This window comes from Lachnoclostridium sp. Marseille-P6806, from assembly GCF_900625025.1.
Lineage (GTDB): Bacteria > Bacillota > Clostridia > Lachnospirales > Lachnospiraceae > CAG-791.
Genome location: NZ_LR130583.1, coordinates 1 through 57,671 on the forward strand (window position 1 = coordinate 1; position 57,671 = coordinate 57,671).

The 57,671-nt window shown below is 48.8% G+C and carries 47 protein-coding genes and 4 pseudogenes; 43 read left to right on the top strand and 8 right to left on the bottom strand.

From position 1 onward, the window contains the following. Positions 1-214: 214 nt before the first annotated feature. Both E0E20_RS10625 and E0E20_RS10630 read left to right on the top strand, forming a co-directional pair. Positions 215-2,569, top strand: a complete 2,355-nt coding sequence (locus E0E20_RS10625) for a helicase-related protein (protein WP_442911484.1) — start codon at positions 215-217, stop codon at positions 2,567-2,569. Between the two features lie 45 nt (positions 2,570-2,614). Then, positions 2,615-3,160 (top strand): annotated as a pseudogene (locus E0E20_RS10630) (single-stranded DNA-binding protein); the annotation flags it as partial. 335 nt (positions 3,161-3,495) lie between these two features. On the opposite strand, the gene E0E20_RS10635 reads toward E0E20_RS10630, so the two are convergent. Next, entirely contained in the window at positions 3,496-3,831 is a 336-nt protein-coding gene (locus tag E0E20_RS10635) for a winged helix-turn-helix transcriptional regulator (protein ID WP_049493763.1), read from the bottom strand. Between the two features lie 137 nt (positions 3,832-3,968). Here E0E20_RS10635 and E0E20_RS10640 point away from each other — a divergent pair, with 137 nt between their 5' ends. Then, on the top strand, positions 3,969-4,361 hold the full coding sequence (locus E0E20_RS10640; protein ID WP_034819593.1) for a nuclear transport factor 2 family protein: 393 nt from the start codon (positions 3,969-3,971) through the stop codon (positions 4,359-4,361). Positions 4,362-4,376: 15 nt separating this feature from the next. Here the strand turns inward: E0E20_RS10640 and E0E20_RS10645 are convergent, their stop codons facing one another. Further along, a complete protein-coding gene (locus E0E20_RS10645; protein WP_130838187.1) occupies positions 4,377-5,708 on the bottom strand; it encodes a relaxase/mobilization nuclease domain-containing protein in 1,332 nt (443 codons plus the stop codon). Positions 5,709-5,710: 2 nt separating this feature from the next. Further along, on the bottom strand, positions 5,711-6,067 hold the full coding sequence (locus tag E0E20_RS10650; RefSeq protein WP_130838188.1) for a plasmid mobilization protein: 357 nt from the start codon (positions 6,065-6,067) through the stop codon (positions 5,711-5,713). A 334-nt stretch (positions 6,068-6,401) separates the two neighbouring features. Between E0E20_RS10650 and E0E20_RS10655 the strand changes: the two genes are divergently transcribed. The 15 genes and pseudogenes from E0E20_RS10655 to E0E20_RS14270 all read left to right on the top strand — a co-directional run bounded on the left by E0E20_RS10655 (position 6,402) and on the right by E0E20_RS14270 (position 23,047). Further along, the gene (locus E0E20_RS10655; RefSeq protein WP_009222466.1) at positions 6,402-7,040 is read left to right on the top strand and encodes a TetR/AcrR family transcriptional regulator; all 639 of its coding nucleotides are present in this window, start codon (positions 6,402-6,404) and stop codon (positions 7,038-7,040) included. Positions 7,041-7,181: 141 nt separating this feature from the next. Continuing rightward, positions 7,182-7,778: an MptD family putative ECF transporter S component gene (locus E0E20_RS10660; protein WP_130838189.1), complete on the top strand. Its 597-nt coding sequence runs from the start codon at positions 7,182-7,184 to the stop codon at positions 7,776-7,778. Continuing rightward, complete coding sequence (locus E0E20_RS10665) at positions 7,720-8,481, top strand: energy-coupling factor transporter transmembrane component T family protein (RefSeq protein ID WP_442911485.1); 762 nt, start codon at positions 7,720-7,722, stop codon at positions 8,479-8,481. Before E0E20_RS10660 ends, E0E20_RS10665 begins: the two co-directional genes overlap by 59 nt. Further along, positions 8,466-9,935, top strand: coding sequence for an ABC transporter ATP-binding protein (locus E0E20_RS10670; protein WP_130838190.1), 1,470 nt, complete (start codon positions 8,466-8,468; stop codon positions 9,933-9,935). The genes E0E20_RS10665 and E0E20_RS10670 overlap by 16 nt, the downstream gene beginning before the upstream one ends. After that, positions 9,925-11,715 carry an ABC transporter ATP-binding protein gene (locus E0E20_RS10675; RefSeq protein ID WP_130838191.1) on the top strand — a complete coding sequence of 597 codons (1,791 nt, stop codon included), beginning with the start codon at positions 9,925-9,927 and terminating at the stop codon, positions 11,713-11,715. Before E0E20_RS10670 ends, E0E20_RS10675 begins: the two co-directional genes overlap by 11 nt. Then, on the top strand, positions 11,708-13,453 hold the full coding sequence (locus E0E20_RS10680) for an ABC transporter ATP-binding protein (protein WP_130838192.1): 1,746 nt from the start codon (positions 11,708-11,710) through the stop codon (positions 13,451-13,453). Before E0E20_RS10675 ends, E0E20_RS10680 begins: the two co-directional genes overlap by 8 nt. 31 nt (positions 13,454-13,484) lie before the next feature. Next, positions 13,485-14,831 carry an MATE family efflux transporter gene (locus E0E20_RS10685; RefSeq protein ID WP_130838193.1) on the top strand — a complete coding sequence of 449 codons (1,347 nt, stop codon included), beginning with the start codon at positions 13,485-13,487 and terminating at the stop codon, positions 14,829-14,831. Between the two features lie 319 nt (positions 14,832-15,150). Next, positions 15,151-15,561, top strand: coding sequence for a sigma-70 family RNA polymerase sigma factor (locus tag E0E20_RS10690; RefSeq protein ID WP_009643537.1), 411 nt, complete (start codon positions 15,151-15,153; stop codon positions 15,559-15,561). 465 nt (positions 15,562-16,026) lie between these two features. Then, positions 16,027-16,257 (top strand): DUF6870 family protein, encoded by a 231-nt coding sequence (locus tag E0E20_RS10695; protein WP_130838194.1) that lies wholly within the window; start codon positions 16,027-16,029, stop codon positions 16,255-16,257. Positions 16,258-16,401: 144 nt separating this feature from the next. Continuing rightward, positions 16,402-18,063, top strand: coding sequence for a recombinase family protein (locus E0E20_RS10700; RefSeq protein WP_130838195.1), 1,662 nt, complete (start codon positions 16,402-16,404; stop codon positions 18,061-18,063). After that, complete coding sequence (locus E0E20_RS10705) at positions 18,064-19,749, top strand: recombinase family protein (RefSeq protein WP_130838196.1); 1,686 nt, start codon at positions 18,064-18,066, stop codon at positions 19,747-19,749. Then, positions 19,746-21,290, top strand: a complete 1,545-nt coding sequence (locus E0E20_RS10710; RefSeq protein ID WP_130838197.1) for a recombinase family protein — start codon at positions 19,746-19,748, stop codon at positions 21,288-21,290. The genes E0E20_RS10705 and E0E20_RS10710 overlap by 4 nt, the downstream gene beginning before the upstream one ends. 289 nt (positions 21,291-21,579) lie before the next feature. Next, positions 21,580-22,053, top strand: coding sequence for a type III toxin-antitoxin system CptIN family toxin (cptIN, locus tag E0E20_RS10715; RefSeq protein ID WP_034819561.1), 474 nt, complete (start codon positions 21,580-21,582; stop codon positions 22,051-22,053). Between the two features lie 187 nt (positions 22,054-22,240). Then, a pseudogene (gene hxsA3, locus E0E20_RS14795) lies at positions 22,241-22,468 on the top strand (His-Xaa-Ser repeat protein HxsA3); the annotation flags it as partial. 135 nt (positions 22,469-22,603) lie between these two features. Continuing rightward, positions 22,604-23,047: a hypothetical protein gene (locus E0E20_RS14270; RefSeq protein ID WP_165444074.1), complete on the top strand. Its 444-nt coding sequence runs from the start codon at positions 22,604-22,606 to the stop codon at positions 23,045-23,047. Between the two features lie 85 nt (positions 23,048-23,132). Here E0E20_RS14270 and E0E20_RS10725 read toward each other — a convergent pair whose 3' ends face one another. Continuing rightward, positions 23,133-23,708 carry a chromate transporter gene (locus E0E20_RS10725; RefSeq protein WP_130838198.1) on the bottom strand — a complete coding sequence of 192 codons (576 nt, stop codon included), beginning with the start codon at positions 23,706-23,708 and terminating at the stop codon, positions 23,133-23,135. Further along, positions 23,705-24,343, bottom strand: a complete 639-nt coding sequence (locus tag E0E20_RS10730; RefSeq protein ID WP_130838199.1) for a chromate transporter — start codon at positions 24,341-24,343, stop codon at positions 23,705-23,707. Before E0E20_RS10730 ends, E0E20_RS10725 begins: the two co-directional genes overlap by 4 nt. Positions 24,344-24,538: 195 nt before the next feature. Here E0E20_RS10730 and E0E20_RS10735 point away from each other — a divergent pair, with 195 nt between their 5' ends. From E0E20_RS10735 to E0E20_RS10755, 5 genes are all read left to right on the top strand, one after another. Beyond that, complete coding sequence (locus tag E0E20_RS10735) at positions 24,539-25,435, top strand: LysR family transcriptional regulator (protein WP_130838200.1); 897 nt, start codon at positions 24,539-24,541, stop codon at positions 25,433-25,435. Between the two features lie 24 nt (positions 25,436-25,459). Continuing rightward, positions 25,460-26,593 carry an anaerobic sulfatase maturase gene (locus tag E0E20_RS10740; RefSeq protein ID WP_130838201.1) on the top strand — a complete coding sequence of 378 codons (1,134 nt, stop codon included), beginning with the start codon at positions 25,460-25,462 and terminating at the stop codon, positions 26,591-26,593. 213 nt (positions 26,594-26,806) lie between these two features. After that, positions 26,807-27,349 (top strand): YbaN family protein, encoded by a 543-nt coding sequence (locus E0E20_RS10745; protein WP_130838202.1) that lies wholly within the window; start codon positions 26,807-26,809, stop codon positions 27,347-27,349. Next, a complete protein-coding gene (locus E0E20_RS10750) occupies positions 27,336-29,060 on the top strand; it encodes an ABC transporter ATP-binding protein/permease (RefSeq protein WP_207302862.1) in 1,725 nt (574 codons plus the stop codon). Before E0E20_RS10745 ends, E0E20_RS10750 begins: the two co-directional genes overlap by 14 nt. After that, positions 29,057-30,712 carry an amino acid ABC transporter ATP-binding/permease protein gene (locus tag E0E20_RS10755; protein WP_207302863.1) on the top strand — a complete coding sequence of 552 codons (1,656 nt, stop codon included), beginning with the start codon at positions 29,057-29,059 and terminating at the stop codon, positions 30,710-30,712. The genes E0E20_RS10750 and E0E20_RS10755 overlap by 4 nt, the downstream gene beginning before the upstream one ends. On the opposite strand, the gene E0E20_RS10760 is transcribed toward E0E20_RS10755, so the two are convergent. After that, positions 30,687-31,355 (bottom strand): YczE/YyaS/YitT family protein, encoded by a 669-nt coding sequence (locus E0E20_RS10760; protein ID WP_130838203.1) that lies wholly within the window; start codon positions 31,353-31,355, stop codon positions 30,687-30,689. The two genes, E0E20_RS10755 and E0E20_RS10760, sit on opposite strands and share 26 nt — an antisense overlap. Before the next feature lie 225 nt (positions 31,356-31,580). Between E0E20_RS10760 and sdaAB the strand changes: the two genes are divergently transcribed. From sdaAB to E0E20_RS10830, 14 genes and pseudogenes are all read left to right on the top strand, one after another. Continuing rightward, positions 31,581-32,249 (top strand): L-serine ammonia-lyase, iron-sulfur-dependent subunit beta, encoded by a 669-nt coding sequence (gene sdaAB / locus E0E20_RS10765; protein WP_130838204.1) that lies wholly within the window; start codon positions 31,581-31,583, stop codon positions 32,247-32,249. Continuing rightward, entirely contained in the window at positions 32,249-33,136 is an 888-nt protein-coding gene (gene sdaAA / locus E0E20_RS10770) for an L-serine ammonia-lyase, iron-sulfur-dependent, subunit alpha (protein WP_130838205.1), read from the top strand. The genes sdaAB and sdaAA overlap by 1 nt, the downstream gene beginning before the upstream one ends. Positions 33,137-33,310: 174 nt before the next feature. Then, positions 33,311-34,069, top strand: a pseudogene (locus E0E20_RS10775) (Na/Pi cotransporter family protein); the annotation flags it as partial. Then, on the top strand, positions 34,069-34,743 hold the full coding sequence (locus E0E20_RS10780) for a hypothetical protein (protein WP_130838206.1): 675 nt from the start codon (positions 34,069-34,071) through the stop codon (positions 34,741-34,743). The pseudogene E0E20_RS10775 and the gene E0E20_RS10780, both read left to right, overlap by 1 nt. Before the next feature lie 347 nt (positions 34,744-35,090). After that, positions 35,091-35,345 (top strand): annotated as a pseudogene (locus tag E0E20_RS14800) (winged helix-turn-helix domain-containing protein); the annotation flags it as partial. A gap of 3 nt (positions 35,346-35,348) precedes the next feature. Then, complete coding sequence (locus E0E20_RS10790; protein WP_130838208.1) at positions 35,349-35,570, top strand: hypothetical protein; 222 nt, start codon at positions 35,349-35,351, stop codon at positions 35,568-35,570. A gap of 121 nt (positions 35,571-35,691) precedes the next feature. Then, on the top strand, positions 35,692-37,248 hold the full coding sequence (locus E0E20_RS10795; protein WP_130838209.1) for an MBOAT family O-acyltransferase: 1,557 nt from the start codon (positions 35,692-35,694) through the stop codon (positions 37,246-37,248). Continuing rightward, the gene (locus E0E20_RS10800; protein ID WP_130838210.1) at positions 37,235-38,338 is read left to right on the top strand and encodes a hypothetical protein; all 1,104 of its coding nucleotides are present in this window, start codon (positions 37,235-37,237) and stop codon (positions 38,336-38,338) included. Before E0E20_RS10795 ends, E0E20_RS10800 begins: the two co-directional genes overlap by 14 nt. Positions 38,339-38,623: 285 nt before the next feature. After that, the gene (locus E0E20_RS10805; RefSeq protein WP_130838211.1) at positions 38,624-39,988 is read left to right on the top strand and encodes an ABC transporter substrate-binding protein; all 1,365 of its coding nucleotides are present in this window, start codon (positions 38,624-38,626) and stop codon (positions 39,986-39,988) included. Positions 39,989-40,022: 34 nt separating this feature from the next. Beyond that, positions 40,023-40,934: a carbohydrate ABC transporter permease gene (locus E0E20_RS10810; RefSeq protein ID WP_242622764.1), complete on the top strand. Its 912-nt coding sequence runs from the start codon at positions 40,023-40,025 to the stop codon at positions 40,932-40,934. After that, positions 40,931-41,725: a carbohydrate ABC transporter permease gene (locus E0E20_RS10815; protein ID WP_130838212.1), complete on the top strand. Its 795-nt coding sequence runs from the start codon at positions 40,931-40,933 to the stop codon at positions 41,723-41,725. The genes E0E20_RS10810 and E0E20_RS10815 overlap by 4 nt, the downstream gene beginning before the upstream one ends. 3 nt (positions 41,726-41,728) lie before the next feature. Next, positions 41,729-43,630, top strand: coding sequence for a sensor histidine kinase (locus tag E0E20_RS10820; protein ID WP_130838213.1), 1,902 nt, complete (start codon positions 41,729-41,731; stop codon positions 43,628-43,630). After that, on the top strand, positions 43,611-45,176 hold the full coding sequence (locus E0E20_RS10825; RefSeq protein ID WP_130838214.1) for an ADP-ribosylglycohydrolase family protein: 1,566 nt from the start codon (positions 43,611-43,613) through the stop codon (positions 45,174-45,176). The genes E0E20_RS10820 and E0E20_RS10825 overlap by 20 nt, the downstream gene beginning before the upstream one ends. Before the next feature lie 9 nt (positions 45,177-45,185). Next, positions 45,186-45,893 (top strand): response regulator transcription factor, encoded by a 708-nt coding sequence (locus E0E20_RS10830; protein WP_130838215.1) that lies wholly within the window; start codon positions 45,186-45,188, stop codon positions 45,891-45,893. 3 nt (positions 45,894-45,896) lie between these two features. On the opposite strand, the gene E0E20_RS10835 is transcribed toward E0E20_RS10830, so the two are convergent. Continuing rightward, complete coding sequence (locus tag E0E20_RS10835) at positions 45,897-47,399, bottom strand: response regulator transcription factor (protein ID WP_130838216.1); 1,503 nt, start codon at positions 47,397-47,399, stop codon at positions 45,897-45,899. Positions 47,400-47,660: 261 nt separating this feature from the next. Between E0E20_RS10835 and E0E20_RS10840 the strand changes: the two genes are divergently transcribed. From E0E20_RS10840 to E0E20_RS10860, 5 genes are all read left to right on the top strand, one after another. Further along, positions 47,661-49,037 carry an ABC transporter substrate-binding protein gene (locus E0E20_RS10840; RefSeq protein WP_130838217.1) on the top strand — a complete coding sequence of 459 codons (1,377 nt, stop codon included), beginning with the start codon at positions 47,661-47,663 and terminating at the stop codon, positions 49,035-49,037. 122 nt (positions 49,038-49,159) lie between these two features. Continuing rightward, the gene (locus E0E20_RS10845) at positions 49,160-50,038 is read left to right on the top strand and encodes a carbohydrate ABC transporter permease (protein WP_130838218.1); all 879 of its coding nucleotides are present in this window, start codon (positions 49,160-49,162) and stop codon (positions 50,036-50,038) included. Next, positions 50,035-50,865 (top strand): carbohydrate ABC transporter permease, encoded by an 831-nt coding sequence (locus tag E0E20_RS10850; protein ID WP_130838219.1) that lies wholly within the window; start codon positions 50,035-50,037, stop codon positions 50,863-50,865. Before E0E20_RS10845 ends, E0E20_RS10850 begins: the two co-directional genes overlap by 4 nt. A 201-nt stretch (positions 50,866-51,066) precedes the next feature. Then, positions 51,067-52,899: a sensor histidine kinase gene (locus tag E0E20_RS10855; RefSeq protein ID WP_130838220.1), complete on the top strand. Its 1,833-nt coding sequence runs from the start codon at positions 51,067-51,069 to the stop codon at positions 52,897-52,899. Then, entirely contained in the window at positions 52,896-55,127 is a 2,232-nt protein-coding gene (locus E0E20_RS10860) for an alpha-L-rhamnosidase (protein ID WP_130838221.1), read from the top strand. The genes E0E20_RS10855 and E0E20_RS10860 overlap by 4 nt, the downstream gene beginning before the upstream one ends. 11 nt (positions 55,128-55,138) lie before the next feature. Here the strand turns inward: E0E20_RS10860 and E0E20_RS10865 are convergent, their stop codons facing one another. Next, positions 55,139-56,122, bottom strand: a complete 984-nt coding sequence (locus tag E0E20_RS10865) for an AraC family transcriptional regulator (RefSeq protein ID WP_130838222.1) — start codon at positions 56,120-56,122, stop codon at positions 55,139-55,141. A 255-nt stretch (positions 56,123-56,377) separates the two neighbouring features. On the opposite strand from E0E20_RS10865, the gene E0E20_RS10870 reads away from it, so the two are divergent. Beyond that, positions 56,378-57,628: an L-rhamnose isomerase gene (locus E0E20_RS10870; protein WP_130838223.1), complete on the top strand. Its 1,251-nt coding sequence runs from the start codon at positions 56,378-56,380 to the stop codon at positions 57,626-57,628. Positions 57,629-57,671: the final 43 nt, after the last annotated feature.

Below are 57,671 nucleotides of genomic sequence, written 5' to 3' on the forward strand. Positions count from 1 at the left end.
CCGGGTGCGCTGAAAGGTGCATGCCCGGTGTGAGGCGGGGGAAAATCCGGAGATAACCTCAAAGGATTACCTATCGCTCAGCACCTACCGTGCTGACCGTAGCAGGCGGCACGGATGGTGTTCATTGTATCTTCATACAAAAATGCGTAATGTTGCAGGAATCGGGCAATCGGAAGCCTTTAAGTCCTCCGATATGTTTATGAAGTGCAGATATATGGATGAGATGACAAACGGGAAAGGTATTGTCTTTGCCACAGGAACACCAGTAAGTAATTCTATGACGGAGCTTTACACCATGCAGCGTTATCTTCAGTATGAAAACCTAAAGAAGAATCACTTGGAGCATTTTGATGCTTGGGCAAGTACCTTCGGGGAAACTCAGTCCGCCTTTGAACTTGCTCCTGAAGGAACAGGATACCGAGTGAAAACAAGATTTTCAAAGTTTTATAACCTACCTGAATTGATGTCCATGTTTAAGGAAGTCGCTGACATTCAGACCGCAGATATGCTAAATCTTCCAACACCTGAAGCACACTATGAATTAATTAAAACCTTGCCGAGCGAGGAACAAAAAGAAATCCTAAAGGGATTATCTGAAAGAGCGGATAAGGTTAGAAATAGAGTGGTAGAACCTGATGAGGATAATATGTTAAATATTACTAATGATGGTAAGAAACTTGCCCTTGACCAAAGACTGATCAATCCCATACTTCCTGATAATCCTGACAGCAAGGTGAATGTTTGCGTGAAAAATGTCTTTAGTATTTGGGATAAGACCAAAGAAAATAAGTCTACACAGCTTCTATTTTCCGATATGTCCACGCCAAAAGGAGATGGAGAATTTAACATTTATGATGATATTAGGGATAAACTTGTAGCAATGGGCATACCGAAAGAAGAAATAGCATTTATCCACGAAGCGAATTCCGATAAACAAAAGGACGAACTCTTTGCAAAGGTGCGTAAGGGAGATGTGAGGATATTACTTGGTTCAACTCAGAAAATGGGAGCAGGCACGAATGTGCAGAATAAACTGATTGCACTGCATGATTTGGATGTGCCTTGGCGTCCTGCGGACCTTGAACAGCGTGCGGGTAGAATTGTAAGACAGGGTAACGAAAATGAGAAAGTAAATATCTATCGTTATGTTACAGAGAACACATTTGATGCCTATTTGTGGCAGACGATAGAAAACAAACAGAAATTCATTTCTCAGATTATGACCAGTAAGACTCCTGTTCGTGTGGCGGAAGATGTGGATGAAAATTCCCTTAACTATGCGGAGATTAAAGCTCTTGCAACAGGTGATCCGAAGATTAAAGAAAAGATGGATTTGGACAATGAGGTTACAAAACTTAAAATGCTGGAAGCAAACTACAAGTCCAACCGTTACAGATTAGAGGATAAGGTTGCTAAAAATTATCCGGAAGAAATCACAAGAACGGAAAAACTCATTGAAGCTGTAAAGAAAGATATGGCTGATGTAGAACCACAAGGAGAAGGCGAAAATAAATTTACTTCCATAACCATAAAAGGCGAGAAAATATTTGATAAAAAGGTTGCAGGCGAGAAGCTACTTGAAGCTATCAAGACTATAAAAATCAATGAAAGTAAGATGATAGGCAAGTATAGAAATATGGATTTAGAGGTCAGCTATAACTTCTTTACCAATGAGCATAATTTCAGCTTAAACGGTGCTGCAAAGCATTCAGGAGAGCTTGGTACAAGTGCGGATGGTAATATTACAAGACTGGATAACGCTCTTGAGAAAATGCCCGAAAAACTGAAAAGATTAGAGGAAAAGCTCATCAGTACCAAAGAACAGCTTGAAAATGCTAAAGAAGAACTTAAAAAGCCGTTTGAAAAGGCTGATGAGCTGAAAACCAAGGTATTAAGACTTGCGGAACTGAATAAACTGCTTGATATGGGAGAAGTGGAAGAAAAGAGAAATGATAATCCCCTTGTAGAAGATGTAAAAAGAGCGATTATTAACTTCTGCAACAGAGAGTATGAAGAAAACCACAGCTATGATGAGTTTGACACGCTGTATCCTGATTTAAAGCATATCGGGCTCGCCTATACTAATACTCCTGATGAAAGACATGGGATTCAGTACGAACTGAATTTAGAAGCCAAAACATGGACGCAGTATATTGATGATACGGTGGTAAAAACAGAGAGCTTTGATTATGAAAACAAGGGAGAAAATGAAGCTCTAAGGAATATGAAAAATGAGATTGAGCTATCCTCTTTTGAAGATTTGGTCTATGTGGATTCCGAAGATTTAAGAGCAGCAACGGGACTTGAGATTGATGATGAAGGAAACTTCTATGATCCGCTTGCAAAAGACCTCGATAATGACGGTATCATCGACAGATATGACAATGATTTCAGGGACAGTGATTACTTTGAATCAACCTATGATGTGGAAGATAATCTTCATACGAAAGAGGAAACTTCTCAAAGAACGGAAGATAAACCGTCTATTTTAGGACAGATCAGAGCTTATCAAAGTGAAAGCAAAACGGAAGATAAACAAACTACAAAAGAACAGGAATATGCAAGATAAGGGGGCTTATAAGCTCCCTTTTACCATGAAAGGAGATATAAAAACATGGATTACAAAACAATAAGGGATAGGATTGAAGATATGGCAAAGGATAACCACAAAGATTTTGTGAAGGCGGTTATCAGTATGGAAAAAGGCATTAACGATGAGAGTGCATTAGATAAGCTTTATGATGCTTATATGGCAAATGATACCATCAATCTGCTTCATGAAGATTTCGACTATATGATTGAAGATTTAAGAGAACAGGGGCAGATAAAAGACCTTCCCTATGTTCAGCAGGAGAAAGATAATCTTATAAATATCGTCGGGAATATTGTAGGCAAGGTCGAACTTATTGAAAGAGAAAACAAGAATGGAGAAGCCTTTAAGGTGGCAAATTTCTCTGTTGTGTCCAAAGATGATGCAGGAAACAAGGTCTATCATAATTGCTCCGCTTATGGAGAAAAGAGTGATATTCCAAAGGACTTTAAACAGGGAGATTTTGTGAAACTCTTTGGTCAAATCAGAACTTCTATTGATGATAACGGCAAGGAACACACTAACATCAGGATACTTTCTTCAAAGCTCTTAAAGGCAAAAGAACAGATGAAAGGACAGGATAAGAGTCAAGAGATTGCTAAACTAAAAAGCGAGATAGAAGAAAGAGAAAAAGACTTATTTTATGCTGATTCTTGGGAGCAATCAGGACAGATTAGAGCAGATATTGAAAAAATGAATGCTAAGTTAAATACCTTGCTCAATTCTGAAAAAGGTCAAGAAAACGGTAAAAAATCCATACTTGGTGCGATTAAAGAATATCAGGCGGAAGATAAGCAAAAGCCTAAAGAGAGTAAAGAAAAGCCAAAAGAAACAGAAAGATAAGATGATGGTCGGTGTGGTCTTCGGACTGCACCGGCTCTTTTTTTATGGATTTTAGCTCACAATTAAGTTCGATGTGTTTTATTAAGCTCGGCAATATAATCCAATCCAAAGATTTCTATCTCATCTAACACTCTTTGAAATTTAGTGCCTAATGTACTCAAAGAATATTCAACATGGGGAGGAACTTCCGGAAAAACTTTTCTAATGATTAGTTTGTCTTGTTCTAATTGACGAAGCTGTCTTGTTAAAACAGTTCGAGTAACATCAGGAATTAACCGTTCAAGTTCACTAAACCTTTTCGTGCCTGTACTTAGATGATATAAAACTACAATTGCCCATTTTCCTTGTAAAACTTTTTGAGTCGTAACATAGGGACACTTATCATAAACATTTGACATTGTAACCTCCTTAGAAAACTAATAGTATCGTATTAGATACTATGTATTATAAATGTTCGTACTTCTAAAATCAAGACTTAAAAAGTATAATGATAGTAAGAGAAAATCATTTCTCAAAAAATGAAAGGAGATCAGCTATGAAAAATGAAGTTATGAAAGTGTTTCATGCTTACACAGAAGCATTATCAAAAGGAGATTTTGGAGCGGTTTTTGAAACGATGTCGGACAATATTGTATGGCATATGGGAGGAGAGAGTTCACTTTCCGGTGTGATAGTGGGAAAACAGGCATTAGGAGAGCGTTTGGGAGAATTTTCAAAAAGAAGTAACGGAACATTTAGGGTGATAACAAATTGGGCTGCAAGCAATGACTGTTTTGTGGCTGCCAGTGTTGTTTCTTTAGCGGAAAGAGGAGAAGAAAAACTAAATGATCCGGGGATTGACCTATTCAGAATAGAGAATGGCAAGATACAGGAAGTTTGGACTTTTGCAGAAAAACAAGAGGAAGAAGATAAGTTTTGGGAACAATAAAAAGAGGAGAGAACACTATCTCTCCATCTCCTTACCCATGTAAATTCCATAGTTTTTGCGTATCTTGTAAAGTTCGTCCATTGTGGATTTTGAGGAAGAATACTCTTTCATCAGGGTATTCTTTTTTTCTTGCAGATTATCAAGTCTTTCTAAAATATCTTTTGAATTTGGAAGTTTGGAATAAGACTTTTTAAGCTCGGAAAGAGCATTTTCATAGAGGGTAATCTGAGTTTTGTATTCTTCAAAGAATGCCTTATCAGATGGATTAGAGCGATATTCTTTGTAGTATCCTCGATATTTTTTAACGGTATGGACTTGCTCCATCGTAGCGGATAACTGTTCCATTTCCTTATCAATGGATTTGATTTTATCTTGCAGATGTTGTCTTTCATCAGCGGTTTTTTGAATGTATTCGTCAAGCTGCTGAACGGATTTAATCCCATGTTCTCTGATGAAAATAACGGATTCCGCCATCGTATTCAGATTATGTTTCGTTGCCCAGTATTCATAACCTTTGCTCTCTTTGACCTTGGCATTGGTCTTCATATCAATGATATTTCCAATGCGTTTTTTAACAGGAGGAGTCTTAATCGTTTCCCTTTCCGCTATGCGTTCTTTTAACCGTTCTTCCGTATAATCTTCGCCAATCGTCTTCGATCTTGTAAATCTCGGCTTATCTTTCGGCTTAAAAGCGATATGCTTACCGTACTTAATTTCATAACCAAGCTCGGTCATTTTCTTTAGAAATTCATCCCAATCCTTTGACTGTTTTATCATGCGATCAATATCAAATTGAAGTCTGCTTTTCCAAGAAGTACCTTTCTTTGCCTGCTCATTTTCATACCAAGACTTTCCGCTCGTCTTGTATTTTTTCTTGTAGCTTTCGTAGTGTTCATCAATGACGGAAAGGTTGTTTTCTTTGCATAGCTTATCACTCTGATAACGAATTTTATGGTAGCTTTTTTTGTTTGACTGATAGCATTTACCGGTAACCATATTCACATTGTTGAAGATGATATGATTATGGATATGCCCTTTATCTATGTGCGTCGATAACACAAACTCATAGTCATCTTTGAGGATCTTTTTACATAACTCAAGACCGATTTGATGTGCCATTTCAGGGCTTGTTTCTCCCGGTAAAAATGATTGAATCAGATGTCTTGCAAGGACAATTCCCTTAGTTCCCGCCTCCTCTCTTGTTCGTAAAAACTGAGTATGAGCGGAAGATTCGTGGCACTTATGTGTACTGACTAAAAGCTGCTCGTCCGTTTTATCTCCATTAACAATATATGAGATGGCGAGATGAAGGGTTGATTTTATAGGGTGTATTTTTGTAATCGCCATTGTCATTCCCCTTCCGTTTCAGAAGTTCTTTTCAGAAGCAGGGAGTGAATTTGCCACAACTCTTTAGAAAAATATTCAATCTCTTTCTTCATATCTTGGATGTCATCTTTATAGATGATACCTGTCTGATTTACTCTCTTTGCAATCTGATTGATATTATTTGTAGCACCTCTAAGCAAGCCTTGTAAATTCCGAAAAGGCTCTAAATCTACCTGATAAATCTCCTTTTCTAAAACGCATTTGCGGATAAAATGGCTCATATTTCTGCACTTTGCAAGCTTTCTTTTCTCCTCAAAAAGAGCCTTTTCTTCTTTGGTCAATTTAATTTCAAGTCGTTCATTTCGTATCCTATTTGCCATAGGTATTTCCTCCTTTGTATGATTTTCGGGGTCTTAGGGTCTCCCTAACAAGCTAAAAATTGATAAAAAAAGAAGCAGATCCCGAAGGGCTGCTTCATCAATTTTTCCGTAAGTGTCCGTACACTTACTGTGCTTGCTCTTATACTATTAGTATATGAACAGCGTTAAGCATAAATTAGATTTAATAACTTATTATAACATGGAAAAAGATGTGTTGCCACATTTATTGTTATTCTTTTAGAAAATGAAAAAATAATTATTTTTACTTGAAATTAAATATAACAAGTGTTATAATATAACAAAGTTATTTTTGAAGAAAGGAGGTTGAAACAAGGTGGCAAATGGAGATTATGATTTAACTCATAAAAAGATATTGGAGAGTGGCAAGAAGATTTTTAAAGAGCAAGGATTTGAAAAAGCAAATTTAAGAGCTATATGCAAAGAAGCGGGGGTTACGACTGGTGCTTTTTATGGTCATTTTGAGGATAAAGAAAGTCTTTTTGCAGAATTAGTAGAACCTCTTATAGCTGAAATTAAAAGATATTATGCTATGTATGAGAATAAGAGCTTTGATGCTTATAAAAAGGAAAAAAGAATAGGAAAAGAAACTATTCAAAAGATTTTGGAGTCAAAAGCACAGGGCACGATTGATACAGTTTTGCATTTTTTTGAAAACAAAGATGTGTTTGAACTTTTAGTGTTTGGATCTTATGGAACTAAATATAGCAGTTTTTTAGATGAACTTATAGAAATTGAAGATAAAAATCATTTTAAAATATTAAGTATGATTTATGGTGCAAATCATGTTAATGACAGAATAACCAACAGAGGTATTCATTTGCTTAATCATGCGTATTTTTATGCCTTGTCTGAGATTGCTGTACATTCTGAAGATAAAGAAGAAGTAAGACAAAACGCAATTCTAATTTCAAACTTTTTTAATGAAGGATGGGGGAAAATACGAGGATTATAAAAAAAATTTTTACTCTAAAAATAACTAAGTTATTTTTAGAGTTCAATAAGACTATATTTTTTCTTTCAAAAATAAAATAAGAATATTATTTCTGGTGGATAAACAGAAGAATATTAAATAAAAAACTAAGGAGGAAGTATCATGAATTTAAAAGGTATTGTAAAAATAGCAGTATTCTCTGTTATTGGATTTGTTTTGACGATGGGATTGGGATTTTTGACAGGATCATTTGGTATGATTCCAAGTTTGTATTTGTCATCTGCATTGCCAACAATTATTGTTGCACCTATTTTTGTAATTATGTGCAAGCAGGTTGGACAGAGAGGAACTGCTTTTTCATACTTTCTGTTGCTGGGTGTATTCTATGCTCTTATGGGAATGTGGCCGGTAATTGTTGTTTGTGCTGTTGCAGGAATTTTGGCGGAATTTGTAATTGGTAAAAAAGAGAACTATACAAACAAAAATATGAAAGTTGGGATTGCTTTTGGAACAGGTATGTTTATCTATTCCTTACATGCTATGTATTTTGCTTTTGTATTTGGTGTCGAAGGACTTACAAAGCAATTTCCAAAGATGTTTACAGCCGATTACGCAACATTCCTTTACAATTTTTACACACCTAAAAATATCTTGATTTGTTTATTGATTGCAATTGTGGCTTCATTTATAGGTGCTTATTTTGGAACATATATTTACAATAAATTTTTTAGCGATAGGAAGAAAAAAAGTGTTTTGTAAAAATGATAAAAAGAATATAAATCAACACCAACTATCAGACAAAATCAACCCGCTTACTATAGTTGGGTTGATTTTACTATTTTCAGTTATTTTAACAGTAGGAGAACAATCGCAATATTTATTTTCACTTATTTTTGTTTTAGGACTGTTATCCTTATTTTCAATTAAAAAAGCATTTAGGACGATATGTTCATTGCTTATAGTATGGGGGCTTATTTATTTACTGAAACCTCATTTAGGAAATGTTTTGATTGGCTCTATATATACAATGCTACTTATAGTGTTGAAATTTGCTCCACTTTTCATCTTGGGAAGAGTTCTGTCTTCATATAGCTCTTCGCATCTAATTGCTGCATTTAGAAAAATTGGAGTTGATGGTGGAATAGGTATAGGAATCACAGTATTTTTTCGTTTTATTCCGGAAATCTCTATTAGGATGAAGGAAATAAACAACGGCATGAAAATTAGAGGATTTAAAGCAAGCATTTTCAAACCAATTAGAACATTTGAATTATATTTTGTTCCTCTTATGTATAAGTGCATAGACATAAGCGACACCTTAACTTGTTCAATTATATCAAAAGGAATTGAATACGATGGAAAAAAAACCAGTTTTCATGAGGTGAAAATTACATTTATTGATATCTCAATGATAGTCGGAGGGATGATTTTGTTGGGGGCGAGTTTATGGAAAATATTTTAGAGGCAGAAATCAAATCATTTCATTATGGAGAGGATTTGATATTAAAAAATTTAAAAATGTCTGTAAAAAAAGGCGAAATTGTAGTCTTAACAGGTCTTTCCGGATGCGGAAAAACGACACTTTTAAGATTACTAAACGGGCTTATTCCATACTTTTATGATGGTGATTTGGACGGAGAAATCAAGATTTTAGGGAAAGATATAACGGCATATAAAAAGGGAGAGTTAGCTAAATATATTGGCAATGTATTTCAAAATCCTAAAGATCAATTTTTTTGTGATGTAGTTGAAGATGAAATTGCTTTAGTGGGTGAAAATTTGGGCTTAGACAGGGATACATTAAAAGAAAAAGTTGAAAAAGCAATGGACTTGTTAGGAATAAGCCATATTAGCAAAAAATCCATTTTTGAATTATCAGGAGGAGAAAGGCAAAAGGTAGCTATAGCCGGAACTCTTATCTATGATACGGATATTATTTTTTTTGATGAGCCATCAAGCAGTCTTGATTACGATAGTATAAAACACTTCAGTGAAATACTTTTAAGATTGAAGGCGATGGGAAAGACAATAATTATAGCAGAACATAGGCTCTATTATTTAAAAGAGATTTTTAGCAGATTGATTTATATAAAAGACGGTACAATATGTGATATTTTTCCGAATGGGAGTCTTAGTAATGATAAGTGTAAGGAACTTGAGTTAAGAACACTTAATGAAAGAGAATTGATATCAGAAAAAGAACTTATTGTTGCTAAAAGTTATATCAAAGTAAATAAAGCCTGCATTCATCAAGGTAAAAGAACTTTGATAGAAGAATTAACATTTGAGCTTGGAAAGAGTGAAATAATGGGAGTGATTGGTTCTAATGGTATTGGAAAAAGTACCTTAGCAAAAGCATTATGTGGATTATCTGAAAAATATTTAGATGTCAGCTATGGACAGAAACAAAGAGAAAGGCTTAAAAATTCATATTGCGTGTTACAAGATGTAGATGCTCAGATTTTTTTAGACACAGTAGAAAATGAATTGATATTTTGTAAAGATAAAAACTCGGAAAGTGATTTAGAAAAAATACGAGAATATCTAAAAGATACAGATCTGTGGCATAAAAAAACCAATCATCCACAGAAATTATCCGGTGGACAAAAACAACGATTGGCGATTATTACTTCGTTTTTATCTGGTCGTAAACTGATAATTTTGGATGAACCAACATCAGGTCTTGATTATAAAAGTATGAAAATTATGTCCGATTTAATGACAGAAAAAGCAAAGGAGATTCCAATTATAATAATTACTCATGACTTAGAGTTGTTATTTAAAACCTGTCATTCCGTCTTAATGCTCGGTGATAAGGATTATAAAAAAATATCTGTAAAGGGAAATGAAGCGTTAATCATGGATTTTATGGATAAAAAAGGAAATTTATTGAAGGAGAAAAACTATGTTAAATAAGGTTTTTGAATATGCAGGTTCGCATAAAAAATCAATTCACTTAGCAAGTTTTATTATGCTTATTAGTGTAATTATGGGTGTGCTACCCTTTCTATTTGCATATCAGATTATCAATCCACTTATTTTAGGTGAGCAATTAGAATTTGAAAGACTTGCTATTTTATTGATCAGTATTTTAGTTTGTTTAGTGTTGCAAGCTGTCTTAGGAGGTTTAGGTCTTAATGTATCCCATAAAGCAGCATACAACACGCTACTTGGACTTCGAACATCCTTACAGAAAAAAATGGAAGATCTGCCATTGGGTGTTGTTGAAGAAAAAGGGACTGGTACAATCAAAAAAATGTTCGTGGATGATATTGGCAGTTTAGAAGTGCTTTTAGCTCATTCACTTCCTGAAGGAATAGCGAACCTAATTGTACCTATTATGGTTTATATTTCAATGTTTTTTATTGACTGGAGATTAGCGTTAATGTCATTAGCTTCTATTCCGATTAGCATTCTTGCAATGATGATTATGTACTCTGTAGGTATGAAGCAAATGGGACCATATTATATGGCAAGTGGAAAAATGAACAATACCATTATTGAGTATGTAAACGGTATGGAAGTTGTAAAAGTATTTAATAAGCAAACAGAGTCTTATGAACGCCTTTCTAAAGATATAAGTAATTACAGAGATTATGCACTCGCTTGGTATAAGACGGCATGGCCATGGATGGCGTTATATAGTGCCTTACTTCCATGCACGATTATTTTAACATTGCCTCTTGGTGGTTATTTTGTGTATATGGGCTATGCAAGTCTTTCTAACTTAATATTAGTGTTATGTCTTTCTTTAAGTATAGGATTGCCACTCTTGAAAGCTCTTGGATTTTTACCAACTATGCCACAATTAAATTATAAGATTTCTGCTTTAGAACAAGCCTTAAATATGGCTCCTTTAAAGCAGGGAGAAAATGATTTTAAGGGAACAGGACAGACTATTTTATATGATAATGTTACCTTTGGCTATCAGCTAAACAAGATGGGAGAAAATGGACAGCCCGAAACCTATATTAAGAATGTTATTCATAATGTAAGTTTTACGGCAAGAGTTGGTGAAAAGACAGCGATTGTCGGTGAATCAGGTTCAGGAAAAAGTACTTTAGCTAAACTTTTAATTCACTACTATGATGTTTTAGATGGAAGCATAAGTATTGGAGGACAAGACTTACGAGATATAAGATTGGAATCTCTCAATAAGCAAATTTCTTATGTAGCACAAGACCAATATTTATTTAATACTTCGCTTTTAGAGAATATTCGTATTGGTAATTTAGCTGCAAGCGATGATGAGGTTATTGAAGCAGCTAAAAAAGCTCAGTGTATGGAATTCTTAAATAGACTTCCGGATGGTATTTATTCTTTAGCAGGGGAAGCAGGAAAAATGCTTTCAGGTGGAGAAAGACAAAGAATATCGTTAGCGAGAGCTATTTTGAAGAATGCTCCGATTGTTGTACTTGATGAGGCAACAGCCTATGCAGATCCTGAAAATGAAGAAAAAATGGAAGCAGCTATTCGTGAACTTGTAAAAGGGAAAACCTTAATTGTTATTGCACACAAGTTACCATCTATTGTAGATGCAGATCAGATATTAGTTATGGATCATGGTCATTTAGTTGCAAATGGAAAGCATAAAAACTTATTAGAATCTTCAGCAGAATATCGCAAATTATGGGATGCGACACTATTTAGTAAAGATTGGAAAATCAGCAGAAAGGAAGGTGAAATGAATGTTTAGACTAATTTCAAGAATTTTAAATTTATCAGGTAAATACAAAAACAGAATAAAGTCTGCATTTATATTTGCCTTTGTTGAATCTATATTAAGTAAAATGCCGATATTTATTGCATTTACCGTTTTGATTGGATTTTATGAAAAAAGGAATACGTCCCAAACTTTTCTATATGTAGGAATAGGACTTGTTTTAGTGGTTTTATTACAAGCTGTGGTTCATTTCTTAAGCGATAAATTACAAAGTGCAGCCGGCTTTATGATTTTTGCTGATAAAAGAATGGAGCTTGGGAATCATCTTAGAAAGCTTCCGATGGGATATTTTACAGCAGGTAATTTAGGAAAAATAAATTCTGTTTTAAGTTCGGACATGGCTTTTATTGAAGAAGTTTCCATGAGTACGATTGCCAATATGATGAGCTATGTATTATCAACACTTGTACTAACAGTATTCATGTTTGTTTTAGATTACAGAATTGGACTGATTGCGGTGTGTGTAACACTGGTTGCAACATTACTTGCAAATAGCATGAATAAAATGTCTTTATCTGAAGCGGTTATTAGACAAGAACAAGGTGAAAAACTCACCGATGCAGTTTTGTCATTTGCTGAGGGGATCAGTGTTATTAAAAGTTACAACCTTTTAGGCGAAAATTCTAAATCTCTTACAGATAATTTTATATCCTCAAAGGACACATCTATAAAATTTGAAAATAAAATAACACCATGGACAACCGGTTTAAATATTATTTATGGAATTGGGATTACATTTATTTTAGCAGTGGCTTTATATCTTAATCATCAAGGAACTTTGGGACTTCCATATATGTTGGGGCTTATTTTGTTTGTGTTTGACTTATTCAGCCCTTTAAAAACACTTTATGGTGAAGCGACAAGGCTTACTGTAATGAACGCTGCATTGGATCGTATTGAAGAAGTGTTAAATGAAACTGAACTGCAAGATGTGGGCAAAAAACATATTTCAAAATCTGATACCTCAGAACCTGAAATTTGTTTTAATCATGTTAAATTTTCTTATGGTGAAAAAGAGGTCTTGCATGATATGAGTTTCAAAATGAATAAGAATACAATGACGGCTTTAGTTGGACAGTCCGGGGGAGGTAAATCCACAGTAGCAAATCTTTTGACAAGATTTTGGGATGTAAACTCCGGTGAAATTTTGATTAGAGGAGTGAATATAAAGGATGTTTCACTATCTGAATTGATGTCGGAAATCAGTATGGTTTTCCAGAGAGTTTATTTATTTCAAGATACGATTTTTAACAATATTGCCATGGGGAAAGAAAATGCAACGAAAGAAGAAGTTATAGAAGCAGCCAAGAAAGCAAGATGCTATGATTTTATTATGGCACTTCCTGATGGATTTGACACAATGATTGGAGAGGGAGGAGCAACTTTATCCGGTGGTGAAAAACAAAGAATTTCTATTGCCCGTTGCATGTTAAAAGATGCTCCTATTGTAATTCTTGACGAGGCAACAGCAAGTGTTGATGTGGACAATGAAAGCTATATACAGGAAGCAATTAGTGAATTAGTAAAGAATAAAACCTTATTAGTTATTGCTCACAGATTAAATACGATTAGGGATGCCGACAATATTGTTGTAATCAAGGAAGGGAATATTGCAGAACAAGGAACGCATAATGAGCTAATTGCTTTAAATGGGATTTATAAGAATATGGTAGAACTACAAAATAAAAATAATGGCGTAAAAATACTGTAAGAATATATTTGTAATAAATGGAGGTAAGTACTTGAAACAGGATATGAAAGAACAACTACTAACCAAAAGACCGATAGACTTACTCTTTCAGCTATCTGTTCCGGCAGTTATAGGAATGATAGTCATCGGTCTATATCCCTTGATGGACGGAATATTTGCCGGAAAAATTATAGGACAAACAGCAATGACCGCTTGTGGTGTTGCAATGCCGCTCACCTTTTTTAACAGCGGGATTTCAACTCTACTCGGTGTAGGCTCAGCTTCTGTCCTATCAAGAGCAATTGGAAAAGGAGATCAGAAAACTGTAGATAAAATTATGGGTAACTTAATCTTTTGGGTGATTTTGTTCTCTGCTATCATCACAGTCGGAGGAATCCTCCTCGCACCGCATTTTTTAGATATGGTCGGTGCAACAGGTGAAATTAAAGCCTATGGTATCAGATACCTTAGAGTGATTTTTATAGGTTCTCTATTTGTGAACTTTACACAGTCAGCCAATATGGTGATGCGTGGCGAAGGACTGATGAAAAAAGCCATGCTGATTATGGGTTTTGGTGCTTTGCTTAATATCATACTTGATCCGATACTAATGACCGTTATGGGAGAAAATGCTATTGAAGGTGCTGCACTTGCAACGATCACAGCCCAATTTGTTCAAGCTGCTGTAACACTACATTATTTCTTGAAAAAGAGTAAGGTCGTTAAAATTCATAAGATACAATCTGATGCGGAAATTAAAAAAGAAATGTTTTCTGTCGGTTCATCCGCTATGATGATGCAGCTCTTATTTATGATACAACAAACAATGCTTTATAAAATGGCATTTAAATATGGTGGAGATACGAACGGAATTTTGATGGCGGCATCGCTTCGTGTATATGCCTTTTCCTTTATTCCGCTTTGGGGAATGAGTCAGGGGCTGCAACCTGTGGTTGGTACAAACTTCGGAGCAAAACAGTTTGACAGAGTAAGACAAGGTATGAAGGTGTTTTCTATTGGAGGACTTATCCTTGCAGCAATCTTTTGGCTTCCATCTTTACTGTTTTCAAGTCAGATCCTTTCCTTGTTCGGTGTAGAGGCAAGCATTATTGCACAGGGAGTAGGAAACTTCAGATTGTTCTATTCTGTATTTATCTTGTACGGCGTGATGGTTATGACGATTACATTCTTCCAATCAATCGGAAACGGAAAGAAAGCCGGAACTATTGTTATGCTTAGACAGTTATTCTTATTTGTTCCTGCAATGATCTTTTTGCCAATGGTATTTGGAATAAAAGCAGTATGGTTCACACAACCACTGGTAGATTTCATTATGATTACTGTTGGAATACTTATGATGCTTAGTGAACTTAATAAAATGGGGAAAGACAAAGCATAAAGATAAAGACATTTGATATAAAAGCGAAAATAATCAAAAGAGGCTGAGGGTATGGATGCTATTTATCAATAATGAATGGAGGGAAAGGGAGATGAACAAGTGTATAAGTTTCCTTGTAGAATTGAAATGGAATAAAAATACTCCTTTTTTCTATAATCCTTGTAGTTCTCTGTGATTACGCATACTCTCTTAAACAATTAAATACATTTCAAAAAAGAACGAAATTTGTTCATTTTAGAGGACTTCTTATGCCCGGATGCAGAAGTCCTCCTTTTTTTGTCTGAAAAACAGTCAGTCAAAAGAAACGGAGGACTTCGAAATGAAAAAAGAATTTTATCTATATGTAAACGGACAAAAGGTAAAAGTCAGTGAGGAGATATACAAAGTCTACTGGCGGGAAAGAGAACATGAAAAGTATTTAGAGCAGGTGGACAGAAAAAACCACTTGCTCTTTTTTTCGTCCTTGGATCAGGATGGACATTTTGCAGAGAACATCATTGATGAAAGTGTTGATGTCGAAAAGATTGTGGAAACACAGATGATGATTGAAGCAGTCAGAAATGCCATATCAAGACTCAATGCAGAAGAAAGGGACATCATAGAGCGTTTGTACTTTCAGGACGAAACCGTCCGCTCGGTAGCAAGGCTAAAAAGTATCACGCACCCGGCTTTGATTAAGAAAAGAAACAAAATCTTAGAGAAGCTGAAGAAATTTATCGAAGAAATTTAGAATTTCGGTAACCAAAGGGGTCAAATTTTCCTTATATAAAGTGAAGGGGAGTTTGACCTCTTTTACTTTCTTGAAGAAGAGAATGCCGGTTAAGGCAAATTGGAAGATAAAAAGAAAAATCCCTTTCAAATATTTTGTTCTTTGACAACTGAATAGACCAAGGTAGGACTTTATCTGCTTGTGGAGAATTATGACTTACGCCAAGACCTTTCTGCTAAAAAATATTTTGGTTCAATGAATACTGAGAAAATCAAGGAAACAAGGAAGCGAGCGACAAATAAGATTACATAAAAAACAGAGGTGGCAATCTGTTCGTTGAAATAAGCAGTGATAATGATACTTCAATAGTTTATGCCGGCTCGTCTGGAATAAGAGGCGGAGGTGAGATTCCTATGTTGTCAGCCAAGACACCTACCAATGTCAAAAAACTTAAAGAAAGAAAATAACGGTGGAAGGAGCTTTTTTATGGACACAGAAGAATTAACAAGATATAAAAATATGTCAGTGAATGAGATTGATCAAAGACTCGTTCCGGACATTGAAGATATAAAGAACAAGAAAAAAATGGATCCGCTTTCCATGTACTTTATGAAAGTCGGAAATGTTATCGTCAAATGCAGTTATGCAGGAAACGGAAGAAGTTTAGCGGATTGCTTTTTGTCCTATTTAGAAAAGAAAGCGATGCTGCTTGATTAAAAATATGATAAAAGGGGCAGACTTTTTTACGAATTTATGGTATAATACGAATCAAATAGGGATACAACTTAAATAAGTGCTTGAAAAGACTCCAAGTTATCATATTTCTCTTGAAAAAGAATATGAAAGTTTGGAGGTTTTGTTATGTCTAAAAGAATTTCGGATACCTATCGGGTAGCCATGTATCTTCGACTATCTCAGGATGACGAAAAATACGATAAAGATTTCAAGGCGGAAAGCAACAGTATTTCCAATCAAAGACTTCAAATCCAAGATTACATTGATAAAAACGAGGAGATGGAGCTTGCAAAGGAATATGTAGATGACGGATATTCAGGAATCAATTTTGAGCGACCGGCATTTAAAGAAATGATGGAGGATGTGATTACAGGCAGTATCAACTGCATTGTTGTAAAAGACTTATCCCGTTTCGGCAGAGATTATATTGACAGCGGAAGATATTTGCAAAGAGTGTTCCCCTCTCTTGACATCAGGTTCATTGCCTTAAATGACAATTATGACAGTTTCACAGCCAGTGAAACGGAAAAGAATCTGGTGATTCCTTTTAAGAATTTCATCAACGACAACTATTGCAGGGATACCTCCGCAAAGGTCAGAAGTGTTTGTAAAGTAAAGAGAAAACAAGGACAGTTTATATCAAACTATGCTCCTTACGGTTATGAAAAAGATAAGGAAGATAAGCACAAAATAGTAATTGATAAAGAAGTGGAATATGTGGTGCGAAAAATCTTCTCCATGAAACTGGAAGGATACAGCTCCTATTCGATTGCCAAACACTTAAACGATAATGGAATCCCCTCACCGATGGAGCATAAAAAGACAAAGGGAATACGGTATAAGACAGGCTTCAGCACAAAGGCGGTTGCCAAGTGGGATACGCCTGCGGTCAATCGCATTTTAATCAATGAGATCTATATTGGAACACTTCAACAGGGAAAACGAGAAAAGATCAATTATAAGCTGGATAAAGTGGTTTCCAAAGACAAAAGCGATTGGATTGAAATTGAAGATAACCATGAGGCGATTATTGATCCCCATGACTTTGAAATCGTCCAAAAACTTTTAAAATGCGATATCAAGGCGAAAACGGTCGGAGAAAAAGCGGATTTGTTTTCCGGACTTCTCTTTTGCAAAGACTGTAACGCACAGATGACAAAGAAAGTCGATAAACGAGGGAAAACACCGACCGTCTATTATATTTGCTCCTCATACAATAAGGGGCAAGATTGCAGCAGGCACTCCATAAAGCAGGAAGAATTGCAAAGGACAGTGCTTGAAATGATTCGGCATTATATTCAGTATCTTGGGGAATACGAAAGTGTTTCAGAGAAAATCAAAGAGATGGAAGTATCCTATGAACTGTTTCAAAAAATAGATAAAAGACAGGAATACACCAAGAAAAGCAAGGCAAAATTTGAACTTTTAAAATCTTCCCTTTATCAAGATTTGAAGGAAGGCATTATTGCGGAAGAAGAATTTTATGATATGAGGGAGTTTTACACGAATCGTATCGTAGAAAGTGAGCTGATTTTAGAAAAGCAGAGTAAGGAAATTGCAAGGCTCTACAAAAAGAGTTTGGGCAATCAGAATTTCCTTGCAGATATCAAAAAGTATCAAAACATCGGTACTTTAGAAAGAGGACTCCTTGTTCGACTTGTTGATAAAATCTATGTTTTAGAAGATAAGAAAATAGAAATTCAGTTTAACTATGACGAAACGATCGAGATTCTGGATAAGTTGAGCAGCTATACCTTTCAAACTCCTGAAATCAGGGAGGTGGTATAGATGGCAAGAACAGCAAATCGAAGAATAAAGTCGGAAGAAATGCTTAGCAAAGAAAATATAAACAGCTTTCAAACGGCAATCTATGCAAGAATCTCAAGAGATAAAAAAGAAAAACCGAGCGACTCCATTGAAAATCAAATTGCTCTTTGCGAGAGCTTCATTCAAAAAAGTGAGGATTTCAGTTTAGCAGGAATCTATAAAGATATTGCAAAGACGGGAACGGACTTTGAACGACCGGACTTTGAAAACTTGATGGATGAAGTACGAATGGGGAAAGTCAACTGCATTGTTGTAAAAGACCTATCAAGGTTTGGAAGAAACTATACGGAACTTGGCAATTTCATTGAAAAGATCTTCCCGTTTCTTGGGGTAAGATTTGTGGCAGTCAATGACAATTTAGATACCTTCCACATGGACGATCCCAATAAATCACTGGAAGTCATTCTAAAAAATATTGTCAATGAAACCTATGCAACGGATATTTCAAAGAAAGTATCAAGCTCTCATCAGATGAGGATCAAACAAGGCGGATTCATCTGTGGAGCAGCTCCTTATGGATATGTGGCACGAAAAGATGAAGATGGAATCCGACGCTTGTATCCGGATGAAAATACAGCTCCCATTGTTAAAGAAATCTTTGATGCCTATCTGAAAGGACTGAGTACACTGGGTATATCCAAACTTCTTTTGGAAAAAAGAGTGTATATTGCAACCGATTATCGAAAATTCGGGAAAGTTGTATCGGATGGGGATGAACCGATTCAGATATGGCAACCGACTACAATTTTACAGGTGCTTAAAAATCGTGCCTATACTGGAACTTTAATACAGGGAAGAAATCAAAAACATCTTTATGAAGGGAAATCAAGGGAAAGACTCTCTGAAGAACACTGGACAGTAACCGAAAATGCCCATGAAGCCATTATTTCGATGGATACCTTTGAAAAGGTGCAGGAGAAGATTTCCGAAAAATCAGCTCCGATAAAAAGAAGCAGAAAGGAAAATGCGACTGCCAAAGACGATACTATCTTTCGAGGAATGGTTTACTGCAACCTTTGTCAAAAAAGAATGAGCGTTCATCGACAATTAAGCGGGAAAAGAACGGTATTTTACTTTAGCTGTAATCGATTTGGAGAATACAAAGCGGAAAAATGCGGAACAGCAATTACAGAGGTGACACTTCAAAATACCGTAAAAGCTGCATTTGATACCATTCTTTTAAACAATAAGAAAAGCTATAAGGCATATTTAGACGGGTATGCGGATAAAAAAAGAGAAGTGGAGCAGCAAAAGGAAAAAGAACTGACAGAAATCGGCAGAAGAATCTCAGGACTGAGCAGGCTTCAAAGTGAGTATTACGAAAAGTATGTCTTGGGAGATTGGAGAAAGGAAGATTTTGAAAGAGAAAAGGAACATCTTCATCAGAAGAAAAAAGAACTGGAACACCTAAAAGAAAAGCAAATTGCCATCTTTGAAGAAGAAAAACGAAGGCTCGAAGAAAAGCACAAGTATCTGAAAGCTCTCTTTAAGGGCAAGACGAAGAAATGGGACAAAGAGTTTGTGAAAGCCATCATAGATAAGATATTCATCGGAAAAGACCATACGGTAGAAACCCAATTTAACTTTGAAGAAACGCCTGTCATTACCGAAAAAATCGGAAGAAAGGTAAAAAAGGTGATGCTATGAATACCGTAGATTTTTATCTAAGACTTTCACTGGAAGATGGCGATCAGCAAGACGAAAGCAACAGTATCACTTCCCAAAGAGAAATCTTAAAGGACTATATCCGCTCAAGGGAAGAATTTACAGGTGTTCAAATCAGGGAACACATTGATGATGGTTATACCGGAACAAACTTTAATCGCCCCGCATTTCAAAAGATGATCGCTTTGGTCAAGAAAAATGAAATAAAGACCATACTTGTAAAAGACTTATCTCGTTTTGCCAGAGATTATATCGAATCGGGAGCCTATATCGAGCAGATTTTTCCCTTTATGCAAGTTCGGTTTATTTCTGTGAATGACAATTATGACAGTAAGAACAACGAGAACGGAATCAGCAGTTTGGAAATTCCTTTTAAGAATCTTGTCTATGACTACTATTCCAAGGATATTTCACAAAAAATTCGTTCTTCCGTTAAAATCAGACAAGAGAAAGGCTATTACTTCGGTTCAAAAGCACCCTATGGATATGTAAAAGACGAAAAAGACCATCATCAACTCAATGTCGATGAAGAAGTAAGACCGATCGTAAAAGAAGTGTTTACGAGGTATTTAAGTGGCGAAAGTATGCTTGCGATTGCCAAATATTTTAACGAGAGAGAAGTTTTAACCCCTGCCAAGCACATAGGACTGAAAAGAGGAAGCGGAATTTGGACAGGACAGATTGTTCGCTATCTCTTAACCCAACGAGTTTATACCGGAGCAATCGTTGGCGGAAAGACAAGAGTGTATGAAGTCGGATCAGATCATCGACAATGGATGGATAGCGAGGACTGGATTATACGGGAAAATATGCACGAAGCCATCATCTCCCAAGAGGATTTTGCGGAAGTTCAAAACCGATTAAGCAGCAATGCAAAACATATCAGCCGAGAACGGAAGCATTTTCATATTCTTCAGGATAAAGTCTATTGCGGGAAATGCCATCATAAGATGAGCTATACCGTTTACTCCGGAAAAAGTGACGGATATTATTGTCCATATCGGTATAAGGCAAAAGACTGTGGCTGCATGAAAGGAAAGATACAAGCCTCGGTACTGAAAGAAATCGTATTAAAGGAAATTCAGCTTTACACCGAGAGCTTTCTTGAAAAAGAACAGACGAGGATGATTGAGCAAAAAGTTAGAGAAAGTATTTGTGAGAGCCTGCTTGAGCGAAAGAAAAAGCTGGAAGCGGAACAACAAAAGAATCAAATTTCCAAAATGCAGTGTTATGAAAGGCATAAACAAGGTATCATAGAGAAAGAAGAATATATTTCAAAACGAGAAACCCTGACACAAAGAACGAGGGATATCAAACAGGAAATATCGGTCATAGAGGATAAGATACAAGAAAATGCAGCTTTAAGGCATCATATGAATGTCGATAAGCTAAGAGAAGCGGTAGCAGAAGGAGAACTTGTTTTAGACTGGATCAACGAAGTGATAGACAGAATCTATGTTTATGACAAGGACAAGGTAGAGATTGTTTGGAAATTTGAGGAAGGTGGTCGACTTGAGGTGTAATAATTTCACCTCAAACTTCGGGAAATACTTTTTGTGCCAGTCTTATTTTAATAACTTGGGTGTTGTAAAAAAACGAATCATATGCTATAATTTAGGCAAGCAAATGTTAGCCGTTTCTCATAGGACGGGATATAAAATTATGAGGTGTAATTTAGCCACTTGCCGATGGTGTGGGATATAAATAATTCGGTGCGTAAATGTAGCCACTTACTATATGGGTGGGGTATAAATAATATAGTGCGTAAATCCCTCTAATCAAAATGATAGAGGGATTTTTTTGGAGGTTTGTATGGAGGTAAAACAAGGATATTCTTATCATATAAAGGATCGTTTCTTTTCTGATGTGTCAGATTCCTCTCTAATGAGCAACAAGGAAAATGGAAATTATCGACCGCATTACTATGCAATTGAGGATTCAAAGAATAAAGATATTTTTTGGATGATACCGATTAGCTCGAAAGTAGAAAAATACAAAAAGATTGTTGCTTCTAAAATAAAGAGAAACGGAAAGTGTAGCACGATTGTAATTGGGACATTTGCCGGGGAAGAAAATGCGTTTTTGATACAAAATGCCTTTCCGGTTAAAGCGGTTTATTTGGATCATGTGCATACGATTCAAGGGAATCCGATTACGGTACACAAAAAATTGGATAAAGAACTTCGGACAAAGCTGAAGGAAGTCATCGCTATGAAGAAAAGAGGAATCAATCTGTTTTTTACAGATGTAGATATGATTTTAGAGCTTATGAACAGGTTGAAATAGGTAGTAAATTTTAGAACTTGATTGCTATGCTAAGTTTCAAGGTGCAAAAATTTCACCATGAATAAGTGTAAAGCAAGCGCGATCAAAAATCTTGACCTTAAAAAAGCAATTTCTGAAAGAAAAAAATGTATCCAATACTTGACACAAGGGTGAGAATGAAGTTGATAAAAAAGTATTTCCGGCGCTAAAAAAGGCGCTGGGTGATTATATGACAGATGAAGAGGGAAATATTACACGAAATAAGATCATTACAGTTGGTGCTATGGCTATTATTTTGGGTATGTTTTACACGATGAATGTGTATGCCGCACATCGATCACATAGCTCCCATCGATCGCATAGCTCTCATCGGTCACATAGCTCACATTCGTCGGGAAGTTCGGGGACAACTTATTATAATCATTCTAATCATTCAAGCCATGCCAGTTCCAGTGTTTCGACGAATACACAGCTAATTAACACACCATCAAGAGGAGTAACGTATACAGCGCCGGCTTACACGGCTCAGTCGGCTGTTCGGCGGGCATATGCGCTATATGTTCAGAATGGAATGGATTCGGACACAGCCATGAACCGGGTTCAAACTAAAATGTCAGAACTGATGAGTCAGCCTGATTCTGTAGACGATATTGTTCAAGAGGACTTAAACTCTTTACGCGTTGCAGCAACAACGGCAGCAATCGGTCTTACATTAGAGCAGGCAGTGCAATTGGCATACCAGCTATATATTCAGGCTGGGTTTGACTCGGCGACGGCTTTGGCTAGAATCAATATCATCATGCCGCAATTAACTGCAAATCCTGAGGCATATAGTTTTATTGTTCAAACGGATATTATGGCATTAGGCTCCGCGGCAGTGGGCGCAACTACTCTTCAATTAACGCAAGAGCAGTTGGTCCAACAGGCATATGCGCAGTATATAGCGCAGGGGATGACGTCAGAACAGGCATTCGCTATGGTGAATGCCAATTTATCAACCATTATAGGAAATTAGAAAATAAGATCTGGTGAATAATGGAAGACTCCCCAAGGTAATGTGCTTTGAGGAGTCTTTATACTATACATAGAATTCAGCTGCCTCACCCTCCCCTCATCACCGTTTGCACAATCAGCTGCGCTGCGCCGCAGCCGGCCATGACCGCGATGGGGTTCACTTTCTTTTTCAGCCGCAGGATGAGCAGCGCGCCGAGGAAGTAGGCGGCCATGAGGGGCTGAAAATTCCCCGGGGCGAAAGAAACCGAGCCGGAGCGGAAAAGCGCGGGGATCAGGATGTTCAGGCCGGCGGAAAAAATCATGGCGACCACGGCGGGGCGGAGCGATTTCAGGATTCCCTGTATCAGGGCGAGCTTTTGGTATTTATTGTAGAGATAAGCTAAGGCGGTGACAAGGAGGCAGGAGGGCAGAATGACGCCGACGGTCGCCGCGAGCGCGCCGGGGATGCCGGCTACCTGATTGCCGGCGAAGGTGGCGGCATTGATGGCGATCGGGCCGGGGGTCATCTCCGCAATCGTGACGAGCGCCGTGAAATCCTCGATGCTGAGCCATGCGTACCGATCGATCACCTGCGATTGGATCAGCGGCATGGCGGCATACCCGCCGCCGAAGCTGAAAGCGCCGATCTGCAGAAAGGCAAAAAACAGCTGCCAGTAAATCATTTCCGTTCTCCTCCGTCTGTCTCTTCTTTTTTCTTCTTTCGTTCACGCAGGATGGTTCTTGCGGCGCCGATTCCGGCGGCAGTCAGGATAATGCAGATGACGTTGACGCCCAGAAAATAATTGGCCGCAAAGGCGGCGATCATCGTGCCGATCAGAATGATATCCCGCGACCTTGCGATGCCGCCCGCCATGTCGAGAACAACCGAGATGATGACGGCCGAGACGCCGGCTTTCATGCCGGACAGGAGGGACTGAATTACAAAATTGCTCCGGAACGCATTGTAAAAGAACGAGACGGCGGTAAGGATCACGAACGGGGGGAGGACGGCGCCGACGACGGAGCACAGAATGCCGGGGACGCCGGCCAGCTTATAGGCGAGGACAATGGCGCCGTTTACGGCGATGGGACCCGGGGAGGACTGGGCGATCGCCACAAGATCCAGCATTTCATCCTCATCCAGCCAGTGGAGCTCATCGACAAATTTTTCTTTCATCAGCGTGATGATGACGTAGCCGCCGCCAAAGGTAAACGCGCTCAGATACAGCGTTGAGAAGAACAGCTTTTTGAGAATCGCGCCTCTGGATTCCGGAAGACCGGGGGCGCGGCCTTTTACGTCTGGGACGGAACCTGCCATGAGAACCTCCATATGGATAGAAAGATGGATAGAAAGTTAAATCGGGAAATGAAATCGAAAAGGGCAATGGATTTACCAGGCGCCCTTGTTATCACTATAAGCTTGAAAACATCCCATGTAAAATTATATATTTTTATATGAGTCATATCGGAAAAGATATATGAAAAAGGATATACGGGTACGGGGGCCGAACGTATGACGATCAGACATATGAAAATATTTGCAGCCGTCTGCCGAAACGGCAATAATCTGAGCCGGGCGGCAAGGGAGCTCTGCACCACGCAGCCGGCGGTGTCCCTCGCCGTTCGTGAGCTGGAAGAGCATTACAGCGTACTGCTTTTTGACCGGATCGGGCGGCGGCTTTTCCTGACGGAGGCGGGGAAGCGGTTTTTGCAGTATGCTGTCCGGGTGCTCGAGCTTCTGGAGGAAATGGAAGCGGGGATGCTGTCATGGAATCAGAGCGGGGTGATACGGATCGGCGGAAGCATCACGACCGGCTATCAGCTCATGCCGGAGCTCGTGGAGGATTTCAGACACGATCATCCGGAGCTTCATATAGAGGTCGTGATTCAGCCATCAAGAATTTTGGGGCGGAAAATCGCGTCGAACGAGCTGGAGCTCGCCATCGTTGAGACGCCGTCGATCGAGGGCGCGGAAGAAATGCTGGTCAGGGAGGAGCTGTTTCAGAGTACGCTGGTTCCCGTCGCGCCGCCGGTCGGGAAGTATGCCGGCCGGGAAATGTATACGGCGGCCGAGTTTGCGGCCCTTCCCTTTCTCTTAAGAGAAAAGGGGAGCGGGACGCGTCATATTTTCGACAGCGTCATGTTTTCCGCGGGCTATGAAATCCATCCTGTCTGGGAATCGGAGAGTTCCATGGCGCTGATCAACGCGGTCAGGAGAGGCGTCGGCGTCACGGTGCTGCCGGTGAGCCTTGCGGAGGCCCCGCTGCAAAGGGGCGAGATCATAAGGATTTACCCGGAGGGGCTCGTGTTTTTGCAGAAATTCTATCTTATTTATCATAAGGATAAAGTAATTACCGGAGTTCTGCGCGATTTTGCGGATGTCCTGAAAGAGAAGACGAAAGCCCTGTGAGGAAGAGAGGAAAAATTTGCTGCCATGCCTGCCATCAGCGTTTTAATCAAACCGGTCTCGGGGGCCTGCAACCTGCACTGCGATTACTGCTTTTACTGCGATGAGATGAATAAAAGGCAGCAGGGCTCCTATGGGCGGATGACAAAAGAAACCCTGAGAAACGTCATCAAGCGCACGCTGATGCGCGCGGAGGGTACCTATTCGCTGGCATTTCAGGGCGGGGAGCCGACCTTGTCCGGGCTCGATTTTTTTCGGAGCGCGGTCGAATATGTCGGGAAATACAACCGCAATCATGCGGAAATTCATCTTGCGCTGCAGACCAACGGCTATGCGGTGGATGAGGAGTGGTGCCGCTTTTTTGCAGAACATCATTTTCTGCTCGGCGTCTCGGTCGACGGTCTGCCGGAAATTCACAACAAATACCGGCACGCGGGCGACGGAGGAGATACGTACCGGCACGCGGTGCGCGCGGCCCGGCACATGGAGGAAGCGGGCGTCGACTACAACATCCTGACGGTGGTGCACAGAGAGACGGCGGAGCATATCCGCGAAATTTATGAGGCGTACCGGGCAAACGGCTGGCACTATCAGCAATACATCAGCTGTCTGGACCCGCTGAACGAGGAGAGAGGCAGGCGGGAATATTCTCTCCTCCCGGATCAGTACGGACGGTTTCTGATCGAACTTTTCGAGCTGTGGTACGGGGATTTTCTGAAGCAGCAGGAGCCGTACATCCGGCAGTTCGACAATTACATCATGCTTCTTCTGGGCAGGATGCCGGAGGCCTGCGAGCAGCGGGGAAGCTGCGGCATCCAGTATGTGGTGGAGGCGGACGGAAGCGTCTATCCCTGTGATTTTTATGCGCTGGATGAATACCGTCTCGGGAATTTCAATGAAGACTTCCTTCCCGCCATCGGCGCAAGAAGAGAGGAGATCGGTTTTTTAAGAAGATCCTCCGTTCTCCCGCAGGAATGTCTCGGCTGCCGGTGGCGGCATCTGTGCCGCTGCGGCTGTTACAGAAACCGGACAGAGGGGCCGGGGGGCGCGGCCGGGCCCAATTATTTCTGTAAGGGATATCAGATGTTTTTTGAGGCTTGCGGAGAGCGGCTGTATCACGCAGCCGAAACCGTGCGGGAACGGCTGCGGCTGCGCGGGTAATTCCGGCGGCATCTGTGCCGCATATCCATTGTAATCTCCTGCCGTTCTTTTTCCCGGTCATGTCATTATTCTTTATAAAAATACGCAAACTCCTTGAAGCGCGGAGCATTTCGTGACATGCTGTTAGGGGCAAATAACCAAATGCCTGCCTGCCCGCCTGTACAGCCTCAGGCTGCACGCGGGCAGCAGGAGACGACAGGACAGAGAAGCGATATGAAACAGGAACAGTACAGGAATCATGAAAAAAACAGGAGCGGACCCTCTGCAGGGAATGCTCCTCAAAAAAGCAGAGCCCGGGGCGGCCGCGCCGTCCTGATCATTCCGGGCATCCTCTGCACGGCGCTGGGCGCTTTGGGGGCGGCACTGCCGATACTGCCGGCGACGCCCTTTCTTCTTGCCGCAGCATTCTGCTTTGCGAGAAGCTCGGAAAGGCTCAGCCGGTGGCTCTGCTCTACCAAACTGTATCAGAGCCATCTCGAGACGGTGCGCTGCGGAGAGGGGATGACCCGGTCCGCGAAAATCCATATTCTGGCGGCGGTGACGGCGGTCATGGGGCTGTCGGAATTCTTCATGCTGCGGGCGTATCTTGTGAAAGGCTCGCAGGGCGCGCGGATCGGCGGCATTGTCATGGCGGTCGTGTGGGCGGCGCACGTCGTCGCATTCGGCTTTGTCATGAAGACCTGCCCGGAGGAGCGGGCGGAGGAAATCGCGCGGGAGCGCAGGATAAAGGGGGAAACAGCGCATGATGCTGAATAAGCGGCTTCTTGGTCTGGTGCCGGAGGCCATGAAGTATATCATCCAAAAGGTCATTCTGAGCTGGGCGAGCCTCGTCGCCGGCATTGTGCTGTGGTTTTCCGTCGGCAGCCAGCTCCAGAGCCTGAAAGACGGGGGCGGACTGCTCCCCGCTGTATTTATCACGGCGTTGCTGTGCATTGCTGTCCGCTTCGCGCTGACGCGCCTCGTCGCCGGCGCGTCGCACCGCGCCGCAGCCTGCGTGAAAGCAAGAATGCGCGGCGGCATCTACGACAAGCTTCGCAGGCTCGGCGGAGACTATACGGACAGCTTTCCCACGGCGGAGGTCGTGCAGCTTGCGGGAGAGGGCGTGGAGCAGCTCGAGAGCTGCTTTGCCAATTATATCCCGCAGTTTTTCTTCGCCATGCTTGCGCCCCTGACGCTCCTGCTTGTGTTTCTGCCGCTTTCGCCGCTCACGGGGATCGTGCTGTTTCTCTGCGTGCCGCTGATTCCGATGACCATCGTAAAGGTTCAGCGCTTTGCAAAGCGGCTTCTTGCAAAATACTGGGACGCCTACGCGAATCTGAGCGACAGCTTTCTCGAAAATCTGCAGGGGCTCACGACGCTTAAGGTATATGGCGCGGATGCGCAGAGGCACAGGGATATGAACGCGGAGGCGGAGCACTTCCGCAGGGTTACGATGAAAGTGCTGACCATGCAGCTCAATTCCGTTGCGGTCATGGATTTCGTCGCCTACGGCGGAAGCGCGGCGGGCTGCATCCTCACGGCGCGGGAGTATCTGCGCGGCGGCGTGAGCTTCGGGCAGGCGTTCGCAATGGTGATGCTCTCGGCGGAGTTCTTTCTCGCTATGCGCGCGCTGGGAAGCTATTTCCATACCGCCATGAACGGCGTGGCGGCCTCGGAACGGATGTTCCGGCTCATGGATCTGCCGGAGCGGAAGAACGGCGCGGAGACGGCGGAGAACGGAGACATTGCGGCACGTCATCTGTCATTTTCGTATGACGGGGAAAAGCAGGTCCTGAAAGACCTCTGCTTCACCGTTCCCCGGGGCTCCCTCTTTGCGGTGGCGGGAGAGTCCGGCTGCGGCAAATCCACACTGGGCCTCATCCTCTCCGGCATCCGGACCGGCTATGAGGGGAGCGCCGCGATCGGCGGAACAGAGCTGAAAAACGCCTCGGCAGAGAGCCTGCGCAGGCTCATTACCGTCGTGTCCGACGGCAGCTATCTTTTTGCCGGAACGGTGCGGGACTGCCTGCGGGAGGGAAAAGAGGACGCCTCCGACGAGGAGATGATCGAGGCGCTGCAAAAGGTCGCGCTGTGGGACTTTGTCAGGGCGCAGGGCGGCCTCGGCTTTCTTCTCGGGGACCGCGCCGAAAATCTCTCGGGCGGTCAGAGACAGCGGCTCGCTCTCGCACGGGCGCTCTTGAAAGACAGTCCGGTGTATCTCTTCGACGAGGCGACGTCGAATATCGACGCGGAGAGCGAGGCCGCCATCATGGAGGCGGTTTACGCCATGAAAGGAAAGCACACCGTTCTTCTTATCTCGCATCGTCTCGCCAATATCACCGGCTTTGACACGATCGCCTATCTCGAGCGCGGGGAGCTGAGAGAGCTGGGAACGCATGCGGAGCTGACGGCGCGAAACGGCGGCTATGCCGCCTTATACAAGGCGCAGGCGGCCTTGGAGCAGTTCGGAAAGAGGGAGGCGGTATGAAGCGGAGAAGCGGAATAAAAATTATGGGCGGACTGATCCGGCTTCTTACGCCGCTCCTCCATGTGATGCTGGCCTGCATTACGCTCGGCACGCTGGGATATCTCTGCGCGATCTTTATTACGGTGCTGGCCGCGCATCTTCTTCTTTCGGCGGCGGGCGTCTCGCCGTGGAGACTCAGTTTCGCCGCAGCGGTGGTTATCATGATCCTTATTGCGGCCGCGCGGGCGGGGCTCCGCTACGGCGAGCAGACCTGCGGGCATTACATTGCGTTCCGTCTGCTGGCGGTCATACGGGACAGGGTATTCGGCGCGCTCCGAACGCTTGCCCCCGCAAAGCTCGAGGGCAGGGGCCGCGGCGATCTCATTGCGGTGATCACCGGCGACATCGAGCTTCTCGAGGTGTTTTACGCGCATACGATCGCGCCGGTGTGCATCGCCGCCGTCGTCTCTCTCGTCATGACGCTGCTGATCGGCGCCTTTCATCCGCTGCTCGGGCTGCTTGCCGCGGTGAGCTATGCGATGATCGGCATCGCCGTGCCGCTGATGACAAGCAGAATGGGACGCGCCCGGGGAATGGAGGCGAGGGCGCGGCTGGGCGGTCTGAACAACGTGTTTCTGGAGAGTCTCCGGGGGATCCGCGAGGTGCTGCAGTTTTCTCAGGGGCAGAAGAAAGCGGAGGAGATCAGGGAAAAAACCGCGGCGCTTAATGAAGTGCAGGCGGGAATCAGAAGACATGAGAGCGCGGCGGCCTCGTGGTCCGGCGCGCTGGTGCAGCTTCTTCCGCTCTGCATGCTGGGAGCGGGAATGACGCTGCGGGTCGGCTTTCCCGCTGTGGTGATGACGACGGTGATGCTATCCGCATCCTTCGGCCCCGTGCTGGCGCTGGCCAATCTCAGTGCCGCCATGGACGCGACGCTGGCGGCCGGGGAGCGCGTGCTTTCGCTTCTGGAGGAGGAGCCGGAGACGCCGGATGTCACAGACGGCGAGAGGCCGGATTTCACCGGCGCGTCCGTGCAGAGCCTTACGTTTGCCTATGACAGGGAGACGATTCTCCATGATCTCAGCGCGGACTTCCGAAGAGGCGAGATCGTTGCCGTCACGGGCCGGAGCGGCAGCGGCAAGAGCACGCTGCTGAAGCTCCTGATGCGCTTCTGGAGAGCGCCGGGAGGCAGCGTGAAGATCTCCGGTACCGACGTGGGCCGGATCGACACGGCGCACCTGCGGACGCTGGAGAGCTATATGACGCAGGACACCGATTTATTTAATGTCAGCATCCGCGACAATATCCGCATCGGGAAGCCGGACGCCACGGACAGAGAAGTGGAGGAGGCGGCAAAAAAGGCCAGCATCCATGACTTTATCCGGACGCTGCCCCGCGGCTACGAGACAAGGGCCGGCGAGCTCGGCGATGTCCTTTCCAGCGGCGAAAAGCAGCGCATCGGTCTGGCCCGCGCATTTCTGCACGACGCGCCGTTTCTGCTGCTCGATGAACCGACCAGCAATCTGGACAGCCTGAACGAGGGCATCATTCTCAAAGCGCTGCGGAACGAGGCGGAGGAATCCGGCCGCACGGTGGTTCTGGTGTCGCACCGCAGGAGCACCCTCTCCGTTGCGGACAGGGGGTATGCTATTGAGAGCGGGCGCCTTTGCTGACGGGGGCCTCGCTTTTTCTTACCAGCTTCCTTGAAAAATGCAGATCAAAAAAGTGGATGAACGGGCCGAAGCCGAATGCGGAGAAGAGCGTGCCGAGGCCGACAATGCCGCCGAAGAGAAAGCACAGGAGGGCGCAGACCGCGTCGGTCGCGAGACGGCACCAGAAGTAGGGCAGCCTGTGCTGCCGTTCACCGATGATCATCGAAAGCGCGTCGTAGGGCGCGACGCCGAGGTCAGCCGTCTGGTAGAGCGACAGACCGAACGCGACGGAAAGCACGCCTCCGGCCATGATGACAAGCCGGAGAAGAAAGCTCTGCGGCGCGCCGAACTGCAGGAAAAATTCATAGAAAAACGTGACGATATATCCCAGCAGGAACGCGTTGAGCACAGTGCCGAGGCCCAGGAGATGCCGCCCCAGCCAGAGCTGGAACGCGAACAGAAAAAGGTTGACGATAATCTGCAGGAGCGGGTAAGGGATCCCGAGCACCTCGGCTATCGCCATGTTCATTCCGTCAAAGGGCGGGCTTCCGAGACGCGAGAGCTTGAACACGCCGACGCCGAGGCCGACAAAGAGGTTGCCGACAAGGGTCATGGCGATCCGGAGTCTGCCGGCATTCTGAAAATAAGCGATGATTTTGTTCATGTCATGATTCCTCGGCGCGGTATATGTGAAAAACACGCGGATGCGCTGATTTTTTGCACTGCGGTCTGTGTCGGAGCACGTGCCGCTTTCCGGCGCGGCCGCGGGCGGCCTGTACAGCAATTTCTATTTACGGACTTTATCATAATTTATGTCCGCTGAAAACAGCACGCGACAGGAAAATAGTATAATAGTTGGAAACATATTTAGGAGACGGGATCACAGGCGATGGATGCACTGGATATGATCGGACCGATTATGATCGGGCCCTCAAGCTCTCACACGGCGGGGGCCGTGCGGCTCGGCTGCACGGCAAGGCTCCTTTTGCAGGAGGAGCCGGCAGAGGCGGATATTACGCTGTATAATTCGTTTGCGGATACCGGGCGGGGGCACGGCACCGACCGGGCGATTGTGGCGGGACTTCTCGGGGTGCAGCCGGATGACACGGGGATTCCGGACAGCTTCGAGACCGCGCGGGAGCGAGGCCTGCAGGACCGCTTTCAATGCGCGAGAGACCCGGAGTATCACCCCAACACGGCCCGAATTTCCCTCGTCGGCAGCCGGGGAGGGCGGATGGAGCTTCTGGGCGCCTCGGTCGGGGGCGGGAGCATCTGTGTGAGAGCGCTGGACGGCCTCGAGACGGCGCTCGGCAACGAGCTGGAAACGCTGGTCGTCATGCACCGGGATCAGGTGGGCGTCATTCTCGAGCTGGCGGGGATATTGTCCGAGCATGGAATCAATATCGCGGCATTCCGCACCTCGCGAAGCGGAAGAGGGGAGAAGGCCGTGACCGTGATCGAGGTGGACGGTGAAATCCCCGGGAGCTGCATGGAGCGGCTGTGCCGGGCCGCCGGGGTAAGGCGCTGCGTCCGGCTGCCGAAGAGGGGGGACTTCTGATGGAAGAGATTCGATACACTTCGCTCTGCCAGCTCGCGGAGCTGGCAGAGCGGGAGGAGACGCGGATCAGTGATATTGTGCTCCGGCAGCAGGCGGCAGAATCCGGCCGGAGCAGAGATGAGCTGCTTGAGGGGATGCGCCTGCGCTATGCGGTTATGCGCGAGTCGGCGGCGGAGGGCTGCCGCTGCGGGGATCTGTCGTCCAGCGGCCTCTCCGGCGGCGATGCCGTCCGGATGCGGAAGCATGCGGAGCGGACGGCGTCGCTTCTGGGCGCGGGAGGAAGAAAGGTTCTGATGCGCGCGCTTGCCGTCTCGGAGCAGAACGCAAGAATGGGACGCATCTGCGCCGCGCCGACGGCGGGCGCGGCGGGGATTCTTCCGGCGGTTCTTTTAAGCGCCGAGGAGGAATTTGAGATCCCGGAAATGCAGATTCTGGAATCCATGTTCACGGCCTCCGCGATCGGGATGGTGATCGCGACCGTGTCCAGCGTATCCGGAGCGATGGGAGGCTGTCAGGCGGAGTGCGGGAGCGCCTCGGCGATGGCGGCCGGCGCGCTGACAGAGCTCATGGAAGGAAGTCCTCGGCAGGTTCTGCACGCGGTTTCCTTTGCGATCAAAAGTGTGCTGGGGCTGGTCTGCGATCCGGTCGCCGGTCTTGTCGAGGTGCCCTGTGTCAAGCGCAACGGCATTCTGGCGGTGGAGGCGCTTGCCGCCGCGGAGATGGCGCTGGCCGGTATCGAAAGCCGGATCCCTGCGGACGAGGTTGTTGAAGCCATGAAAGCCGTCGGAGACATGATTCCGGGAGCTCTTCGGGAGACGGCGGCGGGAGGATTGGCGGCGACCCGGACGGCGGCCGGCTATAAGGAGAAGAACCTCTGGCAGGGATGAGGGGAGAGCCGGACAGAACGGCGAGGCGAGAGGAATTTACATGGATTTTACACAGCTTTAACATTTTTTTGCTATCGGGACGGCGCCCGGCTCCATTAGGATGATAGTTGCAGAAAATGGATCAATGCGGCGATTACAGAGCTTGGGGCGGGCGTCCCGGAACGGAGATCATCCATGACAATTCGTGAAACCATCACAGTGCTGTTCGGTCTGTTCGGCGGGCTCGCGCTGTTTCTGTTCGGGATGAACAGTATGAGTGAGGCGCTTCAGAAAGCGGCGGGCGAGAAGATGCGGGCCATCCTCGGCTTCCTCACCAGAAATCCGATCATGGGGGCGCTGGCCGGCGCGCTGGTCACGGCGATTCTCCAGTCGGGCTCCGCTACGACGGTGATGGCGATCGGCTTTGTCAGCGCGGGGCTCATGGGACTGCCGCAGGCGATTTCCGTGATCTTCGGCGCCAATATCGGAACCACCATGACGGCGCAGCTCATTGCCTTTGACATTTCCAATTATATTTACCCGATTATTTTCATCGGTTTTCTTATTCATTTCGTCTCGAAGAATGAAAAAATCAAAAACATCGGCATGGTTATTTTCTCATTCGGTCTGCTGTTCGAGGGAATTGAAATCATGGGCAGCGTCATGAAGCCGCTCGCCGTGAGCCCTGTCTTTACGGAGCTGATGGCGAAGGTGTCGGATATCCCGGTTTTCGGCGTCCTGCTGGGACTCGGTATGACGCTTGTCGTGCAGTCGAGCTCCGCGACCATCGCGGTGCTGCAGAGCTTTGCGTCGCAGGCGGGGCCGGACGGCGTGACGAGTGTCATCGGTCTTACCGGCGCGATTCCGATTCTTCTCGGCGACAATATCGGCACAACGATCACGGCGCTCCTCGCTTCGATCGGACAGAGCCGGGATGCCAAGCGGACCGCCATATGGTCGCGCAGCCTGCCGCGGCGCTGTATCTGGTCTCGGAGGAGATCGAGAATCTGACCAAGGTCGCGTCGAAGCTCTTTCCTCTGCTGACGGAGGAGGTGCGCGGGAACGCCGTGCTTCAGAGTGTGTCGGGGCCCCGCGGAAAGAAGATGGTAAACGCCTTTGATTCCGCCTATGAAAATGCAAAGAGCATTCAGACGGGACTCATCAACTACATCTCTGAGATGTTTTCAAGCGGTTCTCTCTCGCAGGAGCAGTCAGAGGAGGCGGCGGGGTACCTCGCGGTCGTGAACGACGTGGACCGCGTGTCGGAGCGATGTCGGGAGATCGCCGCGTCTGCGCGGACGGTCATAGCCGGCGGGCAGAGCTTTTCCAGAGATGCCGTTGACGAGATCAAGGGGTGTATCGACGTTTGCTCCGATATGTTTGCGCAGGCGTTCGGGCTGATGTATAAAGGTTCAACGGTCGATCCGGCGGCCATCATGAAGTCCAAGCGGAAAATGCGCAAGGCGGTAAAGCAGTTCGGCAAGGCGCATCTCGCGCGGGTCAAGGCGGGGAAATGCGCGGAGAGCATGACCGGCGTCTATGCCGGGATTCTCTACAATCTCGACCGTATCAGTGATAACTGCGTCAGTGTTGCCGAGGAGGCGCTGAACGACGTAAATTTTGCATGATTCCTGCGGACATGCAGGGCATTGCGGCGTTTCCGGGGGCTGCCGCCAGCGCGCGGTGCGGCGGCGTGTATAAAGAGAATCTGTGAGCGTGCTTCGGGGCGGGTGGCGCTATGATTTATTACGTGGAAGATGACAATAATATCCGGGATCTTGTGGTGTACACGCTGGAAAGCACCGGTCTTCCGGCAAAAGGCTTTCCGGAGCGCACCGCAGAACGGCTTTCGGAACGGGCGTCGGAACGCGGCGCAGAGAGCGCTGCGGAGCGGAAGTCGGAGCGCGTGCCGGGACGGGTGCTTTCGCCCGATGAATTTCTTTCCGTCGGCGCGATCACGATGGACAGTCTGCGCCATATTGTCACCGCGGGGGGAGAAGAGGTTCCGCTGACGCTGAAAGAATACGAATTTCTCCGCAAGCTCATGCTGAATCCGGAGATCGTGCTCTCCCGCGATCAGATTCTTGCCGACGTCTGGGGCTATGAATTTGACGGGGAGACACGGACGGTGGACGTCCATGTGCGGACGCTCCGCCAGAAGCTCGGTGCGGCCGGGAGCCAGATTGAGACGATACGGGGGGGCGGCTACCGCATCCGGAGCAGGGAGTGAGTATTGCGCAGAAAAATTCAGAAAAGCATGATCGTCATCACCATGGCGGCCCTGATGGTGGCATACGCCATCCTGCTGGTCTTTGAATACCGGCAGGTGCGGGATATCGCCATGGGGAGGCTGACGGACGAGGCGGAGTATATCGCTGAAATTAATCATGCGCAGATCATGGTGAGGAGCCGTCTCGGGGAGGGTACGCAGATGGAGATCGCGTTCGAGAGCTGAATCCGAAGCCTAATTCTGCTATACTGTTCACGTGACGAAAGAAACCCCTCTGACGGCGGCGTATGGCGTTTTTGCCGCTGCTGCGGGCAGGCATTCGCCCGGAAAGTGAACAGAAATTTTCATGGAGTTTTATTCTCTCGCGTTTGCGGCATTTCTTGCGCTTAGTCTTTTCTGCTATTATACGATTTTCCGGGGGCACCAGTGGCAGTGCCTCCTTGTCGTGTCGCTGCTGTTTTACCTCTGGATCGGCAGAGCTCAGCTTCTTTACGTTCTGGCGACGGCGCTTTCCGTCTGGGGCGCGGGCCTTGCAATGGAGCGGACGGCCTCTCGGCGGGGCGCGCTTCATGAGGACAGAAAAACGGCAAAGCGTCGTGTGCGGCGCAGGAAGCGGCTCCTCCTCGGCACGGGGCTTGCTCTTAATCTGGGGGTCCTTGCCGCCCTGAAATACCGGAACGTCTTCGTTCCCGGGGAGGGGCTGCTGCTCCCGCTCGGCATTTCTTTTTATACGTTCCAGTCACTCTCCTATCTCATTGATATTTATAACGAAAAATATGAAGCGGAGCGCAGCTTTTTGCGTTTCCTGCTGTTTGTGTCATGGTTCCCGCAGCTTCTGCAGGGACCGATCAACCGCTATGACCGTCTCCGGCCGCAGTTTTTCGGGGAGCGGCACCGCATAAGCCGGGAGCAGGCGGGCCGTGCGGCGCTGCTCATTCTGTTCGGGTTTATGAAAAAATATGCGGTGGCGGACATGCTCAGCCCGAACATTTCCGTTATTTTTGACGGGGGCATTTCTGCGGTGGAGGGGCTCCCGGGCTCGGTGATCGCGTTCGGGATTCTTCTCTACTCGGCGCAGCAGTACTGTGATTTTTCCGGCGGCATCGACATGGTGCTCGGGATCTCCTCCCTGTTCGGCATCGACATGATGCAGAACTTCCGGCAGCCCTATTTTGCCGTTTCGCTGGGAGATTTCTGGCGGCGCTGGCACATTTCGCTGGGGGCGTGGATGCGGGACTATGTGTTCTATCCGTTTGCACTGCTCCGGCCGATGCAGCGCTTCGGGAAGTGGGCGTCGAAGCATTTGGGCCGTCATGCGGGGCGAGCGCTGCCGGCGGCCGTGGCCAATCTCGTGGTGTTTTTTCTCGTGGGGATCTGGCACGGTGCGGAGCTGCATTATATTCTCTGGGGCCTCTACAACGGCGCGGTGATCGCGCTGAGCGACCTTCTTGCACCCGGCTTTGCCCGGCTGGCGGGATTCTTGAGGCTCCGCACAAAGTCGCGGGGCTTTCACGTGTTCCGTGTGCTGCGCACGTTTTTTATCGTGAATATCGGGTGGTATTTTGACCGGATCGGGGACGTGCCGACCGCGCTTGTGTGCCTGCGCAACACATTTCTGCGCTTCCGTGCCGGGAGCTTTGGCTGGGGCTTCGGCAATACGGTGCTGAACCAGACCGGGACAACGCCCGCCTATGCGCTGGGGGCGCTGGCGGTCGCGGGGGCGGTGCTGGTACCGGTGGCCCTGTGCAGCGTGCTCCGGGAGCGGGGTGTCGATGTCTGCGGTCGTCTGCTTGAGGGCCCGGCGCTTCTTCGCTGGTCGGTCTGCGGCGTAATGCTGTTTCTGACGCTGGGATCCTTTATGTTTGTTCAGAATGCGGGAGGCTTCCTGTATGCGAATTTCTGAGGAAAAAAACAGAGAGAGCGGCGCGGAAGGAAAGCGCGGGGCCGGGAAAAAGCGGCATGCCGCCGCGCTGTGCTTTCTTTTGGCCTTTCTTCTCCTGAATCGGTTTCTGTCCTTTGCGCTGGAGCCCTTTCACGGTTCCAGCGAGGAGATGTGGAGAGGGTTTCGTGCAAAGCCGGAGCTCACCATGGTGTATGCGGGCTCCTCGCAGTGCATTGCGGGAATCGATCCCTCCGTGATCGACGGGAAGCTCGGTTCAGTATCTTATAATATGGGGACAAATATGCAGTCCTTTCGCAATTCGCGGACGGCGATCGAGGCGGCAGCCGCCCGGTATTCCATTCGGTGCGCCGTTCTGGTGCTGGACGATGAGCTGCTTGGGACGGAGCGTTATGAAAATTTCCGGGCGGAGGCAAGCTTTGCCCGGGGAAAAGCCGTGACGGCGGGATTTCCGGAGCGCATCGCGGGGGACGCGGCGTTTGTCACGGACCCGACCTTTGCGGGGAAGCCGATCTCGCTGAATTATTTTTTTCCATGGGTGTATAACCGGAGCATGGACGTGCGTCGGAATATAAAGGAAAAGCTGGCGGGGCGGCCGCTCTCCGAAGAGGGACGCCGGGACGCGAACGGTTATGTGCATACGGAGGAGGTCATGGTGCCGGACGCACATTATGTCACGCCGGAGGACGCGGCGGAGTGGGACAGGGGGCATTCGCTTGAGGAGCTGCGGCTCCTTCCCGGGAACCGCAGGGAGCTCCGGCGGATCGCGGCATTCTGCAGGGAGCGGGGGATTCGGCTGGTCGCGGTCTGCCCGCCCTATCCGAATTATCTCACGGTCTATACGGCGAAGAGCTATGCAGCCATGCAGGAGGAGCTCGGGGCGTTGTTCGCGGAGTACGGTTTCCCGTACTATAATTTCAATTTGGTGAAGCCGGAATATTATGTGAGCGAGCTCTCGCATTATCAGGATAACGGCCATATGAACTCCGCCGGTGCCGCCGCATTCTCCGCTTTTCTGGCAGAGCTGCTGGAGAGGGAGGATGCAAAGGAGATGTTTCATGCGTTGACGGTGGCGGAGAGCGGCGGAGCATAAACCGGCAGAGTATGAAGAAACATATGCAAAAACGGGCAGAGACGAAAGGAAACCGCGTCTCTGCCCGTTTTTGCATAAAATGACGGAAATTTCGGCCGCAAGATGAAAGAAGGAAGGGATAATAAATATAAAGAATGGATACATTTATATAAAACATGAGCATATTTCACGGAATGCAAAACAAGTAAACTTATAAGTGATAGGATTGTGCTGCATTTTGTGGCAGCACATACCATAGGAGCTTATACAGTAAAAACAATTGTGTTTTCAAAAAGGGAGGGAATTATGAAAAAACGGTATGTTTGTTCCTTTATTGCTGTATCGGCAGCTGCAGCGCTGTTTGCGGGCTGCGGGACGGCCTCCCCGGGGACAGAGGCCGGGACGCCGGAGACGACCTCGGAGCAGGCGGTCCCGGAGCAGGGGGCTTCGGAAAAGACCGTGATCCGGTTTCAGACGTGGAATCCCGGAGAGGGGGATCCGGCAAAGGATCTCGAAGCGGCGTTTGAAGAGGCGCATCCGGACATCGACGTACAGTTTGTGTACATGCCATATACCGATCATGTGGAGAAGCTGAAAGTTGATCTGGCGGCAGGGGACGCGGCGGATGTCTACGGCGTCCAGACCGGCGCCATGTATAAGGAATTTCGCGACTTTGAGGAGGACCTCACGCCGTATATGCAGAAAGAATACGGAGAGGACTGGACATCGGCCTTTAATGAATATGCCATGACGCTGCTGAAAGCAGAGGACGGGAAGTATTACGGCCTGCCTCTGGGGCTGACCTATTCCGGAACGGCATGGGCGAATATGAAGATCATGGACAAATACGGCCTTGGCGTACCCGCGAGCTACGATGATCTGCTGAAAGCGTCTGCCGTGCTTCGCGAGAACGGGGAATATCCTCTGGCTATCGGCGCAAAGGACGACTGGATCAACATTGATACGTTCTTCAACATTGCAACAGACATCAACAGCGAAAAATTCTACGCGGCCCTTGAGGGGCAGGCCTCCTTTACGGATCCGGAGATTGTGCAGGCGCTGCAGATCTGGCAGAGCTGCTTCACGGAGGGGATTTTTCAGGACGGAGCGCTGGGTGTCGGAATGTACAACGATACCACGGACATGTATCAGAAAGAGGGCTCCATTCCCATGATTCTGAACGGCTCATGGGCGTGCGGCGCGTTCACGGAAAAGGATGAACAGACATACGCGGTCTATAACAGCGAGGATTCTCATCATGAGGTATTTCTGATCGACTGGAACGGCGATGGAAAGCGTGCTCCGGTCGGAGAAGCGGTCGATGTTTCTCTCGCCATCAATTCCCAGTCGCCGAATAAGGATGCCGCATGGAGCTTTGTCGACTGGATGATTCATGACGGAGCAGAAATTCTGGTGAACAAATATCTTGCGTATTGCCCGGCGAGAACGGATATGAAGCTGAATGTAGAGGGTCTCAGCGAGAACGGGCAGGCCTGCCTTGACTATATTGTGGAGAACGGAGCGACGAATGTGGCCGGTTATCGCGAGATGGCGTATCCCGAGCTCAAGGAGGAGATACAGACCGAATTAAAAGAGCTCGCCATCGGCGATATCACGCCGGAGGCCGCGGCAGAGGCTATCGAGGCGGCATCCAGGGCGCAGGAAAGATAAAAAAGAACGCGGTGTACAGGAGAGGAAAGTGGTTATGAAGAAACGTGAATCTGCGGGGAAAAGAATGGAAACACTGACAAACTATCTGTTTATCCTCCCGCTTCTCATTCTTTTTCTGACCTTTTTTGCTTATCCGATCCTGTACAATTTTATCATCAGCTTCTATGACTGGAACGGGATCAGCGTCACAAAGAGCTTTGCCGGGCTGGCGAATTACCGGACGGTGATGAGCGACAGGGTCATGAAAGCCGTCCTGAAAAATTTTGTGATCATTGCGCTGGGAACGACCCTGCCGCAGGCGTTTTTCGGAATCATTTTCGCGTCCTTTTTCCGACGGCATATCCGGTTTGCGGGATTTTACAGGATCGCCTTTTATCTTCCGGCCATCTGCACGGTGACGATTGTCGGCAATGTCTTTTCCAAAATATTTGAGACGAACCGCGGCTATCTGAACGTCATGCTCAGGTCCGCGCATCTGGATTTTCTGTGTCAGCCGTGGCTGGCGGCGCCGCATACGGCGCTGCTCTGCATTCTTTTCGTCAATATCTGGCAGTGGACGGGATACAGCATGCTGATGTATTATGCCGGCATGCTGAACATCCCGGACGACCTGTATGAGGCCGCTGCGATCGACGGTGCCGGCCCGGTGCAGCAGTTCCGGCACATCACCTTTCCCCTGCTTCGCGGGACGCACTATACGCTGGTGATACTCGGAGTGCTCGGCGCGCTGAAATGCTTCGATCTTCCGTATGTTCTCACGGACGGCGGGCCGGCGCATGCCACGGAAACATTTTCCACGTACATTTACACGAAGTCCTTCAACACCTTTAAGCAGGGACAGGCCTCCGCGATTGTGGTGCTGATGTTTATGATCGCGATGGCAATTACGGTAATTCAGCTGAAGATGTATTATAAAGAGGACAGAGACAAGGAGCTGGCGGAATGAAAAATTCATTGCTTTATCGGTGTCTGGCTCAGCTTGTCTGCATACCGGCGCTTGTGGTTTTTCTGTATCCGCTCGCGCTCATGATACAGAAATCGTTCGGAGTAAACGGCATCGCAAATTACAGGCTGGTTTTTGACTACTATGATCTGCGGCCGAATTTCGCAACCAGCCTGATTGTCGTGGGCGGCACCCTGGTGGTCATGGCGGCCGTGGTATCCATGGCGGCGTATGCCTTTTCCAAGCTGCAGTTTCCGTTTAAGAAAGGAATCTATTACCTGCTCCTGACGGCGATGATGATTCCTACCTCGGCGGTCATTTTCCCGCTGTATCAGATTGTGAGAGTATTTCGGCTGAACAACACCGGATTTTCCCTGATTTTTCCATACGCGACCGGGAGCTGCTGCTTTAATCTCATGTTTTTGAAAAACTATTATGATGCGCTCCCGAATGAACTGCTCGATTCGGCCCGGATCGACGGCGCCGGGAAATGGAAAACATTTCTTCTGATTATGCTTCCCATTGCAAAGCCGGGGCTGGTGTTTGCACTGATGCAGACGTTCCTGTCCTCGTGGAATGAGCTGCAGATGGGCATGATTTTCATCAATGACACGTCCAGACAGCCGCTCTCCGTGGTGCCGCTGCGTTTTGCGCAGACGACGTCCGCGACCGGCTTCACGGTGAACCACCTGTTTGCGGCATGTATCATATGCCTGCTTCCCATCGGTATTTTTTATGTATTTGCTTCACGCTATATGGTAGAGGGGCTGACGCAGGGGGCGGTCAAGGGCTGATGAATGAGAGCGCGCTTCGGACATAAAAAGCAGAGCATCGTCCATAAGGTATGCAGAGGAAATACGCTGGTTTTTCTGGCGGTATCGCTCCTTACGCTGATTATCACGCTGACCGAAAATGTCCTGTACCATGCGCAGAAAGACATTCATTCCATGGATATTTACAATTCCAACGCGATCAGCTCCATGGACAATATGCTGAAGGATATGGGACGGATTTCCTTGATATGTTTTTCGGATCAGCGGACGCAGGAGGCGCTGACAGAGAGCGGGCATTACGATTACAGACAGCGCCTCGCGCTGCAGGACTATCTGGACAGCATGTATGTGAATCTGATTTCGATCAGGGGTGATGTCAAGGGCGTCTATATTTTTGATGCGGACAAGCTGATTTTCATGCACGATCAGGCAGGCCCCGGAGCAAGAAAGGGCACGGACGAGTCAGCCTTTCTTTCCCATATTGTCGAGATTCAGGATCGGGGCAGGCAGATATCGGGATGCCGGATGTATGTGGGGACGCTGCCGGACTTCCGAATATACAGCGATATTTATGCAAAGGATCTGTATTATCGGAACAATATTTATCTGGTCCGGCCGATCCGGCGCTTTTCTCCGCTCAGTACCGTGGGATATATTGCGCTGCGCGCGCCGGTCGGCCGGGTGCGCCGGATTATGGAGGAGAGGCTTGAGGAGGGAACATCCTATATTCTGTTTGACGAATTCGGGTATGTCGTATGCAGCAGCGATGCAGGGCTGATCGGAGTCGTCTTTCCGGAGAAAGAGCGTCTCCTGCGCTCCGGACTTTCCGGGGAGAGCGGCAGCCATATTGTGAAGTATAACGGCAGCTTCCAGCTGGTCGCAGGCTATGTTTCCGATTACAGCGGCATGTCTCTGATCACCATGAAGCCTGTCGGCCTCGTGGTCAGAGAGCTGTTGCCGGCCGCGGGCATCAGCTTCCTGATCAGTCTTCTGATTTTTGTGATGGCGACCGTCAGCACTTTTCTGGTGACACGGAATCATCTGAAAAGGGTTTCTGATTTTGTCGCCGAGATGGGGAATTTCTCGCAGGAGAGTCTGACGAGGCATTACCGGATAGACAGGGATGACGAGGTCGGGACGCTGCAGCGCGCCTACAACCGAATGGTCGATCTGATCAACCATCTGATCGAGACGGAATATGAGGAAAAGGCCCGCATGCAGGAGGCGGAGATATCCGAGCAGAGAATGGCGATGGAATATCTGAAAAATCAGATCAATCCCCATTTCCTCTACAATACACTGGATATGATTCAGATATGCGCCTCCCTGAACGGCGATGCCAAGGTGGCGGACATGCTGCAGCAGATGGTCAAGTTTTACCGTCTCGGCACCAGAGTGGACAGGGATCTGGTCTCTGTCGATCAGGAGCTGCAGATGCTCCGCGCGTACATGAAGCTGATGATGTACCGCTATCCGGAGCTGAAGTTTGAGACGGAAATCGACAGCGATCTGCAAAACATCGAGGTGCCGAGCTTTATTTTGCAGCCGCTGGTGGAAAACAGCCTGCTGCATGGTCTGAAAGACCGGCATTATCAGGGGACGATCCGTCTTCGTGTTTATGCGGTTTATGAGGAGAGCTGCGATCTTCGGATCGTCATTGCGGACGACGGAACCGGCGTGTCAGAGGACAAACTGCGGGAGATGAACGGATGGAACGACGGGGATGTTGTGTACCGAAAGGAGCAGGTGGTAAACAGCAGGGATATGCATATCGGGATACGGAACGTCATAGCAAGACTGCAGTTATATTACGGCAAAGAGAGCAGAGTGCTCTTTGAAAACCGCCCGGAGGGCGGCCTGACAGTGACGCTGTATATGAAGTTGTTCAATCGCAGGAGGAAAACGTATGAAAACGCTGGATTTTGAAACCTACAAGGATAAGGTCAGGGGCTGCTGGGTCGGGAAAAATATCGGGGGCGTGCTCGGCGCGCCGTTCGAGGGCCTGCGGCAGATGAATCATGTGGATTTCTATACGCAGGATCTGACCATGGGGCCTCCGCCGAATGATGATCTGGATCTTCAGATCGTATGGCTGGCGGCCGTGGAGCGCTATGGGCGCAATGTGAACGCGTCTGTTCTGGGCGAGTACTGGCTGTCCTTTGTCATCCCCAACTGGGTGGAGTACGGGACCGGCAAGGCAAATCTGCGCGCCGGTCTTCAGCCGCCGCTTTCGGGTCTGATCGACAACACCTACAAGGACAGCTGCGGCTGTTTTATCCGCTCAGAGCTCTGGGCGTGCCTGGCGCCGGGACAGCCTGAAATCGCGGCAAAATATGCCTATGAGGACGGGATCGTCGATCATGAGGGGGAGGGCGTTTATGGAGAAATGTTCTGCGCGGCGCTGCAGAGCGCGGCGTTTGTCGAGTCGGATCAGAGAAAGCTGATTGAGATCGGCCTCTCTTACATACCGGAGACCTCTGCCATGGCAAGGGGAATCCGCAAGGCCTGCGAGTGCTATGACGGCGGGCTGTCCGTTCCGGAGGCAAGAGAACAGATTCACAATGAGGTTCCGGGAACGTTCGGCGTACAGTCGACTCGCCTCAGTGAAATCAGCCGGGAGGGGGAGAATGCCGGCCTTGCGGTCGGAGCGCCCGGCTTTGATGCGGCGGAGAACGTCGCGTTTACGATGGCGGGATGGCTGTACGGCGAGGGTGATTTCGGGAGAAGCCTCTGCATTGCCGTCAGCTTTGGCGAAGATACGGACTGTACTGCGGCAACGCTCGGCGCGCTGATGGGGATCATTGCGGGGGAAACCGGTCTTCCCGAGCGGTGGAAAGCGCCCCTTGACGACAAAATCGCAACGCTGTGCATCGATAAGACGAGCCGCGGCATCTGGGTCCCCGAGACGGCATCGGAGCTGACGGAGCGGGTCATCCGCACCATGCCGGCGTTTCTGGGGCAGGAGCTGGTCGATATTTTTGCGGAGGGCGGCATGACGATTCTCTGCCGGGACGGAGACGAGCTGCTTTGCAGGGACGCGGGGGACTATCTGCCTCATATCAACGGGAACGGCAAGAGTGAGGAGCTCTCCGTGCGGGAGCTTGCCGTGCTGTCGCCGTATATCGTGCGGTATTCATTCCCGGCATTCCGGATGAGCGTGGATTATGACGGCTCTGTCTGTTACCGCTATGGCGAACCCCGGAAAGTGCGGGTGACGGTTCGGAACTCGGCGTCCATGAGACAGCAGCAGTGGGCGAAAATCACCTGTTATATGCCGGCCGGCGTGGAGATGCTTTCCGGAAAATCCGTGGAGCTTCCGCTGAATAATCTGTATCAGTCAAAGGCAGAGGCGGAATTTGAATTTCTGACAGATCAGTATCAGGGAGCCAGACTGGAGTTCGTGATCGACGTTTCCATAGAGGGGAGACATTCCTCCGGCGCGGTTAAGGTGACGATGATGAGAGAGCGGTGATCGGAGACGATGAGACACCGAAAGGTACTTCTGGTGGATGATGAAAAAATAGTTCTGGAGGGCTTCCGGAGGCTGGTTGCATGGGACCGGTATGGCTGTGAGGTGGTCGGCGAGGCGATGGATGGCCGCGAGGCCGTCATGAAAGCAAAGCAGCTAAGTCCCGATCTCATTGTCATGGACATCAATCTGCCGGTAATGAACGGCATTGACTGTGTCAGGGCCATACAGGATGGCGGAAGCGCGGCGCAGTTCATTATGGTGACGGGCTATGACTCCATCAATTACTGTCAGGAGGCGCTGCGCCTGCGCGTGTATGACTACATTCTGAAGCCGATTGATTTTGAGGAATTTTCCGAGGTGCTCTCGAAGCTTGGGGGCGCCGGGGGGCAGGGCGGTTCATACAGCAGCATGGAGCAGATTCTGCAGTGGATCGACCGGCATCTGGGGGAGGAGGTCAGCCTGAACAGACTGTCGCACGAATGTCATCTGAATTCCAGCTATATCAGTCAGCTCTTCCGCAAGGAAATGGGTATCAATTTTCAGACGTATCTGACGCGTTCCCGCGTCCGGCGGGCAGAGAAGCTGCTGATGGAAACGGAGCACAGCGTGACGGAGATTTCGGGGATGGTCGGTTTTCATGACTACCGGGCGTTCATCCGGATGTTCCGCAATGAGACGGGAGAAACGCCGGCGGTTTTCCGGAAGAACAGGAGCTGAGCCTCAGGGGAGCTCCCGGTCGATATAGTCGCTGGGACAGAGGCCGGTGCAGCTCCGGAATATACGGCTGAAATAAAACTGATCATGATACCCGACCATGGCGGCGATATCCTTGATGAGAAGCTGCGGATCGCTGTCCATCAGCGCCCTTGCCTGCTCCATCCGCACGGAGGTGAGGTACTGACTGTAAGAGCAGCCGGTGTACTTGCGGAACAGTCTCGACAGATAGGTCTGCGAGATGGCAAAGTGATCGGCGATCAGCGGCAGAGTGAGGTCTTTGCTGAGATTTTTCCGGATAAAACTTTTTACTCCGGAAAAATATTCTTCGGAATCGATCTTGGGCGGGAGGCACTGATCGCAGGAGCAGAAGAAGATGGGGGAGAGATTTTCCCACAGCATTTCCATGGACACGGAGTCATAAAACGCTCTCCCCAGCATGGCCTCGCATTCCCAGAGCGATGTCGCGTCGTGCGTTTCCTGGCGGATCAGGCTATACAGCTGCTCGGAGGCGGCCTCGACGAGAAGCTGCGGCCGTTCCTCGGTCTCCCAGCGCGCGTACATGCGGCGGAGCTTTTCTCTCAGCAGCTCGGTCTGTCGGGTTTCCAGGAGCTGCTGCACGTTCGGGAGTTCGCCCAGCATTCCGGATATTTCGTCCTGGCAGGGCGGACTCAGTTTCGGTCTGGTTTTTGTCAGATCGACGGAGCGGCTGCGCCCGATGGTCAGGACGGCGTTCAGGGCCGCGTAGAGCTCCTGCGTCTTTTCGCGGATGGCCGCGGCGGGGAAAGGCGCGGAGCAGTACACCGCGGTCAGATATCCGTCCCCGGCCGGCCAGCTTTGACGGACGCGGTCGATATACCGGTGCATAGGAAGATCTCCGAGAATCTCTTCGGGAATTAAGAACAATTCCTCCTGTTCATCTCTTCCGTATACGGAATACAGCTCGTCGATACTTTCAAAAACCTCGCGGGATTTCAGACTGGCATGCCGGTTGGGAAGTCCGTTCCGTCGGATGATGCCGCAGAAGTAGTTCTTATACGGAAAATAGCGCGCAAGCTCCTGCTCTGTCGTGGTTTCTCCGAGGCAGAGGCTGCGCAGGATCCGGTTGCGTGTGTCGTAATGAAGCTGCTTTAACTGCTTCCGGACGCGCTGCATGGCTGCGGTCAGAGCGGAGGGCACGACCGGCTTGGCGATGTAATCCAGCACGCCGCTCTGTATTGCGCTGCGCATATATTCAAAATTCTGGTAGCCGCTGATGATGACGAAGCGGATCTCCGGAAGAATATCCTTTATTTTCTGCGCAAGCTCCGTGCCCTCCATCAGCGGCATGGAGATATCGGTGATGACAAGATCCGGAAGATGCTTCCGGATTTTTTTATAGGCGTCCTCCCCGTCGCAGGCGGTGGCGACGACTTCAAACTCCGGGCAGCTTTTCTGCAGGATCAGACAGATGGCCTTTACGGCGGCCGGCTCGTCGTCTGCGACAAGAACCTTGAATGCTGCAATCATAGTGTTCGCTCCTGTTGTGTGTTGTGATGAAAATCTGTGTCTATGAATGTAACACGGAATTCTGTCTAAATTCGACACGATTTTTCATGAAAACGATTACGGCAGAAAACTTCATGTATCATGGCCGGATTTTCTATGGAGTGAAAGAAAGAAGAGAAATATAGTAAAGGCACACACTACGGGGAGACAGCCGGAAAAGGCGGGTCGCTCCGGAATAAAACATGGAAGCAGAATGGACTGCAATATCAGAGGAGGTCGGTTATGAAAAAGAGAATTGCTGGGTTGGTTCTGTCTGCCGCTATGGCGGCCGGCCTGCTGGCGGGCTGCGGCGGCGCGGCCTCATCCGGCGGAATGTCGGGAGAGGAGGGCAAGGACGCGGAGCCGGAGACGACGGGGGAGAATACGGAGAGCGCTTCTTCCGATACGGCGAAAAAGCCGTATGAGGGCGTGACGATTACGCTCTGGGGAGGAACTACGGAATTTAATGAAGGCTTTCAGGCAGTCATTGAGAGAGCCACCGAGGAGCTGGGGATCAAGTTTGAAACAGAGATTAATCCGGGCGGAACAGAGGGCGACAACATCATCAAGACCCGCTGCGCGTCAGGCGATCTGCCGGATCTCTCCGCATATAATTCCGGCTCTCTGCTGACGGCTCTGAATCCGAAGGAGCATTTCCTTGATCTGACGGACGAGGGATTTATGCAGAATGTCGACGACACATTCAAGAGTGTAGTGAGCCAGGACGGCAGAGTGTACGGTGCGCCGTTTCCGACAACGCAGGGAGGCTGCGTGATTTACTGGAAGCCGGACTATGAGGAGCTGGGGCTCACGGTTCCGACGACGTGGGAGGATTTTGTCGCAAACTGCAGAAAGCTGAAGGACGCCGGGAAGACACCGGTCGAGCTGACCTGCGGAGACACATGGACGACGCAGGTGCTGTTTCTCGGGGACAATTATAATCTCATCAGCGCAGAACCGGAGTTCGCGCAGAACTTTACGGAGGGGACGGCCAAATTTGCGGAGACGGAGGCGGCGGTCAGGAGCTGGAACAAATATGCAGATATTCGGGACTTTTACAATGCCGATGCCTCGGCGGCGACCTACAATGACGGCATAACGGCGATGGCGAACGGAGAAGCGACGCACTGGTTCATGCTGACGCAGGTTATTCCGATGATGGTAGCGGAGAATCCGGACTGTGCGGACAAGGTCGGCGTTTTTGCCATCCCGGGGGACGATCCCGATCGCTGTGGTCTGACGGTGTGGGAACCCGGCGCATGGTATGTGAACAGGGATTCCGAAAATAAAGAAGCCTGCCTGGCGTTTCTGGAGTTCTGGCTCCGAAAGGATAACATGGATCTTTATATCAATACCTTTGGGGCCAGCGGGCCGTCCTGCGTCAAGGGCTATACGCTTCCGGAGACGGTGGTTCCGGCCATACGCGTGGACATGCAGCAATACTTCGATGCGGGCAAAACCATCCCGGCGCTGGAGTTCCTGACGACGATTAAGGGCGCAAGCTGCGAGCAGATCACCACGGCGGCAGCGCTGGGGCAGATCAGCGGCGCGGAGGCGGCGAAGCAGTATGATGATGACTGCAAGAAATCCGCCATGCAGCAGGGACTGAACTGGAATTGAGTAAACAAGGAGGAACGCGCAGGCGGGAGCTGCGCAGAGCGCCGGCCGGCATGTGAGTGTAGGGCCGGCGCTCCGTTTCTGCCGCGCGCCCCTCGTGTAGCGCTTTGACATGGGGCCTTGCGATGCAAAAAGGAAAAAGAAGAAAAATATCATTATATCCGATCTGGTTCGTTCTGCCGGCGCTGACGATTTTCGGCATTTTCTTTCTGTACCCGATCGTGACGTCATTCTATTATTCCATGACGGTGTGGAACTTTGATTCCGCCATATTCTGCGGTCTTGAAAATTACAGAATGTTCTTCTCAGAGAACGAGCTCTCCTCCGCCGTGGTTCATACGCTGATCTATGCTTTTTCTACGAGTATGCTGAAAGTTATCATCGCCTTTTTCATCGCGGTGTTTCTGTGCAGCAGAATACGGACAAAGGATTTTATCCGCTCGGCGGTATTTTTCCCTAATCTGGTATCCATGATGGCAGTGGGACTGACATTTTCGTATCTGATGCATCCGACCAAGGGACTGTTCAATGCCGTGCTGACGGGGCTCGGCTTCGCCCCGGTTGATTTTCTGGGAGATGTGAGGCTTGCGCTTGGCAGCATTATTGCAACCGATGTCTGGAAGGGCCTGAGCGTTTCCGTCGTGATCTATATTGCGGGGATTCAGTCGATAGACCGGAACTATTATGAAGCGGCGGAAATCGACGGCGCGAGCCGGGGCCAGTGTCTCCGGCACATCACGCTCCCGCTGGTCGCTCCCTCGCAGAACACCATTATCATCCTTTCTCTGATCGGCGGGCTTCGCTCCTTCGATCTGATCTGGGCGATGACCAGCGGCGGACCGGGCTTTGCGACTGACGTGATGGCGTCCGTGATCTACAAGCAGTACGCCTATGGCTTCTACGGGCTGTCCACTGCCGGCAATGTGATCATGCTGCTGCTGATCTCGGTGATCGCGTTTCCGCTGCAGCACATCCTGCGCAGACGGGAGGAGGCGATCGTATGAAGGGAGAAAGACGGAGACTCCTTCTTGGAGATATCATCGGCTGCATCGTCACGGTCATTGTTTTTGTCGTTCCGTTTTACTATATGTTTGTAAACTCGATCAAAACGGCAAAGGAAGCGAACCGGATGACGATACACTGGCCCGCGGAGCCGCACTTCGAAAACTACCTCGAGGTGTTCCGCAAGCAGAATTACCAGCTGGTGACGGCGTTTCGCAACAGTTTTACGCTTACGGTGTTCACGGTCGCGGGACTCCTTGTGGTCGCGGCGATGGCGGGCTACGTGATTCAGAGAAGAAATGACAGGCTCATGAGAGGCATTCAGTGGGTCATCATGCTCGGGCTTATGATACCGGCATCGATTCTCCCGACCATTCATATGCTGCAGCAGATGCGGATCTACAAGACGATGTTCAGTATGGTCATGATTGAAATCGCCATGCAGATTCCGTTTTCCATCATGCTGTTCCGCGGCTATATGGCGTCCATCCCGACGGAGCTGGAGGAGGCGGCAAGAATAGACGGCTGTTCGGGTTGGGGGATTTTTCTGTACGTCATCAATCCTCTGCTTAAACCGATCCGCGCCACCGTCATTATTCTGACGGCCGTGACGACGTTCAACGATTTTACCAATCCGCTGTATTTTCTTCCCGGAGCAAAGAATACCACGGTGCAGCTGACTCTGTATAATTACAAGGGACAGTTCAGCAGCAGTTATAATCTTCTGTTTGCGGATATCATGCTGATTACGTTTCCGATGTTGCTTCTGTTTCTGATTTTCAACCGGAGAATCGTGGACGGCATGGTGGCAGGCTCTGTGAAAGGCTGAGCGCTGCCGCAGGTTTCCCCGTGGGATCGAAGGGCGCGGCAAAAAGAGAAATAGAGCGAGTGTGAAAAATCACGCTGATGCGCTGATTTTTCGCACGGCTATTTGTGCCGAAGCCCAAATAGCCCCCTGTCGCAGCCGTAAAACCGCATACGCGGATTTTACGGCGCGTGCCTCGCATAAAGTGCTTCGGCATGGTGATTCATGAAATACCTGAATAAAATGATTCTGTATTTTGCCACCATTGCCATCCTGCTCAGCGCCGGCTTTGGCGTCATGATGTTTCGCATCAGCGCCGAATATGAGCTGCACCGCCAGAGGAGCAGCCTTTCTGTAAATACGAGGTCGCTGATCACACAGACGGAAAGCTGCCTCGCCGTCATGGATGCGATTCTGAACTATATTCTCTCGGATCCATCGATGCTGGGGAGTATTACGATGCTTGGCATGACGAAAAAACGGCAGATTCCCGTCACTATGGTGCAGGAAGCGGAAAGTACGGTCAAGGTAGGGCTTAATACGGAATACATCATCCGCAACTCGTACCGGACGGTCTTTTTTAATCAGAACGGCTTTCTCAGCTCCAGCTTTCTCAAGGGAAGCGTCAACAGCCGTCTGGTTGAAACGGCGGAGCCGGGGGCCATTCCCTATCTGCGGCAGGCAGAGGCGGCCAGGGGAAAGACGGTTCTGGTCGGACCGCACCCGGACAAATGGAGCGCAGTTTCAGCAGAGGTGGAGGTATACTCCCTGATGAAAGCGGTGCAGGGATACCGCATGGGCTACCTTGAGGTCGAGAATACGGTCGCGAGCCTCGGGGATCTGGAGCAGTCGGATGAAGGGGCGGAATATGTCATTTTATGCAATGGGACAGAGCTTTTGTACCAGAGCGATCCGGAGCTTTCCGCAGAGCGCATCCGGAGCCTGCTGGATGCGGCGGAGCCGGGAACGGTCATGCAGGAGGGAAATCTGATTTTTACGAAGCTGGATTCCGGGAAGTATCATTTTTCTGTTCTCTGCTATAAAGATGACGCCAGTTCGAACACGAGGGCAATGCTCATCATGTCTGCGCTGGCCGCGGCTGTCGTTTTCGGGGTGAGCCTGGCGATCATTATTTTCTGGGCGAACATTCTGGTCCGCCCGCTAAATGATCTCCGGAGGGTCATCGAACGGACCACGCTTTCAAACCTGAAAGAAAACCGGGTGCAGCCGCTCGCCGGAAAAAATACGACGGACGAGTTCAAGGCGCTCGCCAATGCCTATGGCTCGATGATCAACCGGCTTGATACGGCGCTTCGCAATGAAAAACGGGCGTCGCTTCTGCAGCTTCAGGCCCAGTTCGATGTTCTTCAGGCGCAGGTGGATCCGCATTTTCTCTACAATGTATTGAACATTATTTCGGCGCGGGGCGTGATCGACGAGGATGAGTCGATCAGCGAAATATGCGGCGCGCTGGCCAATATGCTCCGGTATTCGACCAATAACCGGGAGCGCTATGCGACGCTGGGACAGGAGCTGGAATACCTCGGAAATTATTTTTTCCTGCTGAAAGCGCGCTATGAGGACCGACTGGAATATCTGATCCGGGTGGAGGACGATATCCGGGGGCAGATTCTGCCGAAACTGTCGCTGCAGCAGATTGTGGAGAATGCGGTGAAGCACGGTTTCGCGGGCCGGAACGGAATCATGCGGATCCGGGTCATCGGAGAGAAGAGGGACGGCCGGTTTTTGATTTCGGTGGAGGACAACGGCTGCGGCTTTGCCGAGGACAAGCTGGAGAGCCTGCGGGAGCGCCTTGCCGAGGCGAAGAAGAACCTTGTGACGGGACAGGCTGCGCCGGAAATGGAAATCGGTGAGATGGGACTTGTGAATACCTATCTTCGCTGTTATCTGTTATATTCAGAGCAGATGGAGTTTCGGATACGAAACACCGGCGGGGGCGCCGAGGTTTTATTCGGCTCCGTCATGCAGGAAACCGCGTTCGCGGATTTCTCTTTGCAGAGCCTGCCCGGGGAGCGCAGGCAGAAAGGAAAGACATGAAGCAGAAGAGGTCGTGGATCCGTCCGGCAGAGGACATGGGGGATATCGTTCCGGAATTTCTCGGCGTATTCCGGCCGCAGGACAAGGCGGTGGAGAGCGCGCAGCTCTCCATTACCGGCATGGGAGTGTATGCCGCGAAACTGAATGACCGGCGCGTCGGAGACTTTATTCTTGCGCCGGGCTGGACGGTTTACGAGAAGAGGCTCCAGTATCAGAGCTATGATATTGCCGGGCTGCTGCGCCGGGGAGAGGAAAACCGTCTGTCGGTGCTTCTGGGGAAAGGCTGGTATCGGGGACGACTGGTCGGCTGGCAGGGGAGCGCGGTGCAGGAGTCCCGCCGGAGTATGCCGGCGGGACTGTGGGCCTGTGTCCGCATCGACTATGAGGACGGCAGCTTTGATGAATTCTGTACGGATGAGACGTGGAGGGTCCGGGAGAGCCGCGTCCGTCTTTCGGAAATCTATGACGGCGAAATCTACGACGCCTCTCTCACCCTGACCGGGGCCGCGGAGGCGGAGCCCGCCGTGGTATTCGACGGTCCGGATGATACTCTCATCGAGCAGGAGGGGGAGGAGATCCGTGAGCAGGAGCAGCTTACCGTACGGCGCATCATCACGACGCCGAAAGGAGAGACGGTGCTCGACTTCGGTCAGGAGATTACCGGTTATGTCAGGATCAGTCTCACGGCAGAGAACGGGGACGCTGTGGACCTCTCGTTCGGTGAGATGCTGGACGCGGAGGGAAATTTCTACCGGGACAATTACCGCAGCGCCAGGGCGCAGTACCGCTATATCTGCCGCGGCGGCCAGCAGGAATATCAGACGCTTCTTACGTTCTACGGCTTCCGCTATGTGAGGGTGAATGCGTTTCCGGGCGGTCCGGCGGCCGCAAAGCCGGAGAATTTCACCGGCATCGTCATCCATTCCGACATGGAGCGGATCGGAGAGCTCGTGACCGGCTGCGCCCCATTGAACCGCCTTGTCAGCAATGCGGTCTGGTCGCAGAAGTGCAATTTTGTCGATGTGCCCACGGACTGTCCGCAGAGGGATGAACGCCTTGGCTGGACCGGCGACGCACAGGTCTTTATCCGCACGGCGTGCTACAACTATGATGCGGAGCGTTTTTATGGAAAGTGGCTTGCCGATCTTGCGGCGGATCAACGGGAGGACGGAGCGGTTCCGCATGTCTCTCCGGATCTTCTGCGGGCGGAGCGCCCCAGCGCCGCTTGGGGCGACGCGATGACGATCTGCCCGTGGGAGGTCTATCAGGCGTACGGAAATGCGGAAATTCTGAGCCGTTTCTTTGACAATATGAAGCGCTGGGTCGACTACATCACCGGAGCGACGGCAAAGTCCGGCCTCTGGGCGGGAGGAGAGCACTACGGCGACTGGCTCGGGCTGGATGCGCCAGCGGGGAGCTACAAGGGCTCCAGCCGTGAGGAACTGATCGCGACCGCATTCTACGCGCGGTCGACGGAGCTTGTCGTGAAAGCGGCCAGGGTGCTGCAGAAAGCTCCGGAGCTGATCCGGGAATATGAGCAGCTCTGGCAGAGGATCCGCGCGGCGTTCCAGGAGGCTTATCCGGTCTATGAGACACAGACGGAGTGCTGCGTGGCGGTGGAATTCGGCCTGGCTGCCGATTTGCAGGGGACGGCGGATCAGCTCGCGCGGATGGTGCGGGAGGTCGGCGTACAGCTTCGCACCGGGTTTGTCGGAACGCCGTATCTTCTTCGTGTGCTCAGCCGCTATGGGTACTGTGATCTGGCGTATTCGCTCCTTTTAAGGAGAGAGTATCCGTCATGGCTGTATCCGGTGGAGCACGGAGCGACTACGATCTGGGAGCACTGGGACGGCGTGATGGAGGACGGCGGCTTCTGGAGCACCGACATGAATTCTTTCAATCACTACGCTTACGGCGCGGTACTCGACTGGCTGTACGGAGAGGCAGCGGGCATCCGCACGGCGGAGACTGCGCCGGGCTATGAGAGGGCGGTCATCGAGCCGCATCCGGACGAGAGGCTCGGCTTCCTGAAAGGCCGGCTGATGACGGCGCGGGGCGAGATCGTATCGGAGTGGGAGTACGTGCGGGACACCACGGAGAGCGAGCCTGCCGTCCGCTACGTCATCACGACGCCGGTGCCGGCGACGATCGTGATCGACGGCACGACATATGAAAGGGGCCCGGGGAGCTATCTGTTTTTCAGGGATGCTGCGGCGGGGAGGATTTGAGAGCAGGAGCTTCATTCCGTAAATGGAAACCGTCGGTATTCCCTCGGCGACATTCCATAATTGCGCCGGAACAGCCGGTGGAAGAAGCTGGTGTTCTCGTATCCCACAGCGGCGGAGATCTCATCGACGGAGAGCATGGTGTTCCGGAGCAGGAAGCAGGCCTGTGAGAGCCGCTTTTCCTGCAGCAGCAGGCGGAACGTGCTGCCGGTTTCCGCCCGGACGAGACGGCTCAGCGAGCTCAGATCCATGCGGTTTTCGGCGGCAAAGCCGGACAGGGAGGCCTCCCGGTATTCCGTCTCGATGTAGGAGAGGAGGCGGATGATGAGCTGCTGCTCATAGGAGGCCTCCGGCGTCCGTATCTCGCCCGCGCAGTTCATGAGGTACAGAAACAGGAGCCCCATGCCGGTTTGCGAGAGCGTCCGCCGGTTGGGGACGTCGTTCAGCATGGTCCAGATGAGGTTTTCCATCAGATTTTGTACGGGCAGGTTTTCCGCGACGCGGAAATACAGATAATTTCCGCCCCGATCCGTGTCGGTCAGACAGCCGATGATGAAGTCGCGGAGCGGGCTCTCCTCCCTCGCGATCATGCGCAGGGAGGAATCAAAAAAAGACGGGCGAATCATGAAGTTCACGGCGATGTCATGCCGGCCGGCGGGGAGGATCTCCTGAACGGCGTGCCGGTTCAGAAAAAGGAGATCCCCCTCTTTCAGAATAATGCGGCTGCCGTCGATGATGTGCGTGGTCGCGCCGCGGCACATGTAGACGAACTCGATGAAATTATGCGTGTGCTTTGGAAAATGCAGAAAGCGCACATGAGGGCGGATGTCGATCTGCCGTCCGTTGGCGAGCACGATGGAGGAATCGATTTCATTTTCGGACGCGCCCGCAGAATCGGCGCGGTAGTAGAGCGTCCGGTCGACCTCCGTTTTTCCCTGAAGTATCTTCCTCTCTTCTTCGGTGATCCGGCTGAGCCGGTTCAGCAGGTCACGGTTCATTTTCGGACTCCTCCTTAGCGGAACGCGCAAACGCCCGCCGCTTCTGTTCTTTTCCTTGATTGTATTTATGATTATATTATACGATATGCCGCTCGCGGATTCTCTATCGGGAATTTCAAAAACGGACGCTTTTTATTGTGAGTGCGGACCTTATCAGGAACGCTTTTTTCTGGAATAATGATGTCATGGTGCAGAAGTCCGGCACAGGGCCGGCGCTGCGGGTAAATGCTTTCAGGGGATGCAGGAGGTTGCGCAATGACATTACAGGAACGCTATGAAGAGGCGAAGCGCCGCTATGCGGAGCTCGGCGTCGACACGGACAGGGCCATCGGGGCGGCGGAGGGGATCCGTCTTTCGATGCACTGCTGGCAGGGCGACGATGTGGTCGGCTTTGACCAGAAAGGGCCGCTGTCGGGCGGCATTCAGACGACCGGGAATTATCCGTACAAGGCGACGACGCCGGAGCAGCTGATGCAGGACATGGACAAGGTTCTGTCCTATGTGCCGGGGCATCATAAGATCAATCTGCACGCGAGCTATGCGATTTTTGAGGAGGGGGAGTGGGCCGACCGCAACAGGCTCGAGCCGAAGCACTTTGCCCGCTGGGTCGAGTACGCAAAGGCGCACGGTCTCGGCATCGATTTCAATCCCACGCTGTTCTCGCATCCGCTGGCGGCGGATGCGACGCTCTCGTCGGAGAATGAGGAGGTGCGGCGATTCTGGATCGAGCACTGTATCGCCTGTCTTAAAATCACGGAATATTTTGCCCGGGAGACCGACCAGCCGAGCCTCATGAACATCTGGATCCCGGACGGCTTCAAGGATATTCCGGCGGATCGGAAAGGACCGAGAGCGAGGCTGAAAAATTCCCTCGACCAGATCATCTCGGTTCCGTATGATCACGATGCGGTCTATATTTCGGTCGAATCCAAGGTGTTCGGCATCGGCCTTGAGTCCATGACGGTCGGCTCGCACGAGTTCTACATGAATTATGCGGCGAAAAACAACCTGCTGTGCCTCATCGACACAGGGCATTTCCATCCGACGGAGAATGTGGCGGATAAGCTCTCCTCGCTGCTGCTGTTCGGCGACCGGATGGCGTTGCATGTCTCGCGCCCGGTGCGCTGGGACTCGGATCATGTCGTTCTGTTTAATGACGATCTGAGGGAGCTTGCGCAGGAAATCGTGCGCAACGATCCGCAGAGATTCTTTATCGGAATGGATTACTTCGACGCTTCGATCAACCGCGTCGCGGCATGGACCAACGGGATGCGGAGCATGGAAAAGGCTCTGCTGTACGCGGAGCTCACGCCGAACGCCGAGCTGGCAAGGCTTCAGGAGGAGCGCAGCTTCACGAAGCTGATGAGCCTGCGCGAGGCGGTCAAGGTCATGCCGTTCGGTGATGTGTGGGATTATTACTGTGCTAAAAACGGCGTCCCGCAGGAAACGGAGTGGTTTGCCGACTGCGAGGCATATGAAAAGGAGATCGCGGCGGTCAGAGGCTGAGCTTTTGTCCCGGCCGTGCGATGAATATGGTCAGCGTCTTCCC

Bases quoted from the DNA above. Each gene is read 5' to 3' on its own strand.
- E0E20_RS10625 (WP_442911484.1), top strand. From the start codon at position 215: ATGGATGAGATGACAAACGGGAAAGGTATTGTCTTTGCCACAGGAACA.
- E0E20_RS10635 (WP_049493763.1), bottom strand. From the start codon at position 3,831: ATGTCAAATGTTTATGATAAGTGTCCCTATGTTACGACTCAAAAAGTT.
- E0E20_RS10640 (WP_034819593.1), top strand. From the start codon at position 3,969: ATGAAAAATGAAGTTATGAAAGTGTTTCATGCTTACACAGAAGCATTA.
- E0E20_RS10645 (WP_130838187.1), bottom strand. From the start codon at position 5,708: ATGGCGATTACAAAAATACACCCTATAAAATCAACCCTTCATCTCGCC.
- E0E20_RS10650 (WP_130838188.1), bottom strand. From the start codon at position 6,067: ATGGCAAATAGGATACGAAATGAACGACTTGAAATTAAATTGACCAAA.
- E0E20_RS10660 (WP_130838189.1), top strand. From the start codon at position 7,182: ATGAATTTAAAAGGTATTGTAAAAATAGCAGTATTCTCTGTTATTGGA.
- E0E20_RS10670 (WP_130838190.1), top strand. From the start codon at position 8,466: ATGGAAAATATTTTAGAGGCAGAAATCAAATCATTTCATTATGGAGAG.
- E0E20_RS10675 (WP_130838191.1), top strand. From the start codon at position 9,925: ATGTTAAATAAGGTTTTTGAATATGCAGGTTCGCATAAAAAATCAATT.
- E0E20_RS10680 (WP_130838192.1), top strand. From the start codon at position 11,708: ATGTTTAGACTAATTTCAAGAATTTTAAATTTATCAGGTAAATACAAA.
- E0E20_RS10690 (WP_009643537.1), top strand. From the start codon at position 15,151: ATGAAAAAAGAATTTTATCTATATGTAAACGGACAAAAGGTAAAAGTC.
- E0E20_RS10695 (WP_130838194.1), top strand. From the start codon at position 16,027: ATGGACACAGAAGAATTAACAAGATATAAAAATATGTCAGTGAATGAG.
- E0E20_RS10700 (WP_130838195.1), top strand. From the start codon at position 16,402: ATGTCTAAAAGAATTTCGGATACCTATCGGGTAGCCATGTATCTTCGA.
- E0E20_RS10705 (WP_130838196.1), top strand. From the start codon at position 18,064: ATGGCAAGAACAGCAAATCGAAGAATAAAGTCGGAAGAAATGCTTAGC.
- E0E20_RS10710 (WP_130838197.1), top strand. From the start codon at position 19,746: ATGAATACCGTAGATTTTTATCTAAGACTTTCACTGGAAGATGGCGAT.
- cptIN (WP_034819561.1), top strand. From the start codon at position 21,580: ATGGAGGTAAAACAAGGATATTCTTATCATATAAAGGATCGTTTCTTT.
- E0E20_RS14270 (WP_165444074.1), top strand. From the start codon at position 22,604: ATGGATTCGGACACAGCCATGAACCGGGTTCAAACTAAAATGTCAGAA.
- E0E20_RS10725 (WP_130838198.1), bottom strand. From the start codon at position 23,708: ATGATTTACTGGCAGCTGTTTTTTGCCTTTCTGCAGATCGGCGCTTTC.
- E0E20_RS10730 (WP_130838199.1), bottom strand. From the start codon at position 24,343: ATGGCAGGTTCCGTCCCAGACGTAAAAGGCCGCGCCCCCGGTCTTCCG.
- E0E20_RS10735 (WP_130838200.1), top strand. From the start codon at position 24,539: ATGACGATCAGACATATGAAAATATTTGCAGCCGTCTGCCGAAACGGC.
- E0E20_RS10740 (WP_130838201.1), top strand. From the start codon at position 25,460: ATGCCTGCCATCAGCGTTTTAATCAAACCGGTCTCGGGGGCCTGCAAC.
- E0E20_RS10745 (WP_130838202.1), top strand. From the start codon at position 26,807: ATGAAACAGGAACAGTACAGGAATCATGAAAAAAACAGGAGCGGACCC.
- E0E20_RS10750 (WP_207302862.1), top strand. From the start codon at position 27,336: ATGATGCTGAATAAGCGGCTTCTTGGTCTGGTGCCGGAGGCCATGAAG.
- E0E20_RS10755 (WP_207302863.1), top strand. From the start codon at position 29,057: ATGAAGCGGAGAAGCGGAATAAAAATTATGGGCGGACTGATCCGGCTT.
- E0E20_RS10760 (WP_130838203.1), bottom strand. From the start codon at position 31,355: ATGAACAAAATCATCGCTTATTTTCAGAATGCCGGCAGACTCCGGATC.
- sdaAB (WP_130838204.1), top strand. From the start codon at position 31,581: ATGGATGCACTGGATATGATCGGACCGATTATGATCGGGCCCTCAAGC.
- sdaAA (WP_130838205.1), top strand. From the start codon at position 32,249: ATGGAAGAGATTCGATACACTTCGCTCTGCCAGCTCGCGGAGCTGGCA.
- E0E20_RS10780 (WP_130838206.1), top strand. From the start codon at position 34,069: ATGGTCGCGCAGCCTGCCGCGGCGCTGTATCTGGTCTCGGAGGAGATC.
- E0E20_RS10795 (WP_130838209.1), top strand. From the start codon at position 35,692: ATGGAGTTTTATTCTCTCGCGTTTGCGGCATTTCTTGCGCTTAGTCTT.
- E0E20_RS10800 (WP_130838210.1), top strand. From the start codon at position 37,235: ATGCGAATTTCTGAGGAAAAAAACAGAGAGAGCGGCGCGGAAGGAAAG.
- E0E20_RS10805 (WP_130838211.1), top strand. From the start codon at position 38,624: ATGAAAAAACGGTATGTTTGTTCCTTTATTGCTGTATCGGCAGCTGCA.
- E0E20_RS10810 (WP_242622764.1), top strand. From the start codon at position 40,023: ATGAAGAAACGTGAATCTGCGGGGAAAAGAATGGAAACACTGACAAAC.
- E0E20_RS10815 (WP_130838212.1), top strand. From the start codon at position 40,931: ATGAAAAATTCATTGCTTTATCGGTGTCTGGCTCAGCTTGTCTGCATA.
- E0E20_RS10820 (WP_130838213.1), top strand. From the start codon at position 41,729: ATGAGAGCGCGCTTCGGACATAAAAAGCAGAGCATCGTCCATAAGGTA.
- E0E20_RS10825 (WP_130838214.1), top strand. From the start codon at position 43,611: ATGAAAACGCTGGATTTTGAAACCTACAAGGATAAGGTCAGGGGCTGC.
- E0E20_RS10830 (WP_130838215.1), top strand. From the start codon at position 45,186: ATGAGACACCGAAAGGTACTTCTGGTGGATGATGAAAAAATAGTTCTG.
- E0E20_RS10835 (WP_130838216.1), bottom strand. From the start codon at position 47,399: ATGATTGCAGCATTCAAGGTTCTTGTCGCAGACGACGAGCCGGCCGCC.
- E0E20_RS10840 (WP_130838217.1), top strand. From the start codon at position 47,661: ATGAAAAAGAGAATTGCTGGGTTGGTTCTGTCTGCCGCTATGGCGGCC.
- E0E20_RS10845 (WP_130838218.1), top strand. From the start codon at position 49,160: ATGCAAAAAGGAAAAAGAAGAAAAATATCATTATATCCGATCTGGTTC.
- E0E20_RS10850 (WP_130838219.1), top strand. From the start codon at position 50,035: ATGAAGGGAGAAAGACGGAGACTCCTTCTTGGAGATATCATCGGCTGC.
- E0E20_RS10855 (WP_130838220.1), top strand. From the start codon at position 51,067: ATGAAATACCTGAATAAAATGATTCTGTATTTTGCCACCATTGCCATC.
- E0E20_RS10860 (WP_130838221.1), top strand. From the start codon at position 52,896: ATGAAGCAGAAGAGGTCGTGGATCCGTCCGGCAGAGGACATGGGGGAT.
- E0E20_RS10865 (WP_130838222.1), bottom strand. From the start codon at position 56,122: ATGAACCGTGACCTGCTGAACCGGCTCAGCCGGATCACCGAAGAAGAG.
- E0E20_RS10870 (WP_130838223.1), top strand. From the start codon at position 56,378: ATGACATTACAGGAACGCTATGAAGAGGCGAAGCGCCGCTATGCGGAG.